Genomic DNA, 56,674 nt, shown 5'->3' with positions numbered 1-56,674 from the left:
ATGTCGGGCGGCGCGGCGGTGCTGCGGTGCGGCGCGTTGCTGCTGTCGGCGGGCGAGCTGCCGCCGGCGCTGCGCCCGGACGCGGTCGTGGTGGTCGGGCGGCCCACGTTGTCGCGCGGGGTGCGCGGCCTGATGGGCCGGGTGCCGGTGTACGGGATCGGCGACCATCCACAGTGGACCGACCCGCAGTACGTGGCGACTCATGTGCGCGGCTGGCTGGATCTCGACGACATGTCGCAGGTGGACGGTCTGGACCAGGACTGGCTGCCGGCCTGGCGAGGCGCGGCCGCGAGTGCGGCGACGGCCGTGGACAAGATGCTGGGCGAGGAGCCGTGGCCGACGGGCCTTCAGCTGGCGGCGGACGTGGTCGAGGCGCTGCCCGCCGGCGCGACGCTGTTCCTGGGCTCGTCGAACCCGGTCCGCGACGTCGACCTCGTCGCCGACCCGCGGTCGGACCTGCGGGTCTACGCCAACCGGGGCGTGTCGGGCATCGACGGCAACGTGTCGACGGCGGCCGGCGTCGCGCTGGGGCAGGACGGTCCGGCGTACGCGCTGATCGGCGACCTGACCCTGCTGCACGACCTCAACGGCCTGCTGGTCGGCCCGCGGGAGCGGCGGCCGGACCTGACCGTGGTGGTGCACAACGACGACGGCGGCGGGATCTTCACGCTGCTGGAGCAGGGCGCGGCGGAGTACCAGCGCGGGTTCGAGCGAGTGTTCGGCACCCCGCACGGCGCCGACCTGGCGGCTCTCTGCGCCGGCTACCACGTGCCCCACACGGCGGTGACCGACCGGGCGGAACTGCCCAAGGCCCTCACCCCGGCGAGGGGCCTGCGGGTCGTGGAGGTCCGCTCGAACCGCGCCCTGCTCCGAGACCTGCACGCCCGCCTCCGAGCCACGGTGGCCGACGCCGCCCTCCGCTGACGCGCGAACTCTCGATCTCGCCCGGCCACGGCTACCTCAAGGACCCGAGGAGCCCGCCGCCCGGCCGGCCCGACGCCTCCGCCCAGACGCCCAGCTCGCAAAGCCGCGCCCGAGCCTCGCCATGCGTGCCGCGCCCCCGAGGCCTACGCCCGGCCGTGATGTGGCCCCGAACCCTCGCTCGAATCCGCCATTCGAAGCGACCCTCTGGATGGCAGCCCCCACCCTCTCCGGGGGCACCCCTCAACGCCAAGTCTATCTGTCTACACCGACGAAACCCGTCGTCGCGGCGTTCCTGTGGACAACTCGGTCGACTGTGGACAAACGACACCGGGCCTCCCACGTAGACGTGAGAGGCCCGGTGTTCAGGGATGTGTAACTACTTCTTGCCGATCCGGATCTTCATCGAGGTGCCCTGCTCCGACTGCACCCGAATCGTCGTACCGGTGGCCGGGAGCTTGACGCCCGCGGTGGGCTGCTCCTCGTACCAGTACTTCTTCGTGTCGTCGAACAGCGGGACCGCGTTCTGGCCGCGGACAAGGCTCGGCTTCCCGTTGACGTGCAACGTGAACGTCGCCGACTTGTGCAGCGAGAACGGCGCGTCGTAGCCCGAGATCCGCTCGCGCCACGCCTGGCCCTCCAGGTTGTAGATCGGCGCGGCGTGCGCGTCGACCGGGAGGATCAGGCCCTCGCCCGGGTGCTCACTCGTGTTGTTGTCGGGCTGGGAGGTGTCCCAGTACCAGACGCCGAGACCGGTCTCGTACGGGAAGTGCTCGACCCAGTCCGGCTTGTCCGGGAACCCGAAGTTGTACGGGCCGGTCTTCATGTACTGGTCGTAGGACTCGTACGTCCGGTTCGACGCGAGGTAGTACTGGTCGAACGGCAGGGTCTCCGTCTGCTGCGCGGTCCGGAAACCGTCCAGCGTCCAGGCACCCTCGCCCTCCTCGGCGCCGTCGGTGAACAGCGGCTGGCCGTCGGCCACGACCGAGATCTCGTCGGCGAAGAAACCCGGAGGCGCCACGCCACCGTCGGTCTTGTACCGGAACCGCAGCTGCACGGTCTGGCCCGCGAACTGGTCGAGCGGGACGTTCATGTCCAGCCACTGGTTCTCGGACGTACCCGTGACCGCCGGGTCGTTGTTGGCGTCCTTGCCGAACGGGTTGCCGCCGACGGTGCCGTCCAGCGACGTCCACGTCGCACCGCCGTCCGCCGACGCCTGCGCGTACAGGTAGTCGAAGTCGGCCTCGATGTCGTAGCGCGCCTTCAGTGTCAACGCCGCCGACGTCTTGCCGGTCAGGTCGACCTCGCGGGTCATGGTGTTGTCGAGGTCGTCACCGCTGGTGGACCACCACTGGTTCGCCCCGGCGAACGGTGCGCCGTAGTCGAACGTGACGTCCTTGTCCGGCAGCACGACCACGACGCCCTGCGGCTTGGCCGAGTTGTACTCGTGCGGGCCGAGGTTCAGCGTCTTGGTCTGGCCGGCGACCACGGTCTCGTAGTCGAACCAGCCGAGCTGCAGCTTCGACCACGGGTCCATGTCGTTGACCCGGGAGCCGAGCGTCTCGCCCGGGCCGGAGACCCGCTGCTGGGCCATCAGCGACCACCAGTTGACGTGGTTCTGCCCGCCACCGGAGGTGTCGTACAGGTCCGGCAGACCGAGGTCGTGGCCGTACTCGTGCGCGAACACGCCGATGCCGCCGTTCTCCGGCTGCATCGTGTAGTCGCCGACCCAGAGGCCGGTCGTGCCGACCTGCGAGCCGCCCTGGAGGTTGCCCTCGGGACCGGTCGTGGTGCCCTGGAACACGAAGCTGCGGTGGCTCCACGCGGCGTCCTCGCCGTAGACCGGGTCGCCGTCGGCCTCGTCGCCGCCTGCGTGCACGATCTGGAAGTGGTCGAGGTAGCCGTCGGCCTCGTCGAAGTTGCCGTCACCGTCGAAGTCGGTGCGGTCCCAGACGTCGTACTGCGCGAGCTCCGCCTTGACCTCCTCCGGCGTCTTGCCGGCCGCGATCTGGCTGTCGTACCAGGCGGTCACGCCGTCCTGGACCATGTTGTACGAGTTGCTGCAGACGTTGCTGCCGCAGGGGAAGCCACCCGACCGGCCGTAGCGGGCCTGGTTGTACTTGACCTTCACCCAGTCGCTGACCGTGCCGTCGACGGAGTACCGGCCGGAGGACTGCTTCTCGTAGTAGTTCTTGACCGAGTCGACGTCCGGGTCGTTCGAGAAGTACAGGTCCTGGAAGTGCTGGCGGCTGTAGTCCTCCTGCCAGATGGTCGAGTTGTCCTTCGACCGGTCCGGCTCGGGGATCTCGTTGTGCAGCGGACCGTCGAAGCGGGCCGGCCCCGGCGTGTCAGGGTCGGTGTCCTGGTCCGGGTAGTCCGGGTGCCGCTCGTTGCCGAACTCGACGAGGACCACGAAGATCTTGTCGGTCTTCTCGCGACCCAGCTCGACGTACTGGTCGACCTGACCGGCCTTCTTGGACTTCGCCGTGGCCTTGGCGGCCGGCTTCTTGCCCATCTTCACGACGGTGCTGGAGCCGCGCTTGACCGCCTCGCGCTTGCCGGACAGCACGTCGGAGAGCGCCTCCTGGCGCATCGCGCGGCGCTTCTCCTCGGCGGGGCTGGGCAGGTCGTCGACGCCGTGCGTCTCGTGGGCCGTGCTCGTTGGGTTGGCCGGGGGCGCTGCCTGCGCTCCCGACACCAATGCGGTCAGCCCGGCCGCCACCATGGCGACACTCGTCAGGCCGACGAGAATTCTCCGTTGCAACAGGTCCTCCAGGGATCCCTCAAAACGCGCGGGTCATCCGGCCGGGTGACCTCAACGCGATGCGGGATCTTACGTAAAGTGAATTACCAGCGGACCCGACGAAGGGACTAATCCTTTCGGGTTACTTTCTCACCATTCGGCCGAGTGGCCGCAACGGTCACTCCGCACGGCCGCACGCCGGCCGCGGCAGCTAGGCTCGCGGCGTGGTGGTGCAGCACGAGAACCTCGCGCCGGCGCAGCGGCGCAGGCGTCTCCGGCGCGTCGTCTCGCGCGTGTTGCTGGCCCTCGGCGGCGTGGTCACCTTCCTGTGCGTGGTGTTCGTGGTCGCCGCGTGGACCGAGGACATCGCGATCGACCGGAACACCGGCTACGCCAACGCCGAGGTCGTGTCGGACTCCGTGACGCGCACGCTGGTCCGCTTCTACACCCCGGACGGCGCCGAGTACGTCCCGCAGACCGGCGTGCTGTACCCGGCCGGGCTCAACGCGGGCGACGTCGTCGAGGTCGAGTACCGACAGGACGATCCCGAGCTGGTGCGGGTGGCCGGCCGTGGCGCGGTCGTGACGCTGCTGCCGGTCGGGCTGACGCTGCTCGCCGTTTGGGCCGTGCTCGTGCCGTCCGTTTGGGCGCTGCGCCGGGTTCGGGCGGCTTAGCACAATTTCTTGATCTTTGTTGGTTGCTGGATTCCCATGCATCTGTGATGTCGGTCATTTACCCTCGAAACGTCGTGGCGCTGTCGATCGAGGGACTGATTCGATGAGCAGGACGCGGATGGGCAAGCTGTCGTTCGGCGTGAGCGCGACGGTCGCCGCGCTCACGATGGTCGTCGCCATCCCGTTCGTGGCCTGGGCCGAACCGCCGGCCGCGCTGCCCGCGAGCGCCACGGACGCGGACGCCAGGTTCCAGCCGGCGTTCGACTACGACGAGGACGGGTGCTACTCGACGCCCGCGATCGGGCCGGACGGGACGGTCGCCCCCGGCCTGAAGAACTCCGGCGCGCTGAACGGCAACTGCCACGACGAGTCCGACCTGGACAACACCAACTCCTACGCGCGCTCGAAGTGCAACAACGGCTGGTGCGCCCACCTCTACGACCTGTACTTCGAGAAGGACCAGGCCGTGCCCGGGGTCGACTGCTGCGGGCACCGGCACGACATCGAGCACGTCGTCGTGTGGGTGAACCAGGACCAGGTCGAGTTCGTCTCGACGTCCGCGCACGGCGACTACTCGACGAAGCCCGCCTCCGCCGTCGCCTTCGAGGGCGGGACGCACGCGAAGATCGTCTACCACAAGGATGGCGGCGGCACGCACGCGTTCCGGCTGGCCAGTGGCGGCGAGGCGCCGGAGAACCACAAGAAGGCCTGGCAGTACCCGGCCCTGGTGAGTTTCGACAACTTCCCCCAGGGCATCCGGGACAAGCTCGTCGGCGCGGACTTCGGCTCGGCCAGCCTGGCCATCAAGGACGGTGCCTTCGCGAGCAACCTCGAGGAGGCCAAGCCGGAGGGCATCCCGTTCGATCCGCGTGGATGACCTCCGCTTCGCCGGATGCCCCGTCCTCCGCGTCGGACGGGGCATCCGGTCTTTTGTGACACCTATCTGATTCTGGTGCCCAGAGGTGTAACATCGGGCCGTGGACCTGGAGCAGGAGTTCGAACGCATCGTCGGGGCCGAGCAGCGGATCGAGCCGCGGGACTGGATGCCCGACGGCTACCGCAAGACGCTCATCCGGCAGATCGCGCAGCACGCGCACTCCGAGATCATCGGCATGCAGCCGGAGGCGAACTGGATCAGCCGCGCGCCGTCGTTGCGCCGCAAGGCGATCCTGCTCGCCAAGGTGCAGGACGAGGCGGGCCACGGGCTCTACCTGTACGCCGCGACCGAGACGCTCGGCGCGGACCGCGAGGACCTGACGACCAAGCTCGTCGAGGGCCGGCAGAAGTACTCGTCGATCTTCAACTACCCGACGCTGAACTTCGCCGACGTCGGTGTCGTCGGCTGGCTCGTCGACGGCGCGGCGATCTGCAACCAGGTCCCGCTCTGCCGAACGTCCTACGGCCCCTACGCCCGGGCGATGATCCGCATCTGCAAGGAGGAGTCCTTCCATCAGCGCCAGGGCTACGAGCTGCTGATGACCATGATGCGCGGCACCGAGGCGCAGCGACGCATGGTCCAGGACTCCGTGGACCGCTGGTGGTGGCCGTCGCTGATGATGTTCGGGCCGTCGGACGAGGCGTCGTCGAACACCGAGCAGTCGATGGCCTGGCGGATCAAGCGGCACACCAACGACCAGCTGCGGCAGAAGTTCGTCGACATGTCGGTGCCGCAGGCCGAGGCGCTCGGCGTCACGCTGCCGGACCCGGCGCTGGCGTGGAACGCCGAGCGCGAGCACTACGACTTCGGCGAGATCGACTGGGACGAGTTCTGGCAGGTCGTCGGCGGCAACGGCCCGTCGAGCAAGCAGCGGGTCGCGCACCGGCGCAAGGCGCACGAGGACGGCGCCTGGGTCCGCGAGGCCGCCGCGGCCTACGCGGATAAGCAGGCCGCCGTTCGGGAGGACGTGGCATGAGCGGGCCCCGGTCGGCCTGGCCGCTCTACGAGGTCTTCGTCCGCGGCAAGCGGGGGCTGAACCACGTGCACGTCGGGTCGCTGCACGCGCCGGACGACGAGATGGCGCTGCGCAACGCACGCGATCTCTACACCCGGCGCAACGAGGGCGTGAGCATCTGGGTGGTGCGTGCGGACGCGATCACCGCGTCCTCGCCGGACGAGAAGGACCCGTTCTTCGCGCCGAGCGGGGACAAGGTCTACCGGCACCCGACGTTCTACTCCATTCCGGAAGACGTGCCGCACCTATGAGCGAGCTTGCGAGCGAGTCAAAGACACAGGGCGACCGCGAGCGGCGGCACCGAGCCTGCGAGGGGCCGTCGTGAGCTTTGATAACGCCTACGAGGCGATCACCGAGGACAACGACGAGCGGCACTGGGCCTTCGGCACCGGTTTCGACGACCCGCTCGCCGACGTGGACCGTGCCTTGCCGTCCCATGTGGACACCGCGGACCTGGTCACGTACTGCCTGATGCTCGGCGACGACGCGCTAGTCCTGTCCCAGCGGCTCACCGAGTGGTGCTCGCGCGCGCCGGAGCTCGAGGAGGACGTGGCGCTCGCGAACATCGCGCTCGACCTGCTCGGCCAGGCCCGGCTGCTGCTGTCGCGCGCCGGCGAGGTCGAGGACGCCGGCCGGGACGAGGACGCGCTCGCCTACCTGCGCGCCGAGCACGAGTTCCGCAACGTGCGACTGGTGGAGCTCGACTGCGGACCCGGCCCCGGCGGCGACTTCGCGACGACCATCGCGCGGCTGCTGGTGTTCTCGAGCTGGCGGCTGGCGATCTTCGAGCAGCTGGCGTCGTCGGTGGACCCGGTGCTCGCCGCGATCGCCGCGAAGGGCGTCAAGGAGCTGGCCTACCACCGCGACCACGCCGCGCAGTGGACGCTGCGGCTCGTCGGCGGCACCGAGTACTCGCGGGAGCGGATGACCGCGGGCCTGACGAAGGTGTGGCCGCTGGTGCCCGAGCTGTTCGCCACGCACGAGATCGAGGAGCGGCTGCCCGGCGTCGCGGTCGACCCGGCTACCGTGCGGTCCGAAGTGGACAGCGTGCTCGACCGCGTGCTCACCGCCGCCGGCCTGGAGCGGCCGGATGTCGCGGCGATGGCCGCGGTGGCGGGCCGGACCGGGCGGGACGGCGTGCACACCGAGGCGCTGGGCTACCTGCTCGCCGAGATGCAGCACCTGGCCCGCTCGCTGCCGGGAGCGGTGTGGTGAGCGAGCTTGCGAGCGAACAAGATGTCACAGGGCGACCGCGAGCGGCATCACCGAGCCTGCGAGGGGATGTCGTGAGCGCGCGTTCCGTTGCCGAGTCGGTCCTGGACCCCGAGCTGCCGGTGTTGACGCTCGCGGACCTCGGGGTGCTGCGGTCGGTCTCCGAGCACGACGGCCGGGTGGTCGTGGAGATCACGCCGACCTACACCGGCTGCCCGGCGCTGGAGGAGATGCGCGCGGACCTGCGCCGGCGGCTGGGCGCCGCGGGGTACGGCGAGGTCGAGGTGCGCACGGTGCTGAGCCCGGCGTGGACGACCGACTGGATCAGCGAGGCCGGCCGGCGCAAGCTCGCCGAGCACGGGATCGCGCCGCCGTCGCGCGTCGGACCGCGGTCGGGCCCGGTCCCGCTGAACCTGACGCCGCCGGTGTCGCGGGTGTGTTGTCCGCGGTGCGGCTCGGCGGACACGACCGAGCTGTCGCGGTTCTCGGCGACCGCGTGCAAGGCGTTGCGCCGCTGCGAGTCCTGCCGGGAGCCGTTCGAGCACGTCAAGGAGTTCTGAGGTGGTCGCGACCTTCCACCCGCTGCCCGTCGCCCGGGTCGACCGGCTGTGCGAGGACGCGGTCGCCGTGACGTTCGCGGTGCCGCACGAGCTGCGCAAGGAGTTCGCCTTCAGGCCGGGCCAGTACCTGACGCTGCGCCAGGACCTGGAGGGGGTGGAGGAGCGGCGGTCGTACTCGATCTGTGCGCCGCCGTCGGCGCCGCCGCGGATCGGGGTACGCCGGGTGGCGGACGGCCTGTTCTCGACGCGGCTCGTGGACCGGCTGCGACCCGGCGACGTGCTCGACGTGCTGCCGCCGCTGGGCCGGTTCACGCCGGACCTGACCCGGCGCGGCCGGCATCACGTGTTCGTCGCCGCCGGTTCCGGGATCACGCCGGTACTGTCGATCATGTCGGCGGTCCTGGAGTCCGATGTGGATGGTCGGGCGACGCTGCTGTACGGCAATCGGCGCACGGACACGGTGATGTTCGGCGACGAGCTCGCCGACCTCAAGGACCGCTACGCCGCGCGGCTGCAGCTGGTGCACGTGCTGTCGCGCGAGCCGCGCGACGTCGAGCTGTTCTCCGGCCGCCTCGACGCCGCCAAGCTGGGGGCCCTGTTGGACACGATCGTCCCGACGTCCGATGTGGACCAATGGTGGCTGTGCGGTCCGTTCGGCATGCTCACCGACGCCGACTCCGTCCTGTCCGCCCGTGGCGTGCCGCGCGAGCGGGTGCACCGCGAGCTGTTCTACGTGGACGAGCCGCCGCCCCCGCTGGACCGGGCCGACGAGTCCGCCGTGGACGGTCCGGCCGCGTCGGTGACGCTCCATCTCGACGGCCGCGAGACGAGCCTCGTGCTGCCCGCGGACACCCCGATCCTGGACGCCGCGCAGCGGGTGCGGGCGGACCTGCCGTTCGCGTGCAAGGGCGGTGTGTGCGGCACCTGCCGGGCGAAGGTGACCTCGGGGAAGGTCGAGATGCGCCGCAACTACGCACTGGAACAGCGGGAGCTGGAGGAGGGCTTCGTGCTCACGTGCCAGGCCCTACCCAGGTCAGAAGTAGTAACCATCGACTACGACGCCTGACCTGGCCGCCGCGACCTCGCTACCGAGAACCGCCCAACTGTCCACAACCGCCCGACTTGTCCACAAGTCGATCAAGCACCCCGAGAACGTCGGTGCCCCTCGGTAGAATTGGAACCGGGGCCGCCCCCCGGAGAGGGTGGGGGCCGCCATCCAGAGGGGGCGTTGTCGATCTTGCCCGAGGGGCCGAGTCGGGCGGGCTTGTCGGCGGGTTCGATCAGGTGCGGAGGGCGGGTCCACGTAGCCGGGCTCGGGACAGCGGTTCGGGTGACGAAAGTGCTGGTCGCGGCCACCGGCATGCAGACTTTCGGCAACGTTCGCTCTCGCGTCACGTGTGCGTTCTCCCCGCGAGAGAGCGGGTTGCGACCGTGTGGCCGTGCGAGTCGCCATCGTCACTGAGAGCTTCCTGCCACAGGTCAACGGCGTGACGAACTCGGTTCTCCGCGTCGTCGAGCACCTCCACGCGCGCGGGCACCAGGCGCTCGTCGTCGCGCCTGGCACGGCCGGGCCGGACAGATACCTGCACGCCGAGGTCCGCCGCGTCCGGGCGGTCGACCTGCCGGTGATCAGCTCGCTGCCGATCGGCGTCCCTTCGCCGAAGGTGTTCAACGCGCTCGCCGAGTTCGAGGCCGACGTCGTGCACCTCGCCTCCCCGTTCGTCCTCGGCGCGGCCGGGCTGCGCGCCGCCCGCCGACTCGGCGTGCCGACCGTCGCCGTCTACCAGACCGACGTCGCCGGGTTCGCCGCGTCCTACGGCCTCAAGCACGGCGCCCGCGCGGCCTGGCGATGGATCCGCCGGCTGCACGGCCTCGCCGACCGCACGCTCGCCCCCTCGCGGGCCTCGGCGGCCGCACTGACCGAGCACGGCGTGCCGCGGGTGTACCGGTGGGCCCGGGGCGTGGACACCGAGCTGTTCGCCCCGTGGCACGCCGACCCGGGCCTGCGCGCGGAGCTCGCGCCGGGCGGTGAGCTGCTCGTCGGCTACGTCGGCCGGCTCTCCCCGGAGAAGCAGGTGCACCGGCTCGCGGCCCTGCACGGCCTGCCGGGCGTCAAGACGGTGGTCGTCGGCGACGGGCCCGACGAGCCGGCGCTGCGCAAGCTGCTGCCGGACGCGGCGTTCCTCGGCTTCCGCACCGGCAAGGAGCTCGCCGCCGCCTACGCGAGCCTCGACGTCTTCGTGCACACCGGTCCACATGAGACGTTCTGCCAGGCCGTCCAGGAGGCGCTCGCCTGTGGCGTGCCGGCGATCGCGCCCAACGCGGGCGGGCCGCGCGACCTCGTCGAGCACGGACGGACCGGGTTCCTCGTGGAGCCCTACGACGACGCCAGGTTCGCCGCCGGCCTCGTGTCCGGTGTGGAGTTCCTGCGCCAGGACGCGCCGCGCGAGCGGTTCGGCCTCGCCGCCCGGGACTCGGTGCTGGACCGGACCTGGCCGGCCGTCTGCGACGAGTTGCTTGGCCACTACGCACAGGTCAGTAGGGCGCTGCTCGCCGCGTAGTCGGTAGGGTTGGGCATGCCTCGCGCCGGCCTGGACAAGAACCCCCGCGACGTGGCCGAGATGTTCGACGGGGTGGCCAAGGGCTACGACCGCACCAACTCGGTGATGACGCTGGGCTTCGACCGGCGGTGGCGCTGGCTGACCCGCCGGGTCCTGGAGGCGACGCCGGGCGAGCGGATCCTCGACCTCGCCGCCGGCACCGCGGTCTCCACCGTCGAGTACGCCCGCTCCGGCGCCTGGTGCGTCGCCGCCGACTTCTCGCTCGGCATGCTGAAGACCGGCGCGCAGCGCGACGTGCCGAAGGTCGCCGCGGACGCGTTCCACCTGCCGTTCGCCGACGACTCCTTCGACGCGGTCACGGTCTCCTTCGGGCTGCGCAACATGGACGACACGGTCGCCGCGCTGGGCGAGATGTGCCGCGTCGTCCGCCCCGGCGGGCGGCTCGTCGTCTGCGAGGTCGCCCAACCGCCGCTGGCGCCGCTTCGCTGGCTGCACCACAACGTCGTGCTGCGGCTGCTGCCGCGGGTCACCAAGCCGTTCTCGTCGAACAAGGAGGCCTACGCCTACCTCGCCGAGTCCATGCGCGACTGGCACGACCAGGCCACGCTCGCCCGGCTGATCGCGGAGGCCGGCTGGGACGAGGTCGAATGGCTGAACCTGACCTTCGGCGTGGTCGCCCTGCACCGGGCGGTCAAGCCGAAGGCAGCGCCTGCCAGCGAGTGACCCGCCGGATCACGACGACCACCAGCGCCCCCGCCGCGCACTGGAGCGCCGCCGACGCCGTGTCCGCCAACGCCAGCACCCGCAGGTCCGCCAGGGGCACCCCGCCGCGCGCCAGGTACAGCAGCACCACCGCGAGTGCGCAGCTGGTGAACCACACGCCGAGCACCCAGGTCCAGCGGCGCGACCGCCTGGCGCCCAGCAGCCGGGCGTTGCCGCGGATGCGGGACAGCCACACGAGCAGCGTCAGCGCGGCGGCGGTCATCGCGAGCACGTACACCGTGGCGACCGTCCGTCCGGTCGCCTCCGCGCTGGTGAGGTCGGCGACCCAGATCCCGGGCACACCCGCGGTGTAGTCGGCGCCGACGGCGAGCCGGTGCCACGCGGACCACGCGTTCAGGCCACCGACCAGGCACGTCCCGCCGACGAGCAGGGAGGAGGCCGCGGTCGGGCCGAGCAGTGGCGCCGGGCGGGACAGGACCGATGCGGGCAGGGTCGGTTCCGGACTCGTCATGTCGGCCCCCAGGCATTGCGTCACTTGTGGTGATGCCTAGATCGTCGCGATTCGCGGGCTGTCCGTTTCGTCACGCCGGAGTCGGGGAGTCCGGCCCGTAGAATGGCGGGAGTTCGTGAACGCTTTCACAAGCCGTTCCCTGGAGGAGCCGCCGGATGAGCCGACGCAAGGCAACCGAGGACGCCGAGGTCATCGTGGTCGGCGCCGGACCAGCCGGGGCGACCGCGGCCACCTACCTCGCGCGGGCCGGGCTCGACGTGCTGCTGCTGGAGAAGAGCTCGTTCCCGCGGGAGAAGGTCTGCGGTGACGGCCTCACCCCGCGCGGCGTGAAGCAGCTGATCGACCTCGGCATCGACACCCGCGCGGAGGCCGGTTGGCTGCAGAACAAGGGCCTGCGGGTGGTCGGCGGCGGCGTCACGCTGGAGCTGGACTGGCCGGACCTGGCGACGTTCCCGCCCTACGGCGTGGTGCGCACCCGGATGGACTTCGACGAGATGCTGGCGCGCACCGCGCAGCGGGCCGGCGCGCGGCTGCTCGAGCGGACCACGGTGACCGGTGCCGTCGTCGACGAGCGGACCGGCCGGGTCGAGGGCGTGGCCGCGAAGGTCGGGCCCGAGCGGGCGCCGGTCACCTACCGCGCGCCGGTCGTGCTGGCCTGCGACGGCGTCTCGGCGCGGCTGGCCCTGTCGGTCGGGCTGGACAAGATCGAGAGCCGGCCGATGGGCGTCGCGGTGCGGCGGTACTACGCCTCGCCGCGGTCGAAGGACGACTACCTCGAGTCGCACCTCGAGCTGTGGGACCGGTCCGACCCCGCGGACCCGCGGCTGCTGCCGGGCTACGGCTGGATCTTCGGCATGGGCGACGGCACGGTGAACGTCGGGCTGGGGATTCTGTCCACGTCGAAGGCCTTCGGGAAGACGGACTACCGCGCGCTGCTGCGATCCTGGTTGGACGGCACGCCCGAGGAGTGGGGCTTCCGCGAGCACAACGCCACCGGCAAGATCGGTGGCGCCGCGCTGCCGATGGGGTTCAACCGCACGCCGCACTACGCGCGCGGCCTGCTGCTGGTCGGCGACGCGGGCGGCATGGTGAACCCGTTCAACGGTGAGGGCATCGGCTACGCGATGGAGTCCGCGCGGCTCGCGGCCGAGTGCGTGGTGCAGGCGCTGGCCCGGCCGGAGGGGCCGTCGCGGGAGCGGGCGCTCGCCGGCTACCCGGTGGCGCTGAAGGAGGCGCTCGGCTCGTACTACCGGCTGGGCAACATCTTCAGCCGGCTGATCGGCAACCCGGTGGTGATGCGCACGGCGACGAAGTACGGCCTGCCGCGCACGACGCTGATGAAGCTGGTGCTCAAGCTCCTGGCCGGGCTGTACGACCCCAAGGACGGCGACGCCTTCGACCGCATGATCACCGCGGCCACCCGGATGGCCCCGAGCGTCTGAACCCGCCAGGCCCACCCGCGTGATCAGCTACAGCGGGCCGCAGATCGTGCCCGGCTCGGCCGCCGTCGCCCGGAGCAGGTCGCGCACCAGCTCGTAGTCGATCCGCTCCGGCTTGCGGAAGCGCAGGCAGCCCTTGCCCATGTCGTGGCCGGCCAGCCGCTCCTCGAACGCCCGCCGGACGTCGGTGCGCAGCACGTAGAAGCTGATGTACTGCTTCTGGCTCGCGAACGCGACCGCACCCTCGCCGGCCCGTTCGTAGGCCGGCATGCCGTACGCCATCTTCTCCGTGTAGCCGGGCAGCTCGGCCCGGCACAGGTCACGCAGCCGCGTCAGCGCCTCCCGGCGCTCGTCGGGCAACTCGGCCAGGTATCCGTCGACGTCCGCGGCCTTGCTCTGCACCATGCCGGCGAGCGTATGCGCGCCCGCCGGCACGGTCGAGCGAACGATCCGAGTCAGGCAAGAACCGTCAAGACAGGCGCTCCAGGACCATCGCCATGCCCTGCCCGCCACCGACGCACATCGTCTCCAGGCCGAACTGCTTGTCGTGCCACTGCAGGGAGTTGACGAGCGTCGTGGTGATCCGGGCGCCGGTCATGCCGAACGGGTGGCCGACCGCGATCGCGCCGCCGTTGACGTTCAGCTTCTCCAGCGGAATCTCCAGGTCGCGGTAGGACGGGATCACCTGCGCCGCGAACGCCTCGTTGATCTCCACGAGGTCGATGTCGGAGATCGTGAGACCGGCCAGCGCCAGCGCGCGGCGCGACGCCTCCACCGGGCCGAGGCCCATGATCTCCGGCGACAGCGCGGACACGCCGGTCGACACGATCCGCGCCAGCGGCGTGAGGCCCAGCTCGGCGGCGCGGGTGTCGGACATGACCACCACCGCCGCGGCGCCGTCGTTGAGCGGGCAGCAGTTGCCGGCCGTCACCCGGCCGCTGGGCCGGAACACCGGGTTCAGCGTCGAGGTCTTCTCGTAAGTCACGCCCGGACGCGGGCCGTCGTCGGTGTCCACCACGCGGCCGTCGGGCAGGGTCACCGGGATGATCTCCCGCGCCCAGAAGCCCGACTTGATCGCCTCTTCGGCCAGGTTCTGCGAGCGGACGCCGAAGTGGTCCATGTCCTCGCGGCTGACGTCCTTGGCGAGCGCCAGGTTCTCCGCGGTCTGGCCCATCGCGATGTACACGTCCGGCACCGAGCCGTCCTGGCGCGGGTCGTGCCACTCCGACGCGCTCTCGGCAGCCGACGCGGCGGTGCGCGCCTCGGCCTCGGCGAACACCGGGTTGTGCGTGTCCGGCCAGGAGTCCGAGCTGCCCTTGGCGTAGCGCGACACCGTCTCCACGCCCGCGCTGACGAACGCGTGGCCCTCGCCGGCCTTGATCGCGTGGAACGCCATCCGCGTGGTCTGCAGGCTCGACGCGCAGTAGCGGGTGATCGTGCAGCCCGGCAGGTGGTCGTAGCCGAGCTCGACGGCGACCGCCCGGCCCATGTTGAAGCCCGACTCACCGCCCGGCAGGCCGCAGCCCAGCATGAGGTCGTCGAGTCCCGTCGGGTCCAGGTCCGGCACCTTGTCCAACGCCGCCCGCACGATCTGCACCGCGAGGTCGTCGGGCCTGATGTCGACGAGCGAACCCTTGCCCGCCCGCCCGATCGGCGAACGAGCCGTGGACACGATGACCGCCTCTGGCATGGCGCAAACCCCTTCGTCAGACGCTCGGTGACAAGACGACTGACAAGCAGGCTACGCGGGGAGGACCCGCCATCCACCCGTCAAGCCGGCAGCATCACACAAGGGGGCCAGCAGCACGCTCGCCGCGAGCTCGTAGCCGGCACCGTTGGGGTGGAACCGGTCCTCGCTGAACAGCTCGTCCGGCCGCTGGCGGAACTCCGGCGACAGCAGCGCGGCGCTGGACACCGACCGAACGCCGATCCGGTCCAGCTCGTGGCGTTGCGCCCGGGCCAGCGCGAGGCCCCAGCGGGAGGCGATCGCGCGCAGCGGCTGCGGAATCGGCTCGACGATGGCCAGGTCCGGGCAGGTGCCGACGACCACGGTCGTGCCGGCCTCGGTCAGCCGGCGGACCTGGCGCGCCAGCAACGCGGCCGACGTGCCGACCCGCATCCGCGTGGTGACGTCGTTGCCGCCGACGATGACCAGCGCCAGGCTCGGCGGGTTGATCAGCGCGACGTCGATCTGCTCGTCGAGGTCGGACGTGCGCGAGCCGATGATCGCGTGCGTGGTCAGCCGGACCGGGCGGCCGGCCTCCTCGGCGAGGCCCTTCGTCAGGCGCACGCCCGGCAGCTTGTCGTCGGTCTCCGCGCCCAGACCGGCGGCCAGCGAGTCACCCAGCACCGCGAACGTGAGGACGTCGGCGGGCTCCTCGGTGACCGGTCCGCTGCCGTCCGGCAGGTACACGCCGTCGGCGTTGCGTGGCAGGTCGGTCGACTTGCCGATGAGCGTGCGAGCGCGCTTCGACTGTCCGTTGAGCAGGCCGTACGCGGCTCCGGACAGCCCGCCGACCGAGCCGGCGCCCAACGCCAGCCCACGCAGCACACGCAGCCACGCCATCGCGCACCTCCTACTCATTACACGGGCCGGCGCCGATGCCGGTTTCCTTTCCATCGTCGCCGGTGTCAAGTCGTGACCGTCGACCGGGTTCGAGTGTGTGCCGCGTCACTAGTATCGGGCTCGACGTGGGGTCGAGGCTCGTCGAGCGAACCGCCGAAACACGTGGTAAACGTGCCGGTCGCTAGGCTCGCGCCTGGTCGGGGGGCACGTCTGAACGAGGAGTGCAGGTGGAGTACGTCGAGCATGTCGTCGATCTGGTCGGCAACACGCCGCTGGTCAAGCTGAACGCGCTGGCCGAGGGAGTCTCGGCCACGGTGCTCGCGAAAATCGAGTACTTCAACCCGGGCGGCAGCGTCAAGGACCGGATCGCGCTGCGGATGATCGAGGCGGCGGAGAAGTCGGGCGAGCTCAAGCCCGGCGGCACGATCGTCGAGCCGACCTCCGGGAACACCGGGGTCGGTCTCGCGATGGTGGCGCAGCGCAGGGGCTACCGCTGCGTGTTCGTCTGCCCGGACAAGGTCAGCGAGGACAAGCGGAACACGCTGCGCGCCTACGGCGCGGAGGTCGTGGTCTGCCCGACCGCGGTCGCCCCCGAGCACCCGGACTCCTACTACAACGTGTCCGACCGGCTCGTCACCGAGATCGAGAACGCGTGGAAGCCCGACCAGTACTCCAACCCGGAGAACCCGACGAGCCACTACCTGTCCACCGGGCCGGAGCTGTGGCGCCAGACCGACGGCCGGATCAGCCACTTCGTCGCCGGTGTGGGCACCGGCGGCACGATCTCGGGCACCGGTCGCTACCTCAAGGAGGTCTCGGACGGCCGGGTCCAGATCGTCGGCGCGGACCCCGAGGGCTCGGTGTACTCCGGCGGCAGCGGGCGGCCCTACCTCGTCGAGGGTGTCGGCGAGGACTTCTGGCCGCAGACCTACGACCGCTCGGTCGCCGACGAGATCATCCCGGTGTCCGACGCCGAGTCGTTCGAGGTCACCCGCCGGCTGGCGCGCGAGGAGGGGCTGCTGGTCGGCGGCTCCTGCGGCATGGCGGCGGCCGCGGCGATCCGGCTGGCCAAGCGGCTCGGCCCGGACGACGTCGTCGTCGTGCTGTTGCCCGACGGCGGCCGCGGCTACCTGTCGAAGGTGTTCAACGACGACTGGATGGCCTCCTACGGCTTCCTGCCGCCCGAGCACTCCGGCGCGACCGTCGGCGATGTGTTGCGGCGCAAGGGAACCGGCGGCGCGATGCCGGACCTGGTGCACGGGCATCCGAACGAGACGGTGGCCGACGCGGTGGCGATCCTGCGCGAGTTCGGCGTGAGCCAGATGCCCGTGGTCAACGCGGAGCCGCCGGTGATGGCGGCCGAGGTCGTCGGCGCGGTCAACGAACGGGATCTGCTCGAGGCGCTGTTCACCGGCAAGGCGGCGCTCGCCGACCGGCTGGAGGACCACATGTCGCCGCCGCTGCCGACGATCGGCGCAGGTGAGCAGGTGAGCTCGGCGATGACCGCGCTGTCCACCGCCGACGGCGCGCTGGTGCTGCTCGACGGCAAGCCGGCCGGCGTCGTGACGCGGCAGGACCTGCTCGGCTTTCTCGCTGGCCGCTGAGCGTGTCGCGGCACCCGTCCCGCTGCCGGCATTCGGCCGCACGATGCACTAGCGTTGCCCCGAAAGCACCTCTGGATAGACCTTTCGAAGGGGTTGGAACCCGATGAGCTCTCCTCAGCCGCCGAACCAACCGTGGCAGGGCGGCCAGCCACCGCAGCAAGGGGAAGGTGAGCAGAGCCAGGAGCAGCATCCCGGCCAGCCGCCCCAGCAGGACAACCCGCACTCCACCCCGGGGCCGACGCAGGCCATCCAGCCGGGACAGCCAGGCCAGGTCGGCGCCGACGGGGTCGAGCGCACCCAGGCCATCCAGCCCGGCCAACAGCCCGGCGAGGCGACCCAGGTCGTGCAGCCGGTCCAGCCGGGTCAGCAGTACCAGGACTCCGGCGCCACGCAGATGGTGCCGCCCGGCTCGATGCCGCCCCAGCAGCCGCAGTACGCCCCGCCGCCCGCCGCGGACCCCCAGGCACCTGGCGGTTTCGGGCAGCAGCAGGGCGGGTTCGGCCAGCAGCTGCCGCCCGGCTACGGCCAGCAGCAGCCGCCGCCGGGCTACGGCCCGCCGCCCGGCGGGTTCGGCCAGCAGCAGCAGACTCCGCCGCCCGGGTTCGGCCAGCAGCAGCCGCCGCCGGGCTACGGCCCGCCGCCCGGCGGGTTCGCGCAGCAGCAGGGGCTGGGCAGCGGCCCGTCGTTCGGCGGCCAGGGCCAGAACCTGCAGATGATCGCCTGGGGCCTGGCGGGTCTCGCCGCGGTGCTGGGTCTGCTCATCGCGATCTTCGCCCTGGTCGACTTCGGTGACATCAGCGAGTACAGCGACGGCTACAACGCCGCGCCGCCCGAGCTGGTCGACGAGCTCGGTGCCCCGTCGCCGGGCCTGCTCTGGCTGTGCACGATCGCGATCCTGCTCGGCGCGGTGGGTGCCATCGGCGGCGGCGTGCTGATCTTCCTCAAGCACAAGATGGCGCACATGGTGCTGGCCGGCGCCGGCGGGCTGATGCTCGTGTTCGGCATCTTCGAGCTGATCCTCGCGGCCGGCGTCGAGGGCAACACCGGCGAGCTGCCGGGCACCGGCGTGTGGGGCCTGATCGGCGGCATCCTCGTCGGCGGCATCGGCGCGCTCGGGTTCTTCCCGCAGACCAAGAAGTTCCTCGGCGGCGAGTCGGTGCTGGGCGGTTCCGGCGGCGGCCCCGGCGGCTTCGGCGGCCCGCCCCAGGGCGGCTTCGGGCAGCAGCAGCCGCAGCAGGGCTTCGGCCAGCAACCTCCGCAGCAGGGCTTCGGCGGCCCGCCGCAGGGTGGCTTCGGACAGCAGCCGCCCCCGGGCGGTTTCGGCCAGCCCCCACAGCAGGGCGGCCCGCCACAGCAGTGGTGAGCGAACGCTGAACGAGACGCCGGTGGATCACTCCACCGGCGTCTCGCTTATCCGTACGGGTGAGTTCGTGAACTATTCGCGCGCTCCCCGTCGTTGAATGAGATGACGGGTCAAACCGGGTTCCCACATGCTGGGCACGTGAGTGAGAGGTAATAATCTGTGGCAATGGCAGCGGACACGAGCCGGTGGGGCTTCGAGACTCGGGCGATCCACGCAGGTCAGCGACCTGATCCGCGAACCGGCTCGGTCATCGTGCCGATCTACGCCACCTCCACCTTCGCCCAGGACGGCGTCGGCGGGCTGCGCGAGGGCGGCTACGAGTACTCCCGGACCGCCAACCCGACCCGCACCGCGCTCGAGGAGTCCCTGGCATCGCTGGAGGGCGGCCGGCACGCGCTCGCGTTCGCGTCCGGGATGGCCGCGAGCGACGTCGCGCTGCGGGCGCTGACCCGGCCCGGCGACCACGTCATCCTCGGCGGCGACGCCTACGGCGGCACCTTCCGGTTGCTGGACAAGGTTCTCAAGCTGTGGGGCGTCGAGTACACGACGGTCGACCTCGCCGACGTGGCCGCCGCCCGCGCGGCGGTCCGGCCGAACACCAAGGTCATCTGGTGCGAGACGCCGACCAACCCGCTGCTCGGCATCGCCGACATCGCGGCGCTGTCCGACGTGGCCGCGGAGGCCGGCGCGAAGCTCGTCGTGGACAACACGTTCGCCACGCCCTACCTGCAGTCCCCGCTCGGCCTCGGCGCGGACGTGGTGCTGCACTCGACCACCAAGTACCTCGGCGGCCACTCTGACGTCGTCGGCGGCGCGCTGATCACCTCGGACGACGAGCTCCACGAGTCCTTCGACTTCCTGCGCAACGCGGTCGGCGCGGTGCCCGGCCCGTTCGACGCGTGGCTCACCCTGCGCGGCGCGAAGACGTTGGCGCTGCGGATGGAGCGGCACAGCGACAACGCCGAGCGCATCGTCGAGGCGCTGGCCGGCCACCCGCGGGTCACCAAGGTCTACTACCCGGGCCTGCCCGACCACCCCGGCCACGAGCTCGCCGGCAAGCAGATGCGCCGCTTCGGCGGCATGGTGTCGTTCGCCGTCGCGGGCGGCGAGGCGGCGGCCCTGGAGGTCGCGGCCCGCACGAAGATCTTCATCCTGGGCGAGTCGCTCGGCGGCGTCGAGTCGCTGATCGAGCATCCGGGCAAGATGACCCACGCCAGCACCACGGGCTCGCCGCTGCAGGTGCCGGGCGACGTGCTGCGGCTGTCCGTCGGCATCGAGGACGGTGCCGACCTGGTGCAGGACCTGCTCCAGGCGCTGGGCTGACCGGCTCCGAAACGAAGAACGGCCCTCGGTTCCGCCGGGGGCCGTTTCGTGTCTGTTTCCGTGCCTAGGGGGCGATCTCGTCGCCGCGGGTCAGCTCGTTGAGCGCGGGCTCGGTCTGCGCCGGCTGATGCTTGCGCTGCTGCTGGACCGGCGGCAGCTGGGCGGGGTCCACGCAGCTGCCGACCAGCTCCAGCTGACCGTCGTCGTGCTCGACGTAGCGGCCCGGCGCGTCGCAGCCGGCCTGGTGGACGCTGAACACCGCCACCCCGGCCAGGGCCACCGCCGCCAACGACGCTCCCGCAAGCGGGAGCATTCCCGCGACCCGTGACCCGTCCGCCATGCTCGATCCCATCCATGTGCTGCGTGCACGGACGAGGATACCCGGCCCGGATTGTCCTCGTGGATCGTGCGGGCAACTCGTCGCCGCCGACCGAACACGCGACGTTGTGAGTGACTCGTCAGCGGCCGCTACGATCATCGGGTCCGCCTGGGGGTGAGGTACCGCGCCGGTGGCCTCGCTGGGGGGCAGGCCACCGGCGCGGGTTCGGCTCAGAGGTTGCCGCGGCGCTCCTGCTCGCGCTCGATGGCCTCGAACAACGCCTTGAAGTTGCCCTTGCCGAAGCCGAGCGAGCCGTGCCGCTCGATCAGCTCGTAGAACACGGTCGGCCGGTCGCCGATCGGCTTGGTGAAGATCTGCAGCAGGTAGCCGTCCTCGTCCCGGTCGACCAGGATCCGGTGCTCCTTGAGCGTCTCGATCGGCACCCGCACCTCGCCGATCCGGGCGCGCAGCTCGGGGTCGTCGTAGTAGGAGTCCGGCGTGTCCAGGAACTCCACGCCCGCCTCGCGCATGGCGGTGACCGAGCCGATGATGTCGTTGGTGGCGAGCGCGATGTGCTGGCAGCCGGCGCCGTCGTAGAACTCGAGGTACTCGTCGATCTGCGACTTCTTCTTCGCGATCGCCGGCTCGTTGAGCGGGAACTTCACGCGGTGGTTGCCGTTGGACACGACCTTGCTCATCAGCGCCGAGTAGTCGGTGGCGATGTCGTCGCCGACGAACTCCGCCATGTTCACGAAGCCCATGACGCGGTTGTAGAACTCGACCCAGTAGTCCATCTTGCCGAGCTCGACGTTGCCCACGCAGTGGTCGATGGCCTGGAAGAGCCGCTTGCGCCGCGGCATCGTCGACTCCTTGGCCACGTAGCCGGGCAGGTAGGGGCCGGTGTAGCGGGAGCGGTCGACGAGCGTGTGGCGGGTCTCGCCGTACGTCGCGATCGCGGCCAGCCGGACCGTGCCGTGCTCGTCGGACACCTCGTACGGCTCGTCGATCACGGTGGCGCCCTGCGCGCGGGCGTGCTCGACGCACTTGTCCACGTCGGCGACCTCGAGGGCCAGGTCGACCACGCCGTCGCCGTGCTTGCGGTGGTGGTCGTGCAGCTCGCTGTCCGGGTGCACGCCGCCGTTGATCACGAAGCGGGCGGACCCGGACTTCAGCACGAACGACTTGTGGGCGCGGTTGCCGGTCTCGGGGCCGGAGTAGGCGACGACCCGCATGCCGAACGCGGCCTGGTAGAACCACGCGGTCTGGGTGGCGTTGCCGACCGCGAACACGACGGCGTCCATCGCGCGGACGGGGAATGGGTCCTTGGTCTCGTCGTAGTCCACGAGCCCGACGAGCTGGCGCAGCTGGTCGAAGCTGACATCGTCGTACTGGCGATCCTGGTTGAGGGTGCCGGTCATCGTGTCCTCCCTGCTGACATGGCGGTAGCCGCAGGATCCGTGCGCTCGGGCAGTCTGCGCAACCGGCGCTCCCATCGGTGGGCAATCTGCCCAGAAAACCGAGAACGGAGTGGACGGGGTGAGGCATTCTGTGCAGATGAGCGAACCGGTTGACACACTCGACGCGCTCGACTCACGCCTGCTGCTCCTGCTCGCCGACGAGCCGCGGCTGGGCGTGCTGGAGTGCTCGCGGCGCCTCGGCGTGGCGCGCGGGACCGTGCAGGCGCGGATGGACCGGCTGGAGCGGCGGGGGGTGCTGCGCGGGTTCCCGCCGGACGTGGACCTGGCCGCGATCGGCTACGGGCTGACCGCGTTCGCGGTGCTGGAGATCGCGCAGGGCCGGCGCACGGAGGTGGCCTCGCGGCTCGCCGCCATCGACGAGGTGTGCGAGGTACACGCGACGACGGGTGAGGGGGATCTGTTGGTGCGCATGGTCGCCCGGTCCAACGCCGACCTGCAGCGGGTCATCGACGAGGTCGTGGATGTGCAGTGGGTGCGGCGGACCTCGACGTCGATCGCCCTGTCCACGCCGATCCCGCCGCGGGTGCGTCCGCTGCTGGAGCGGGTCGCGGGCGGGGACGCGGGCGAAGACGTCCGCGCATGACGAAAGGCCCGGAGCCGTGGTGACAGCTCCGGGCCTCTCCGGTCTCGTCCGCGAACCTGGGCCGGCTCAGCCGGCGTAGGGCACCGCCTTCACCAGGGTGACCTGCTGGGTGTTGCCGTTGGGCAGCTCGTAGGAGCGGGTCTCGCCCTCCTTCGCGCCAAGCAGCGCCTTGCCCAGCGGCGACTCAGGTGAGTAGACCTCCAACGCGCCCTCGGCGCCCTCTTCTCGGGTGGCCAGCAGGAACTTCTCGGTCTCCTTGTCGCCCTCGTAGCGGATGGTCAGCACCTTGCCGGGCTCCGCGAGCCCGTCATTGGCCGGCGCCTCGCCGACCTTGGCGTTGCGCAACAGCTCCTGCAGGTGCCGGATTCGGGCCTCCGCCTGGCCCTGCTCCTCGCGTGCCGCGTGGTAACCCCCGTTCTCCTTGAGGTCACCCTCCTCGCGGCTGGCATTGATCTTCGCGGCGATAACCGGGCGATTGTCAACGAGCTCGTCAAGCTCTTGCTTGAGCCGGTTGTAGGCCTCCTGGGTCAACCAGGTCACCTGGGTGTCGCTCACGGTCACCAACTCCTCGCTCACACTTCCGGTCCCGCGGATTCGGGCCGGTAGTTCCCGGGCGGCGGCGAACACCCGGAACGGAAAAACACGGCCCGCCAGGGGGCCGTGCAGGTACGACAGCGTATCACGATCGGGCGGACATCCTTGTCCGTTTTGTTCGGTTCAGCTGTCGTCGGTCGCTGAGTTCACCCTGATGGCGGCAGGTCCGTGGACAGGTATGCCGGAACCTGATAGGAGCATCCGAACACGTCCGCGGTCACCGGTTCGGCACCGCTGCGGATTGTCGTGGTGACCCGCGAAGTGGCCGGCCCGGGCGGGACCAGCACCTCGCGCCGGCCGCCCTCCGCGCCGCTGCGCACGCGGGTGCGCACGATGCACACGGCCGGCCGGTCCGGGGTGTTCCGCGTGATCTCGAACGTCAGGCTCATGGCGTCGCCCTCGAGGTTCTCGAAGCCGACCCGCTGGGTCTGGATGGGCGCGGTGCCGAGGTTGGCGTAGCCGAGCCACGCGATCCCGCCGCCGAGCAGGAGCGCGCACGCGCCGAGAATCCAGTACGCGCGCCGCGAAGTCCTGCGCGGTCGCGTTCCGTACCGGTCCTCCAGCAGCTGTCCGGTTGCCACCTACCGCCCCTCCGCCGGGATTGTCGGACCCGCCGGGAACAATGCACCCGGTCGACATGGTTCGAACAACCAGGTCGAGTATCCGGCAGGCGCGTGGCGGGGCCTGCCGGGGGTGAACGTCACAGGAGGATGGCGGAAGCATGGCGGAGAAGCTGCGGCTGATGACGGTGCACGCGCACCCGGACGACGAGTCGAGCAAGGGCGCGGCCACGATGGTCAAGTACGTGGCCGAGGGCCACGAGGTCATGGTGGTGACCTGCACCGGAGGCGAGCGCGGGGACATTCTCAACCCCGCGATGGAGCGCCCCGAGGTGCGGGAGAACATGAACGAGTACCGCCGCAAGGAGATGGCGCGCGCGGTCGAGATCCTCGGCGTCGAGCACCGGTGGCTGGGGTTCGTCGACTCCGGGCTGCCCGAGGGGGACCCGAAGCCGCCGCTGCCGGAGGGCTGCTTCGCGGTGGTGCCGCTGTCGGAGTCGGTGCCGCCGCTGGTCCGGTTGATGCGTGAGTTCAAGCCGCACGTGGTCATCACCTATGACGAGAACGGCGGCTACCCGCACCCGGACCACATCCGCTGCCACGAGGTGTCCGTCGCGGCGTTCGACGCGGCCGGCGACCCGGACCTGTACCCGGAGGCCGGCGAGGTGTGGACGCCGCTGAAGCTGTACTACTCGCACGGCTTCTCCCGCAAGCGGATGCTGGCCATGCACGAGGCGCTGCTGGCGCGCGGCCTGGAGTCGCCGTACACCGAGTGGCTCCAGAACTGGGACGAGAAGCGCGGCGACGTGGCCGACCGGGTGACGACGCGGGTCGAATGTGGGGAATACTTCGAGAAGAGGGACGCCGCGCTGATGGCGCACGCCACGCAGATCGACCCGGACAGCCGGTGGTTCGCCGTGCCGCTCGAGATGCAGCGGGACGTGTGGCCGTACGAGGAGTACGAGCTGGTGCGGTCCCTTGTGGACACGACACTGCCGGAGGACGACCTGTTCTCCGGGATCAGCGAAAAGGTGACCGCATGACGCTTGCTGGCGCTGACCAGGCCGTCGTCACGGTGGCACTGGTCGCCCAGCCGCCGACGAGGCCGGAGGACCCGGGTGGACAGGGGGAGGACTTCGGCAAGTCCTCCCCGGTCGGCCTGCTGGTCCTGCTGCTCTTCTTCGTCGCGGTGGCGTTCCTGGTCCGCTCGATGACCAAGCACCTCAAACGTGTCCCGGCGAGCTTCGACCCGCCGGAGTCCGAGGAGTCGAAGCAGGACCCGGCCGCCGACCCCGAGGGCGGACCTCCCGCTGGGCCCGACGCCAAGCCGTAGGGTTTGAGAGGCTAGGCACATGGCGAACCAGCTGGCCGACGCGACGAGCCCGTACCTGCTGCAGCACGCCGAGAACCCGGTCGACTGGCGGCCGTGGTCCGACGAGGCGTTCGCCGAGGCGAAGCGGCGGAACGTGCCGGTTCTGCTGTCGGTCGGGTATGCGGCGTGCCACTGGTGCCACGTGATGGCGCACGAGTCGTTCGAGGACGCCGAGATCGCGCTCCTGATGAACGAGAAGTTCGTGAACGTCAAGGTGGACCGCGAGGAGCGGCCCGACGTGGACGCGGTCTACATGACCGCGACGCAGGCGATGACCGGCCAGGGCGGCTGGCCGATGACGTGCTTCCTGACGCCGGAGGGCGCGCCGTTCCACTGCGGTACCTACTACCCGCCGACGGCGCGGCCGGGGATGCCCTCGTTCCGTCAGCTGCTGGTGGCCGTCGACGAGGCGTGGCACGACCGGGACGAGGAGGTGCGCGAGGCCGGCACCCGCATCGTCGAGGAGCTGTCGAAGCAGACCGCCGCACTACCCGAGTCCACTGTGGATTCCGACGCGCTGGACGGCGCCGCGCTGGCCATGCTGCCCGAGTACGACCGCAAGCACGGCGGCTTCGGCACCGCACCGAAGTTCCCACCCTCGATGGTGCTGGAGTTCCTGCTGCGCCACCACGACCGCACCGGCTCGGTCGAGGCGCTGTCCATTGTGGAGGGAACCGCCGAGGCGATGGCGAGCGGCGGCCTCTACGACCAGCTCGACGGCGGCTTCTCGCGGTACAGCGTCGATGCCGGCTGGGTGGTGCCGCACTTCGAGAAGATGTTGTACGACAACGCGTTGCTGCTGCGGGTGTACGCGCATCTGGCGCTCCGCTCCGGCTCGGCCCGGCACCGCGAGGTGGCGTCGCAGACCGCGGAGTTCCTGGTGCGCCGGCTGCGCACGGCCGAGGGCGGCTTCGCGGCGTCGCTGGACGCGGACACCGACGGGGTCGAGGGCCTGACGTACGCGTGGACGCCCGAGCAACTGGTCGAGGTGCTGGGTCCGGACGACGGCGCGTGGGCGGCGGACCTGCTGGGCGTGACGGCGGCGGGCACGTTCGAGCACGGCACGTCGACGCTGCGCATGCTGCGCGAGCCCGAGGTGCCGGCGCGCTGGACGCGGGCGCGCGAGCGACTGCTGATCGCGCGGGACGCCCGGCCCCAGCCCGGCCGGGACGACAAGGTGGTCACGGCGTGGAACGGCCTGGCCATCGGCGCGCTCGCCTACGCGGGTGCCGCGTTCGGTGTCCGCGACTGGGTGGAGGCCGCGTCGTCGGCTGCCGCCCTGGTCCTCGACGTGCACCTGGTCGAGGGTCGCCTGCGCCGCGCATCCCGAGACGGCGTCGCCGGCGAGGCGGCCGGCGTACTCGAGGACTACGGCTGCCTGGCGGAGGGCCTGCTGGCCCTGCACCAGGCGACGGGCGAGGGCCGCTGGCTGGACGCGGCGGTGGGTCTGCTGGACACGGCGCTGGCCCGCTTCGCGGACGAGGAGTCCGCCGGCGCGTTCCACGACACGGCCGACGACGCGTCCGAGCTCGTGTGGCGGCCGTCGGACCCGAGCGACAACGCGAGCCCGTCCGGCGCGTCGGCCACGGCGGGTGCCCTGCTGACCGCGTCGGCGCTGGTGGGCCCGGACCGCGCCGGGACCTATCGAACGGCAGCCGAGCAGGCGGTGGCGCGGGCGGGGATGCTGGCGACGCGGGCGCCGCGCTTCGCGGGCCACTGGCTGTCGGTCGCGGAGGCCCTGGCGCAGGGCCCGGTGCAGGTGGCGGTGGTGGGCCCAGCCGGCGACTCCCGTCGAGAGGCCCTGACCGACGCGGCGGTCCGCCACGCCCCCGGCGGAGCCGTGGTCCTGTCCGGCGCTCCCGACGAGGCCCCGCTACTGGCCGACCGCCCACTGGTGGACGGCCTGGCCGCGGCCTATGTATGTCATGGCTACGTCTGCGACCGCCCAGTGACCGAGGTGGGCGAGCTGGTCACCGCCCTCCACTGACTCGCGATCACCTCGACCACTCACCGGCCGCCGCCGAGTTGTCCACAGGCAACACCGTCGTCCGACCGTTCTTGTCAGCCCCCATCGATAGGCTGGATCCCGGGGGCCGGCGGCCACTGTTGATCTTGCTCCGCCACGCTCACCGGCCCAAACGCGCCAGGCGGTGAGCCGCAGCTGACCCGCGCCGAGCGACGCCCCGCGCCCCGCCGACGCTCGCTGCTCCCCGTCGCCGCCCGTCGCTCGCCCCTGCCCGCCGCTCGTCCGGCCGCCGTCTGCCCCGCGGCCGCTCGCCGCCGCTCGTCCCGCTGCCGCAGCCCCCCGCTCGTCCGCCGACGCTCGCTGCTCCCCGCTGCCCGCCGCCGTTCGCCACGCCGTTCGCCGCGCCGCCCGCTGCTCTCCGCCGTCCCCGTAGCCGCTCGCTCGCCCCGCTGCTGCTTGCCGCTGCCGCCAGTCGTCACCCCGCTGCCGAGTTGTCCACAGGCAGCGCCTCCGCCCACCCCCGCCTGTCAGCCCTCGTCGATACGCTGGATTTCGGGGGGCCGGAGGCCGCCGTTGATCTTGCTGCACCAGGTCCCAACTGCCCAAACACGTCGGCCCAGACGGTTCGATGAGCCTCCTGGTCGCGCTCCATGGCGCCCGTCCGCTGCTCCGCCTTCAATTCCGCCCCGGGCGAACCTTCTGGCATTCCATCGTTGCGCGCGTAACCTTGTAATCATGTAAGTCAGCCACTTGGGAGGCTGTCATGTTCGGAGAGTGCGGGGTGGAATTCATGGGTCCACGAGGACATCGCTGGGGTCCGGGGCGTGGTTGGGGCCACGGTCGCGGCCGTGGGCGCGGTGGTTGGCAGCAGGCCGACCTGCCGTCCGCGGACGACGCGTCGGCGTGGTTCTCCGGCCGGTTGCCGGAGGGCTGGTTCACCGAGGCGCCGATGGTGGTCGTCGACCGGGAGGAGATCACCGTCGTCGGGCAGCTGCCGCCCCTGGAGGGCGACTTCGCCGACGACGCGGAGCGGTCGGCCGCCGAGGCGGGCCGCATCAGCCGGTTCCGCGAGGAGACCCGCGACGAGCGGATCGAGATCGCGCGGCAGGCCGAGCACCGCTATGGCCGCAAGGTCGCGTGGGGCGCGAAGATCGGCAGCACCGAGGAGTTGTTCACGACCCTGTCCGTGCCGGTCATGACCCGGCTGCGCCAGGAGGAGCGGCTCATCCTGGACACCCTGGTCGACGCCGGCGTCGCCCGCTCCCGCTCGGAGGCGCTCGCCTGGGCCGTCCGCCTGGTGGGCGAGCACGCGGACGAGTGGCTGACGTCCCTCCGGACGGCGATGTCCAAAGTGGACGACCTGCGGGCTCAGGGCCCCGAGCTCTGAGTCGACCGGGGCTCGAGCCGCAGCACGGGAATGCGGCGGTTCGAGGCCCAGCGGCAGTAGTGCGTGAAGCCGGGGTAGATCTCCTCGCCGCGCTGGTAGGCGCGCTCGCGCTCCGGTCCGTCGAGCTCGCGGGCCACGACCTCGCGGCGGACACCGGCGAGGACGATGGTGGCGTTCGGGTTCGCGCGCAGGTTGTGGTACCAGCCCGGGTTGCGCGGGCGGCCGAAGTTGGAGGCGATCACGAGGACACCGTCGCCGTCGGGCAGGCCGAGCACGGGCCGCGTGCGGGCCTGCCCGCTCCTCGCTCCGGTGGTGGTCAGCATGGTGATCTCGACGCCGGCGAGCCACGAGGACGCGGTTGTCCTGCCGCGGGTGAGCCGGTGGACGAGTTCGTCGAGGGGTTGCTGAATGACCCCGTAGACCTTCGCCATCGGGCGGGTGGCCGCCGTGCGCCGAACGATCCGGTGCAGCGGGCGGGCGTGCCGGTAGGTCCGCACCAGGGAAAACTAGCAAACGCAACAAAAAGTTGCAACGATGAGTTGCGTTAGCATCGCGCCATGACGGACGGTCGGACCCGCGAGGCGGCGGAGGCGACCGAGCCGGGGGCGCGCCGGCGCCGACCGGGCGGGCGCAGCGCGCGGGTACGCGAGGCCGCGATCGCGGCGACGCTGGCCGAGCTGGCCGACCTCGGCTACTCGTCGCTCAGCCTCGAGGGCGTGGCCCGGCGTGCGGGCGTGCACAAGACGACCTTGTACCGGCGCTGGGGCTCGCGGGAGGAGCTGGTCCTCGAGGCGATGCTGGAACGCGCCGGCGAGCACATCACCGTGCCGGACACCGGCTCGCTGCGCGAGGACCTGGTCGAGCTCGCGCGAACCGCCGCCGCGAACGCGGCGAGCCCGGAGGTCGCCGCGATGGCCCGCGCGGTGGCCGCGGAAGCACCCCACGACAGCAGGCTGGCTGCGGCGAACCACCGGTTCTGGTCGGCGCGCCTCGCTCTCGACGGCACGATCGTCGAACGAGCCGCCGCCCGCGGCGACGTGGCCCCGGAAACCAACCCTCGAGCGGTGATCGAGGCCGTCCTGGGCCCGATCCATCTCCGGCTGCTACTCACCGGCGAGCCCGTCGACGAGACCTTCCTCGACGCGGTCGTCGACGTGGTGGTCAACGGCGCCGCCCGGCGAGACCTCGGCTGATTTCTAGTGTGGACGGATGAATTCCGAGTCGATCAGTCCGACGTTGGTCGTGGTCGGTGGCCTACCGGCGACCGGCAAGACGACCGTCTCCCGGGAAGCGGCGGCGAGAATCGGCGCGGCCTATCTCCGCATCGACACGATCGAGCAGGCGATCGTCCGGTTCGCGGCCAGGGAGAGCTCGGGCGAGGAGTTGCGCGACGCCGTGACCTGGGGTCTCGGGTACGACGTCGCCCAGGCCGTGGCCAGTGACCTGCTCTGCCAGGGGTCGCACGTGTTCGCGGAGTGCGTGAACCCGATGAAGATCACCCGAGACGCGTGGCGGGACGTGGCCGATGCGGCCGGCGCCCACCTGGTCGAGGTCGAGCTGGTGTGTTCCGACCCTGCCGAGCACGAGCGACGAGCGACGACCCGCACGGTCGACATCCCGGGCCTGGTCGTGCCGACCTGGGCGGACATCGTGGCGCGCGAGTACGAGCCGTGGGATCGACCGCACGTCGTACTGGACACGGCTGGCAAGTCGGCCGAGGACACGATCGCCGCGCTGCTCGATGCACTCGGCCGCAGCTAGGCGTATATGGCGAGCCAGATCGCGATGTAATGCCCGCGCGATCTGGCTGGCTCCAGCTCGACCGCCAGATCATGCCCCTGAGCTGCGCAAACGTCTGTCGCTAGTTCTCGCCCATTCTCGGGTCTGCCCGAGCCCAGACGGCCTGGAGACGGCCTGATCTTGGTCGCTCGTTGGCGGAGGTCAGCCCCTCGTGGCCGGTGGCGGCCATGGTTGTTCGAGCAGCTGTCGTGCCTGAGCCACGATCCGCTTGCGAAAGTCGGCCGGAGGATCGATCCCCGCGGGCCAGTCGTCGAGTTGGACGATGTCGCCGACCAGTGACATGAGCGCATCCGGGTAGCCCAGCTCGCTCGACTCCATCCAGATGCGTCGTCCGCCTTCCTCGGGCGTGATCTCTCCGCTGACGATGAGCTGGCACCACCAGCGAACGAGTACCCAGCTGTCCACCGGATCCGGCAGGGACGGCGCGAGGCCGAGCTCGTGGACGATCTGTTCGAAGAGCTCGTGGGCCTCGGGCTCCTCATCGCGGGTGAGTCCGGCCAGCTCGCGCAGCGCGGGTGTGTCGACACCACCGACCAGCGCGTCGAGAGCCATCCTGATCAGCTCATCGGAGCCGACCTGGTAGCCGGTCCGCTCGTCGACGGCCGCGATGAGCAACCGCCTGAGGTGATCCACGTGGGCCAGAGTGGCACCCGGCCCGACTTGTCGACCAGCTCATTCCTCTCCGTCGCGCCCTCGTACAGGCCGTCTCGTAGCGCCGGGGCGTCGGCGTCAATGGTGGGCGCGTGCGACCATCGCGCAGCGACGCGCAGCGCCGTTGATGCCGATGGCCCGGTGTTCGACGATCGAGGCCGAGGGAGCTGCTCCGCGGTTTCATGTGCGCCGCCGTGGTGGCGCTGCCGTCGCGAGCTCGTGGCCGGCGCCGCGTAGGCCGGTCGGCGTGAGCGGAGCGGGAGCCGGCCGTGCCGCGATGGATGCCGCCCACGTTGCCAGGGCGACGGGTCGAGCGCGCCGCCACGGCGGCGCGCCTTGATTCCGTACAGGTGAATTCGGCAGTTCATCGCAAGGCCGTCAACTATCACCTGAACCACGACAATCGCAAGGTCGGCACCTGGGGCCGGACTCGTTAACGTCGGCGTACACCTTGAGCGCCTCCCGCGGTCCGCCGAGAACGCGCGGAATTTGATCGAAGATACTGTCGATCGACGGAAACTATGTTAACCGAAAAAGTCATGTCCCCATTTAGCCACTTGCGAACGACCATCTTCCGGTTCGCTGGAATGCGTGCGACATAGTCCGCGACCCAACTTGGCAATGGTACGCCTTCAATGCGAGTATCCTTGATAGCGCGATAGGCGGCGTCATAGCTGAAAGGACTTGCGAGTTCGAGATATTCGTCACTAAATCGGCCAAGTTCAATGCTAACGAGCATCAGCACGAAAATCGCGGACCCGATGCTGGTTTGTAGTTTGTCGCCTAGAAAGGCGCCGTTGAAACCGCTTTCCAAATATGTGGTCGGAAAGTTAGTATCGTTGGAATGATCGACCCAAGGGGGCAATTCAAGCGCGGCCAAGTACTCATCCAGCCATTCGAGTTCAACGCCATTAATCGGGAACCCGTCGTCGGCGTCAGCGTGGAATTGGAGAAGCTTCTCTGGGATGAATGCACCCCAAGCAGTCCAACCACCTTGTAGGTATCTCCAAGAGTGGCTTTCAAAAAGAGCTTGAAGAGGGAGATGTGGGAAGGTGGGTGCCTCGATCATGAACTTCTCGAAAGTGATCAATCCGCCTCGCCACGCGTTGAACCAATTGGCGCTGAGACGGTTGGTCAAGATTTCGGATTCAAGCGCTGAGAATAGCTGTGCCTGCCAGGCTGACCAACGGGTTATCGAGTCGTCGTCCGATGAGAAGAAGTCCGGCAGGTCCAAAGCAATTTCGGTCGCGATTTCACGCTCAGGTTCTCTTTCGTCAGCAATTCGCACGCGTAGCGAATTGACAATCGATTCCTCTATCGAGGCTTGAAGAGCTGGAATCACTGAAATCGATATCGGCAGCAGCTCTTTCATGTCGGTTGTCATCTTCACAAGTGCATCGACCAGACTTTCAGCAATCTCTTCCGCGAGAGACAACGGAACGGGAACGAATCCCATGCACCGAAGCGCGAATTTGCTGATGTTCAATCTGGACGTGCCACTAGAATAACGCTTGTCGGCCAGGAGCGCTTTGATAATTCTGGAGGCGCCATCTTTGGAGTGTTTGTTTGAAATTTGCACCGCCAGTTCCGTAACAGTTTCCCATTCTACCGCAGCGACTTGTGGAAGAATTGCTCGAGCAATGCGTTCGGGACCGTCGTATATGCGGGTGAGTTCGTAGGCTGCAAAGTATTCCATGAAGGTTCTATGCTTAAAGCCGAACAAACCTTCGCCATCTGCTGTTGAGCCGACTTCAACGAGCACCCAGGCGCGCGTTCGACAGAATTCAATAAACTGCGTCGCTGCACGTTTTGTCTCCGCAGGGCTCTCATTAGTGGCGGCTTGGAGAAACTCCGCAGCCTCCCTCACTAGTGCAGTTTCCGTCACCCCTTGGGTGCCTGGGCCAGTAAACATCCAGTATGCAAGGTGTTTGACTGCTGAATCAACATGAGCGCCAGCGCGAAGTTCAACAAATATTGAACGACTACTATCCCACTTGTCGAACAGGAGTTGAGCACAGTGCTCGTACATCTCCGGACGGTTTCTGGGTATCCAATTTTGCCCGCGATAGATGATGCACATAAGCGCGAGCATAAGTGGGTTCCTGCGGAGATCAGGCGTAGCCGCGCTCTCATCAATGAAAGAATCGGAACGGGCATGCGCATCTTCTTCAGTTGCACCATCGACAACTGAGAACCACTGGTGGACGTACCTGGAAACATTCTCGTCCGAGAATTCTGACAATTCGTATATTTCAAACATGGCCGGGTCCATGGCCGCTTCTTCGTAACCTATTCGCCGAGAGGTTACGAGCATGCGTGTGAGGGGATATCGTGCACCGAATAGCTCCACGCGGTCGGTGACCAATCTCCGTCGAGATGTGACAAGCAGTTCGTCCAGCCCATCAAATATTACGATCGCTTTACCAGACAGCAGGAGAGCCTCGACTGTACCGGTAGGCGCGGGACATTGATAGTGGCTGGACAATCGGCGCTCGATATGTTCAACAATTGACTGGTTGTCGTCTATGTACGTACGTAGAATGACAACGAACGGAATCACTTCATTGTCTTCCCGGGCAGCGTTCCAGGCAAGAACGTCAGACGCTGTTGACTTGCCTCCGCCAGGGTCCCCAAGTAGAACTGACCGATCAACGATGTCGAACAGGTCCCATACGGTGTATTGAATGCTGGTCTCATCTCGCGGCATTATCTGCGGTGAGACGAATAGACGATCTATTGGAAATTTTCGCTTTCGTTCAAAGTCTGGTGGCTCAATAAATCCATGCGCTCTTGCAACTTGGGTGCGGTATGCTCTCTCCCATTCCCGCGCCACCATGGCGGCCTTTAGATTGCCTTGCTTTCTTAGATTCTTGTTGTGACGAACAATTCCGTCAGAAAACCCATTGATAAGTTGCACTGTCGCCGACTCGCGCAGTTCTGCGAGTTCTCGTGCTTGGATTCCATCCACATCGCGAACAAGTTTTCCAACTGCCCGATCCAGTTCGGCGAAAAGTACGCTACCAAAATCTGCTAACGCCCCCTCGCTGGCGCCTACATTTGAAAATTCGAGTCGCGTTGCGATCTGCATGTTCTCAAGAACTTGCTCCGCATATGTATCCGGCATTTTCAGCAGACGGACAGCGATTAATTCATGGATTAGACCTTGGTACACGGGGCCCCCAAGTCGGACTTCGACGTGGGCAACTGAGAGTCCTGCAGGAACAGAATTAACCAAAACGTCAAGGCGGAGTTGTTCGATGAGGTCGTGATCAGCGAGCTTCTGCAGGGAAGACCTCGCGATTCGGTTTCGCTTGGCACTGGGTGACAATCCATTTAGCCAAAGGCGCTTTGCAACTTGAGATAACGCAGCAGTCAAAGATTTGTTCAGACCGGCGGTCAAAGCTGGCCCTATGAAACCTGCTTCAATCAACTCTGCCTCACTAACATGACTTGTCAAGGTGTCAGCTAGCGAGAAAGAGTATCACATACTGTCGTAGTTGGCCCGCGGCGTTGATCGATGGGAATAACTCAAGCTCCTCGAAACGTGCCGACAATACGATCTCATCCGCCAATATTACTTGACGTTTCCATGCGCTGCGAGGTCATTGAATGAGGCGCCAACGGCCCGATGATGTGTCGAGAGAGGTCTCGGCTGCGACTGCCAGAGAGGTGCACTGTTGGTCACCCGGGGCGATCGTCCTGTGGTGCGACAACGCTCTGGCCGCACATTGGGCAAGCGCAACGTGGCGTGTGTTCTGACACGTATCGAGCGCATCTTGTCGCGGTGCTCGCTGCTAGCCTGAACTGTATGCGTGGCGCAGGTGACCCCTTGTCGATCGGGGAGCGCATGGCGTTCTACCGGCGTCGGCGGGGGCTTGCTCAGGCCACGTTGGCCGGCCTGGTGGGGCGGTCTGAGGACTGGTTGAGCAAGATCGAGCGGGGCGAGCGGGAGATTCGCCGGCTTGATGTGCTTGTCGAGGTGGCGCGGGCCTTGCGGGTGACGCTGGGAGATCTGCTCGGTGAGCCGGTGCTCATGGAGGACGACCAGAAGAACGACGACGTGCCCGCCGTTCGTGACGCGCTCATGGCGCCTCAGCGGCTCTCCAAGACGCTCTTCGGCGGCGGGATCGAGCCCGAGTACGTCGACCCCAAGCCGGTCACGCAGTGGGCCGAGGATGCCTGGTCGGACTACCAGGGCGGGCGGATCGGGAAGGTCGTTGCGGCGCTTCCGCGGCTGATCAAGACTGCCCAGCAGATGGAGTCCACCAGCGGCGACGGGTCGTATAAGCGCAGGTGCGCGGCCGTGTCGGCGCGGATTCATCACCTCGCGGCTACCACGTTGAGCAAGGTCGGTGAGTCCGATCTGGCCTGGATCGCGGCTGAGCGGGCCATGCAGGCCGCCGACACCGCCGATGATCCGCTGGTGCTCGCCTCGGCAGCCCGCTCGGGCACACATGCGCTGCTCGCGGTCGGACGGTTCGAGGACGCGCTGCAGCTCGGTGACGCCGCCGCGAAATGGTTGACGCCCCGGATGAGCGAGGGCGACGCTGACGCGTTGAGTCTCTACGGGATGCTGCACCTCCGCTCCGCCACGGCGGCCGCCCGGCATCAGGACCGGGGCACGGCGAACGAGCTGCTCAGCAAGGCTGAGAACGCCGCCGAGTCGCTCGGTGAGGACGGCAACTACTGGCAGACCGGATTCGGGCCGACCAACGTCGCCCTGCACCGGGTCTCGGCCGGCTTAGACCTTGGGAACGTCTCCTACATCGTCGACCAGGGGCAGGTGGACACCTCCGCGCTGCCGGTCGAGCGGCAGGTCATGCACCTCATTGACTACGCCCGCGCGCTGAGCCTGCTCGCCCGCGACGACGACGCCCTGCAGATCCTGCTTACCGCCGAGGACAAGTCCCCGCAGCTCGTCCGGCACTCGGCCATCGCCCGGGAGGTCGTGCGGACCATGTACCGGCGGGCGCCGGTCACGGCCGGGAAGAAGTCCTCGTTGCTCCTGGCGCTGGCTGAACGCTGCCGCGCGGTGAGCGAGAGCTGATGGCCGCGCCCGTGCTGGGGCTCGTCGGGTGCGCGGCCGGCGGTGTGGAGCTGCTGCTCCTGAAGCTGATCGAGCCCATGCAGGAGCTCGGCTGGCAGGTCGCCGTCACCCTCACGCCGACCGCCGCGACGTGGCTCGATGCGACCGGCGACATCGAGAAGATCGAGCAGGTCACCGGCTACCCGGTTCGCTCGAAGCCGCGGTTGCCCGGCGAGGACAGCCCGCACCCGGCCGTCGACTGCTACGCCGTCGTCCCGGCCACCTCCAACACGGTCGGCAAGCTCGCGCTCGGCCTGGCCGACAACCAGGCCCTCACGCAGGTCTGCGAGGCAATCGGCCTCGGCTCAGTGCCGGTCGTCGTGTTCCCGCGCATCAACGCCGCTCACGCCCGCCAACCCTCCTGGGACAGCCACATCGCCGCGCTCGAGAAGGCCGGCGTGCACCTGGTGATGTGGCCGCTGCACGAGCCGCGCTCCGCGCCCGGCCGGGAACTGCCCTGGGCGTCGATCATGGACACCATCGTTTCCGCAGCGCAGCGCACGTAGCTACCCGGACAGTTTGTCCGGGTAACAAACCCGATCCGCCTGTTTCCTTGACTACCGCACCCGTCGGGGTGCCCAGAGGACGGCGGAAGGCGAATGAGTGTGCACGTAGTCATCCAACCGGCGGCCGGGTTCGGCGCCGAGATCATCGAGCCGTTGCCCGGTGTCCGCCAGCTCGTCGCGGGTCATGACCAGGAAGGTCTCACCATCCAGGTCCCGGCCCGCATCGGCGGCCTCGCGGACACGGCTCGGTTCGCTCGGGCGCTGTCCATAGCCGCCGGTGAGTTCGCCGAGTGGTGCGACGACCAGAACCGCAACCGCAGCTACGACGACAACCACCCGACCTGGACAGGTCTCCCCAAGAACACGACCAAGGAGTGATCATGGCTGTTCCGCACGGCATGCGATTCGCGATCTCGTTCGACGACATGTTCCCGCAGGGCGCCTACCTCATGGGCGACATCCAGCCGCTGACCGAGTACCAGTCCCAAGAGGACAAGGCGCGCAACCGCCCGGTCCGGCCCCGCATCGACGAGCAGACCGGCCGCCGGCTCTACCGCGCCACGATCGCGGACCCGTCCGCCGAGAAGGAGCGCGACAAGTCCATAGCCGTCGAGATCGCGGCCGACGTCCAGCCTGTGCCGCCCGAGGCCGTGGGCAACCTGCCGTTCCGGCCGGTCGTGCTGGAGGGCCTGACGGTCCAGCCACGCGCCGAGACTTCCGGACAGGCCAAGTGGATCATCTGGGTCGTCCGCGCCACCGGACTGCGCGCGGTCCAGGCCCCGGCGCGTGGCTCGGCGAAGGCCAGCGAGCCGGGGAAGTCGGCGGCATGAGCGAGTACAGCACCGCGTACCAGGTCGCGTGCGCGCCCGGTCCGAAGGCGACTGCGGCCATGCTGCGGATGGCGGACAGCCTGCCGGTGCTGGTCGTCTACCTGGACCCGGTGAACATGACCATCCAGAGCCCGCCGTCCCAGGCTGGTGCGCCGGAGTTGGCGCGGTTCTGCCGTGACCTGGCCCGGGAGGCCGCCCGGTTCGCCGCCACGATCGATCCGGCCGGCGAGCCCGGCACCGGTCCCCGGCATGCACTGGAGGCCCGGTGACCGCGGTCATGGACGAGCGAGCGGCCGCGATCAGTCCGCCGGTGGCGCGTCGGCGGGTGGCCCGGCAGGTGCGTGCGATGCGGGAGCAGGCCCGGCTGACCCTGGACGATGCCGCGCCGCGTCTGGACCTGACCCGCAGCTCGCTGCACCGGGTGGAGGTCGGACAGACGCAGATCAGCGTGCACCTGGCGCGCAGCATGATGGACGTCTACGACCAGCACATGCCCGACCTGTTGGACACGATCCGCGCCTCCCGCACGCGGGGCTGGTGGCACGACTACCACGCCGAGGATCTGGAGTTCGTGGCCTGGGAGGCCGGCGCGAGTCACGTCCGCGAGTGGGCCGTGACGCGTGTTCCGGAGTTGCTGCAGACCGAGGACTACGCCCGCACGCTGCTGCCCGACACCGACCACCTGGCCGACGAGATGGCCGTCCGGCGGATGCGTCAGCGGCGGCTCGTCGACGAGCACAACTCGCTCGCGCTCACGGCGGTCGTGCACGAGTCGGCGCTACGCAACCAGGTCGGCGGCTACGAGGTGATGCGCGCGCAGCTGCACAACCTCGCCGGCCGCACCGCCTGGCCCACGGTCACGATCCGCGTGGTGCCCGCGATGGCCGGCGCGCACATCAACTCGTCCGGCTTCCAGATCCTCGACTTCGACCACCCGGACGACCTGCCCGTCATGTACGCCGAGTTCCCCGGCGGAGCACTCCGAGAGGAGGGAGCCCAGTCCGTCGCGACCACGCGGCAGATCTTCGACAACGCATGCGCGGTCGCACTGTCGCGTGAGGACTCACGGACGTTCATCACGCAGCTAACTCGATAGTCCTGTTTAGACACTGAAACGCACGCTGGGACGTGTGGCGATGACACGCGTCCTTGTTGTGCTGCAACGAAACCGTAAGACGCAGAAGCGGCACCCGGCTACCAACCTGTTTCCGCTTCTGCGCTGTCCACCCGACGAGGAGTGAACAGTGACAAGGCTAGAACCAACCCAACCCACAGCGCCACCCAGGGCTACCCGGCCGCGCTGTGTGATCTGCAAGCGTTCGCCCGGCTGCCCATCGGTGAGTCCCGGTGCGCGGCGTGTCGTGGTGAGTTGCCGCTGAAGTTCGGGCCGGGTGGTCGGTGATGAGCCGGCCGAGGGATTCGCGGTGGGTGGATCCGGCGCCGTTGGAGGTGGCGCGTCCGCGGGGGCGGTCGGTCGGGTCGGTGCGGCCGGTCGATATCCAGGGCTGGCAGCGGTGGTTGCAGGATCGGGGTGTGTCGCAGAACTACCGGATGCTGCTGTTCACGCACGTCGCCTCGATCTTCAACGCGGCGATCGACGACAAGCGGATCTTGGAGAACCCGTGTCACGCCAAGAGCGTCACGCGGCCCCGCGTCGAGCAGAAGAAGATCGAGGTCTGGTCGCACGAGCGGGCGTGGGCGGTCCGGACTGCACTGCCGGAGCGGTTCAAGATCGCGGTCACGGTCGGGGCCGGCTGTGGGTTGCGGCAGGGTGAGGTGTTCGGGTTGTCGCCCGACGACCTGGATCGGGACGGCGAGGTGGTCAACGTCGTGCGGCAGGTGCGGCTTGTCGAGAACAAGCCGGTGTTCGCGCCGCCGAAGCGGGGTAAGATGCGGTCGGTGCCGTTGGCGTCGCGGGTCGCGCGGGCGCTGGACGACTATGCGAAGAAATTCCCGCCCGCCGAGTTGACGTTGCCCTGGCTGCATCCGGGCGGGACGCCGACCACGGTGCGGGTCTACCTCGTCGACTACGACGGCCGGCCGTTGCGGCGGGGTGCGTTCAACTCGCAGGTGTGGCGGCCCGCGCTCGTCAAGGCTGGCGTCACCGGGCCGACCCGCGACCACGGGATGCACGCGCTGCGGCACCTTTACGCCTCGGTCCTCCTCGACGCGGGCGAGTCGGTCAAGGCGCTCGCGCAGTACCTCGGGCACAGCGACCCGGGCTTCACGCTGCGCGTCTACACGAACCTGCTCCCGACGAGCCACGAGCGGACGCGACGGGCCGTCGACGGATTCCTGACGGAGAAGAAGACGGCCTGACGACGGTCTGGACCATGATCAAACCGGTATAACCGCAGCTAGGCGTAGATGGCCAGCCAGATCGCGATGTAGTGGGACAGGGCGGCCAGCACGGTGGCCGCATGGAAGAACTCGTGGTGGCCGAACACTCGGGGCCACGGGTTGGGCCAGCGGGTCGCGTAGAACACCGCGCCCAGGGTGTAGAACAGGCCGCCCACCAGGATCAGGACCAGGGCCGCCACGCCCGCGTGGTTCAGCAGGTCCGGCAGTACGAACACGGCCACCCAGCCCAGCGCGATGTAGATCGGCGTGCCCAGCCAGCGGGGTGCGTGCGGCCACAGCAGCTTCAGCGCCACCCCGAGCACGGCACCGCCCCAGACCACGGACAGCACGATGTACCCCGTCGGCTGGGGCATGGCCAGCAGGGTGAACGGCGTGTACGTCCCCGCGATGAACAGAAAGATCATCGAGTGGTCCAGGCGCTTCATCCACGCCCGCACGCGCAGCGAGACCCACCACCGCCGGTGGTACAGCGCGCTGACGCCGAACAGCCCGAGCACGGTCGCTCCGTAGACCGCCGTCGCCCAGGCCGCGGTCGCTGACACCGTCGACGCGGACACGGCGATCAGCGTCGCGCCGGTGGCGACCGACACCAGGAACGACCAGTAGTGGATCACGCCGCGCAGACGCGGCTTCACATGCTGGGCGGGCGGCGGGGTCAGCGTCTCGGCGGGCACGAGGCCCAGGTTACGGGACCGTAGGTTGGCTCGCCCGAAAGCGTGAACGGCCTCACGACCAGCCGACTACCTCCCGGTGCTCGACCGCCAGGCACCGGTCCATGACCACGTCCAGGCCACCATCGGCGGCCAGCGACGCGCCCTCAGTACTGATGACGCCCAGCTGCAGCCACAGCGCACCGGCCCCGATGGTGACCGCGTCGCGGGCGATGGCCGGGACGTGTTCCGGGCGGCGGAACACGTCCACGATGTCCACGGGCTCCGGTACGTCGGCCAGCGACGCGAACGCCGGCAGGCCCTCCCACGTCGTCAGCTTGGGGTTGACCGGCAGGATCCGCAGCCCGGACCGGCGCAGGTACCGGGCCACGCCATGACTCGGCCGGCCGGGGTCGGGCGACAGGCCGACGACGGCCACGGTCCGCGCCTCTCGCACCAGGCGCTCGATCACCGCGAGGTCCTGCCACCGCCGGTCGATGTCGGTTCGCCGCATGCTTCCAGTGTGCCCCTCCCACCCGCGCCAGGCGTACCCTGCGAGGACGTGACAGCCGTCTGGCGGAGATTCCGCAGGAAAGCCTCGAAGCTCGTCTATGGCATCTACGACAAGCGCCTGATCCAACAGGCCGCCGGGCGGCACCCCCGGCACGTGGGGGTCGTGCTCGACGGCAACAGACGGTGGGCCCGCGAGGCCGGTTTCGACGACGTCGTGGACGGGCACCGGGCGGGCGCCGACCGGATCAAGGAACTGCTGATCTGGTGTCAGGAGGCCGAGGTCCAGCTCGTCACCCTGTGGCTGCTCTCCACGGACAACGTCACCCGGCCGCAGGAGGAGCTCGGCCCGCTGCTCAAGGTCATCGAGGACGTCGTCGACGAGCTGGCCGAGGACCACAAGACGTGGCGCGTGCGGATCATCGGCGCGCTGGACGTGTTGCCCGACGACACCGCGGCGCGCATCGTCTCGGCCGCGCGGCGCACCGAGGGCCGGGCCGGCATGGAGGTCAACATCGCGGTCGGGTACGGCGGCCGCCGGGAGATCGCCGACGCCGTGCGCAAGCTCCTCCAGCGGCACGCCGAGGAGGGCACGACCATCGAGGAGCTGGTCGAGGTCCTCGACGTCGACCACATCGCCGAGCACCTCTACACCTCGGGTCAGCCGGACCCGGACCTCGTCATCCGTACATCCGGTGAACAACGGCTGTCCGGATTCCTGCTCTGGCAGTCCGCACATTCCGAGTTCTGGTTCTGCGAGGCGTACTGGCCGGACTTCCGGCGCACCGATTTCCTGCGCGCGCTGCGCGACTACGCAATTCGGCACCGCCGGTTCGGCTCATGAAAATGCGCGGGCTCGGGAAACGAGTCCCGAGCCCGCGCGCTTTCGGCAACGTCAGTCGTCGCAGCCGTTGCAGAACGAGTGGGCGATCAGCGCCGGCGTGGTGGCGATGCCGGTGTAGGCGCCGGCCACCAGGGAGGCGGCGCCGTAGCCCAGTGCGCCACCACCGACGATGAACGTGTTGTACGCGTCACCGAACGTCGGGTAGGAACCCTGCTCCACCATGCCCGGCAGGTCCATGTCGCCGTGCGGGCTCGCCGAGGCGATCGCCGGGGTGGCGAGCATCGACAGTCCGATGGCGGCAGCGGCGACAATGCCAACCTTCTTCAGCACGTTTCCATCTCCTTCAAACAATGGGGTTTCGGGAAACTCACGGGGTCCGTCTGTGCACTCCGTCGCGATCAAGTTACTAGCAATCCGGTGGCTTCGCGTCGTCGAATACTCCTTCGTGTTGCGGATTTCGACAGGTTCACCATTTCCGGGTTTCCGTGCGGATTAAACGGTTCATCTGCGTGATCACCGGGCGGTGCGCCCGCGGTGGACCGTGCCTGGTCAGGGGCTGGAGCGGCCGTGAACGGCCGATGCGGGTCGCCTGGATGGTGGGTACCCCAGGTGAGCGGGCAAGATCACTCCGTGTAATCGTCATCCGCATCTGCACGTGCGATCACGAAACGAAAATCACCTGCGTGGCTGGCTGTCGGGTAACCGCGACCGCGGGTAGCGTCCGAAGTAGCGGGTCGTGCCCACGCGGCCCGTTCCGGGAGGCCCAGGTCGTGATGGCAACGATCGAGAGGGCCGGCACCCGGCCCTCGTGGGCGACGCGGTCGGCGTCGAGGAGGCTCTGGACGCCGACCTGATCGCCCAGCCTGGGTGGGTGCCTGGCCCTACGAGGAGCGAACGAGGGTGTCGCGTTCGCCATGGGAGTTGCCGTGACCGCATCGCGTTCCTCAGGAGGCCCGGGTGACCAGCGCCGTACCTACGTTCTCGACACGTCCGTACTGCTCTCCGACCCGTGGGCGGTGACTCGGTTCGCCGAGCACGCGGTCGTCCTCCCGCTAGTCGTCATCGGTGAGCTCGAGGGCAAGCGGCACCATCCCGAGCTCGGCTGGTTCGCCAGAGAGGCCCTCCGCCTGCTCGACGACCTGCGCCAACGGCACGCCCGGCTGGACAAGCCGATACCCATCGGCACCCACGACGGCACGCTGCACGTGGAGCTGAACCACTCCGACCCCGGTGTGCTGCCGCCCGGCTTCCGCGCCGACTCCAACGACGCGCGGATCCTCGCCTGCGCGCTGAACCTGGCGGCCGAGGTCGAGGGCGTCGTGCTCGTCACCAAGGACATCCCGCTGCGCGTCAAGGCCGCCGCGGTCGGTCTGGAGGCCGACGAGTACCGCGCGATGGACGTCACCCCGTCCGGCTGGACCGGGATGGTCGACCTCGAGGTGCCCGCCGAGGCCCTCGACGCCCTGTACCGCGACGGCGAGATCGACCTGGCCGAGTTCGGCGGCGAGGAGACCGCGCAGCCCACCGCCGAGTACCCGTGCAACACCGGTCTGCGGCTGATCTCCGCGTCGGCGAGCGCGCTCGGCCGGGTCACCAAGGACAAGCAGGTTCAGCTCGTCCGCGGCGACCGGGAGGCGTTCGGCTTGCACGGCCGCTCCGCCGAGCAACGGGTCGCGCTCGACCTGCTGCTCGATCCCGAGGTCGGCATCGTCTCGCTCGGCGGCCGCGCCGGCACCGGCAAGTCGGCGCTCGCGCTGTGCGCCGGGCTCGAGGCGGTCATGGAGCGCGGGCTGCACCGCAAGGTCGTGGTCTTCCGGCCGGTGTACGCGGTGGGCGGCCAGGAGCTCGGCTACCTGCCCGGCTCGGAGAGCGAGAAGATGCAGCCGTGGGCGCAGGCGGTGTTCGACACCCTCGGCGCGCTCGTCAGCAAGGCCGTGATCGACGAGGTGCTCGCCCGCGGCATGCTCGAGGTGCTCCCGCTGACCCACATCCGCGGGCGCTCGCTGCACGACGCCTTCGTGATCGTCGACGAGGCGCAGTCGCTGGAGCGCAACGTGCTGCTGACCGTCCTGTCGCGACTTGGCACGGGGTCGCGGGTGGTGCTCACCCACGACGTCGCCCAGCGGGACAACCTGCGCGTCGGCCGGCACGACGGCGTCGCGGCGGTGATCGAGAAGCTCAAGGGTCATCCGCTGTTCGCGCACGTCACGCTGACCCGCTCGGAGCGCTCGCCGATCGCCGCGCTGGTCACGGAGATGTTGGAGGACCTCGGATCCTGAGGCCTGAGTAGGGGTAGCCCCCGGGCCATCTCGGTGGTCTCCCGGATGGTTCGGGGGCGCCCGGCGCGAGAGCGTCTTAGTTGTGACGAACCTCGTGCCGATCCAGCAGCAGCGGGCAACGCGCCGTGTGCTCACCGCCGCCCCGCGACCGTCCGTCTTCGCCGTGCGCCTTGGCCTGTCCGGCATCGCGCTGTCGGCGCTGTTCATGATCCAGCTGACGGTCGTCGGCTGGGATCGGGTCGGCGTGCTGGACACGACGATGTCCTTCTACGTCTTCGAACCCGGGATCGGCTGGATGTTCGGCGCCGCCGTGCTGTGCATGAGCGTGGCCGGCGCCGGCGCGATGATCGGCCTGCGCAGGGTCGGGCTGGCCGACCGCGGTGCCGCCCGGCTCGCGCTCGCGCTGGCCGTGCTCGGCGCCTTGCTGGCGGCCGTCTTCCCCACCACGCTCGGCGAGGAGCTGACGGTGTCCGCGCAGATCCACCGGTACGCGGCCGGCGTGGCGTTCTTCTGCGTGCCGATCGCGGCGTTCCTGATCACCCGCCAGCTCGCCGACGTCGGCTACCTGGCGCGGTACCGGAAGTGGTTGTCCGCCAACGTGTTGGTCACCTCGGTGCTGGTCGTCCTGTTCGTCACCAGCCACTTCGGCATCGTGCCCGAGCTCATGCAGCACCTCAACGGGCTGTTCCAGCGGCTGCTGTACGTGATGGAGCTGGCGCTGTTCGGCCAGATCGTGCTGCTGCCGCTGCGGTTCGGCCTACCAGCCACGCGGTAGCGGCGCGCCCTCGGCGAAGCCGGACGTGGACTGGGTGCCGACGATCGCCTTCGCGTGGAAGTCCTCCAGGGTCCGCGCGCCGGCGTAGGTGCACGCGGAGCGCACGCCCGAGCAGATCGAGTCGAGCAGGTCCTCCACGCTCGGCGCGGTCGGGTCCAGGCGCATCCGCGAGGTGGAGATGCCCTCCTCGAACAGCGCCTTGCGGGCCCGGTCGAACGCGCCGTCGCCGCGGGTGCGGGCGGTGACGGCGCGCTTGGACGCCATGCCGAACGACTCCTTGTAGGGCTGGCCGTGCTCGTCGCGCTGCAGGTCGCCGGGGGACTCGTAGGTGCCGGCGAACCAGGAGCCGACCATCACCGACGACGCGCCGGCCGCCAGCGCGAGCGCCACGTCCCGGGGGTGCCGCACGCCGCCGTCGGCCCAGACGCGTTTGCCCAGCTCGCGGGCGGCCCGGCCGCACTCGACGACCGAGGAGAACTGCGGGCGGCCGACGCCGGTCATCATCCGCGTCGTACACATGGCGCCCGGGCCTACGCCGACCTTGACCACGTCCGCTCCGGCCTCGACCAGGTCGCGCACGCCGTCGGCGGTGACCACGTTGCCGGCCACGACCGGCACGGCCGGGCCGGTCGAGCGGATCGCCTTGAGCGCGGCGAGCATCTTCTCCTGGTGGCCGTGCGCGGTGTCCACGACGAGCGTGTCGACGCCGGCCCCGAGCAGCGCGTCGGCCTTGGCGGCGACGTCACCGGTCACGCCGATCGCGGCGGCCACCCGCAGCCGCCCGGTGTCGTCGGCGGCCGGTCGGTACAGCTCCGCCCGCAGCGCGCCGACCTCGGTGAGCACGCCCGCGAGCCGGCCCGCCTCGTCGACGCCGAGCGCGACACGGGCGGTACGGCCGTGCAGCCGGTCGAAGACCTCGCGCGGCGGCGTGGCGAGCGGCATGGTGACCAGCTCGGCGTCGACGACCTCGCCGACCCGGGTGAACCGGTCCACGCCGGCGCAGGCGGCCTCGTCGACGACCCCGACCGGCCGGCCCTGGTCGTCGACCACGACGACGGCCCCGTGCGCGCGCTTGGGCAGCAGGCCGAGCGCGTCGGCCACCGCGTCGCCGGGGGTGAGCACGAGCGGGGTGTCCCAGACGGTGTGCCGGGACTTCACCCAGGCGACGATGTCGGCCACCACGGTCGCGTCGACGTCTTGAGGCAGCACGACCAGCCCACCGCGGCGGGCCACGGTCTCGGCCATCCGGCGCCCGGCGACCGCGGTCATGTTGGCCACCACCACCGGAATCGTGGCACCTGTTTCGTCCGATGTGGACAGATCGACGTCGAACCGGGACTCGACTGACGAGCGGCCCGGCACCAGGAAGACGTCGTCGTAGGTCAGGTCGTAGGCCGGCGTCGTGTCGTTGAGGAAGCGCACCTCACGAGCCTAGGCGCGGCCGGGCAACATGTTCCGCACGGTGTCGATGGTGTCGGCCTCCGGCGGCTCCTTGTCCGGGCGGTAGCGGACCACGCGGGCGAAGCGCAGGGCCACGCCACCCGCGTAGCGCGTGCTGACCTGGACGCCGTCGAGCGCGATCTCGACGACCAGGTGCGGGCGCAGGTGCACGGTCCAGTCGTCGCGGTGGTCCTCGTACTTCGGGAACTCGGTCGTCTGCCAGGCGAGCAGCTCGTCGGTGAGGCCCTTGAACGTCTTGCCGACCATGACCGGCGGGCCGCCGTCGGGGTCGCGGGCCCCGAGGTGGAGGTTGGACAGGTAGCCGGTACGCCTGCCGTGTCCCCATTCGGCGGCGAGGACGACGAGGTCGAGGGTGTGCACCGGCTTGACCTTGCGCCACGCCTTGCCCCGGCGGCCGGCCTGGTAGGTGGAGTCGAGGTCCTTGACGACGACGCCCTCGTGCCCCTTGGCCAGCGCCGCGTCGAGGACGGCCGCGGCCTCGTCCGAGGTCGGCTCCAGCGCGCCGGGGATGACCAGGCCGTCGCCCACCGCCTTGTGCAGCGCCTCGTTCCGTTCGCTCAGCGGGGCGTCGACGAGGTCGGTGCCGTCGAGGTGGACGCAGTCGAAGAAGTACGGGCGCAGGAGGAGCTCGCGCTCGCTGGTGGCGCCGAAACGGCTCATCGTCTCCTGGAATGGGCGGGGCCGGCCGTCGTCGTTGAGCGCGAGGGTCTCGCCGTCGAGGACCGCCTGCCGGGCCGGCAGGTTGGCGACCAGCTCGACCAGCTCGGGGACGGACCGGGTGATCTCGCGCAGGGTCCGCGTGAAGATGTGTACGTCGTCGCCGTTCTTGTGCACCTGGATGCGCGCGCCGTCGAGCTTGTACTCGACCGCCACCCGGCCGGTCAGCGCCTCCGCGAGCGACTCGGCCGGCGAGGCGAGCATGGGCCGGATCGGGCGGCCGAGCTCCAGTCCGAACTCGGCCAGCACCGGCTCGCCACCGTGCAGCGCGGCCTCGGCGGTGTCGGGCAGGCGGCCGGAGAGCATGAACGCCCGCCGCACCGGCTCCTTGCCGACCGCCGCGGCCGCGGCGATCGCGTCGAGCATGACGCCTTCGAGCGCGCCCTGGCGCAGCTCGCCGGCGAGCAGGTGCAGGAGGAACCGCTGCTCTGCGGCGGTCGCCCGGCCGAACAGGTCGCGGAGCAGGTCGCCCCGTCGCTGCGCCGAGCCCTTCCCGCTGGTCGCGGCGATCTCGTCGAAGGCGCGGTCCACCCGCTCGACCGTCAGCCCCGGCTCCGCGGCGGGCGCCTCGTCGAGGTCGACCAGCGTCCGCCAGCCGGTGCCGATCCGTCCCTGGCGGGGTGCCCCGGCGAGGAACCCGACGACCGTGCGGACCTGGTCGCCCGCGCGGCGCAGCAGCCCGGAGAGCGCCTCGACCTTGGCCAGCCGGGACCGGGTGGCCGAGACCGCGGCGGAGGTCGCGACGACGTCTGCGAGTAACACAGCGCCATCATGCCCCCGGGGACTGACAATTCGCCCGACTTGACCTTCACCATGGGGGAGGCGCCAGCGTTGGTGATGTCCATTCGAGGAGGTGCGTGGTGTCGCTGCTGACCATCGGCACGTTCGCCAGGGCGTCGCGGCTCTCGCCGAAGGCGCTGCGGCTCTACGACGAGCTCGGGCTGCTGCGGCCGGCCCGCGTCGACCCGGTCAGCGGGTACCGGCTCTACGAGCCCGCCCAGCTGGAGCGGGCGCGGCTGGTGGCCTGGCTGCGGCGGCTCGGCATGCCGCTCGCGCGGATCAAGGAGGTCTGCGACCTGCCTGGTCCCGAGGCCGCGGCCGCCGTGGCGGAGTACTGGCGCCAGGTCGAGGCGGAGACCGCGACCCGGCGCGACCTCGCGTCCTTCCTCGTCGCTCATCTGTCCGGAAAGGACGCAGCGATGACCTCACCGCTCACCATCCGCTTCGCCGTACGTACCGACCGCGGGCTGGTCCGCGAGACGAACCAGGACCGGGCCTACGCCAGCCAGCGCGTGCTCGCCGTCGCCGACGGGTACGGCTCCGGCGCCGCGGGTGCCGCGGCCAGCGAGGCCGCGATCGAGGCGCTGCGCACGCTCGACGCCACCGTGCCAGCGGGCGACCTGCTGAACGTGATGTCCGAGGCCGGCCGCCGGGCCGGCACGGCGGTGCGCGACCTGATGTCGGCGGACCCCGAGCCGGACGGCGGCACGACGCTGACCGCCCTGCTGTGGTCGGGTTCGCAGCTCGGCCTGGTGCACATCGGCGACAGCCGCGCGTACCTGCTGCGCGACGACGAGCTGTTCCAGATCACCCACGACCACACCGTCGTCCAGCAGATGGTGGACGAGGGCAAGCTGACTGCCGACGAGGTGGCCACCCACCCGCAGCGGATGCTGCTGCTGCACGCCCTCGGCACGCGGGAGCCGGACGTCCGGCTGCACGACGTCCGCGCCGGCGACCGCTACCTGCTCTGCTCCGACGGGCTGCACCGGGTGCTCTCCGACGACACGCTGCGCTCGGTCCTGTCCTCGATCGCGGACCCGGACGCTGCGGTTGGTCACCTGGTTGAGCTGGCCAACCAGGAGGGTGGCCCGGACAACGTGAGCTGCGTGATCGCCGACATCGAGACCAGCTGACGAGGGCGGGGCGCGGCTGCGCTACGAAGGAACCGTGCCGACCGACGACCCGCGCCCCGCCTTCAAGCCCACGTGGCCCACTTGTGAGAAGCAGGCCTGCACAGGTGCCGTTGTCTTCGGCGGTCACTGCCTGGCTCACCTCGGCGGGTCTCTGGACCCGTACCTGGGCAGGCTCGGCCCTGGCAGCGACATCGACGCCCGGGGAACGGTCCTGGAGGAGTCACTGGTCCGACGGCTGCTCGGCGGGCTTCGCGGAGCGGACCGAACAGTGTTCGGCAACGCGTCGTTCGAGCACGCGAGGTTCCTCGGCGTGGTTCAGTTCGACAACATCGTGTTCGGTGGTCGTGCGGTGTTCGACCACGCTCGGTTCGACGAGCAGGCCCGATTCATCGGCGCGGACTTCCGGGCGGAGGCCCGCTTCCACGACACGACCTTCGCCGGCACGATCCAGTTCGACAACATCCGGGCCGGTGTGCTCGAGTTCGTCAACGCGCGGTGCGAGAAGCGCGCGTGGTTCGGTCCGCTGGTCGCGGACGAACTCATCGTGGCCAGGGTGCGCTGCGCGGCGATAACCGAGATCGACGTACGTGTTGAACGGTTGAACGGCCGGTTCGCGCGCTACGAGGAGGGCGTGGTCATCCGGGCTGACGGCGGCGACATCTTCGCCGAGCAGGCACGGTTCGGCGGTTCGTCGCTGATCTCCGGGACCGGAGCGCTGCCGCGGCTGCGCTCGCTGCGCGCCACCGACGTCAGCAACCTCGAGGTGGCCGACGTCGATCTGCGGTGGTGCGCGTTCGCCGGGGCACACCGGCTGGACCAGCTTCGGCTCTCCGGCCGCTGCCCCTTCGGTCGCCCGCCGCGCGGCGGGCGGACGCGGCGGCGGACGATCGCCGAGGAGTCCGCCTGGCGGGAGTGGCCCACCGACCGGCCGGGCCACTGGGAGATCGAGTCGGTGGACCCGGAGCGTATGGCGAACGTGTACCGGTCGCTGCGAAAGGCCTTCGAGGACAGCAAGAACGAGGCGGGGGCGGGCGACTTCTACTACGGCGAGATGGAGATGCGTCGCCACTCCACGGACTCCCCGCGAGCCGAGCGGGCGATCCTCTGGGTCTACTGGCTGCTCTCCGGCTACGGACAGCGTGCCGCCCGCGCGCTCGCCGCGCTGGTCGTGTTGATCGTGACCGTGGGGACCTTGCTCGCGGTGTGGGGGCAGCCGGTGGCCGAGGCGGCGCAGATCGCGGTCGGGGCCGTGGTGCTGCGGGAGCCGGGAGCGGAGCTGACCGAGGCCGGGCAGTGGACGGTCATGGTCGCCCGGGTGCTCGGGCCCGTCCTCCTCGCGCTCGCGATTCTCGCCGTGCGGGCTCGGGTCAAGCGGTAGTCAGCCGCCGCGGGACATGCGCAACACGTCGAGCGCCTCGTCCAGCTGCGCTTCCGTGAGTTTGCCCGCGGACACGTGGCCGCGTTCCAGGACTACCTCGCGGATGGTCCGGCGCTCCGCGAGGGACTGCTTCGCGATCGACGCGGCCTCCTCGTAGCCGACGTAGCGGTTCAGCGGCGTGACGATCGACGGTGACGACTCGGCGTACTCGCGTTGACGGTCCACATTGGCCTCGACGCCGGCGAACACCTTGTCCGCCAACAACACCGACACCGCGGCGATCAGGCGGGCCGACTCCAGCACGTTCCGCGCGATCACCGGCAGCATCACGTTCAGCTGGAAGTTTCCCTGGCTGCCGGCGAAGGTCACCGCCGTGTCGTTGCCGATCACCTGCGCCACCACCATCATCGCGGCCTCGCAGATCACCGGGTTGACCTTGCCCGGCATGATCGACGAGCCCGGCTGCAGGTCCGGCAGCGCCAGCTCGCCCAGGCCGGTGCGCGGGCCGGAACCGAGCCACCGCACGTCGTTGGCGATCTTGTACAGCGCCACCGCCACGGTACGGAGCTGGCCGGACGCCTCGACCACGCCGTCCTGCGTGGCCTGCGCCTCGAAGTGGTCGCGGGCCTCGGTCAGCGGCAGGTCGGTGAGCGAGGCGAGCTCAGCGGCGACCGCCGCGCCGAAGCCGTTCGGCGCGTTGAGACCGCTGCCCACCGCGGTGCCGCCGATGGGCAGCTCCGCCAGCCGCGGCAGGCACGAGCGCAGCCGCTCGACCCCGTACCGGACCTGGGCCGCCCACGCGCCCGCCTCCTGGCCGAGCGTCACCGGCACGGCGTCCATCAGGTGCGTGCGGCCCGACTTGACCACCGACGTCCACTCGCCGGCCCGCCCCTCGATCACCGACGCGAGGTGCTCGAGCGCCGGGACCACGTTACGCACGACGGCCTCGGTGGCGGCCACCCGGATCGTGGTGGGGAAGGTGTCGTTGGACGACTGCGACGCGTTGACGTGGTCGTTCGGGTGCACGTCGCGCCCCAGCCGGCGGGTGGCGAGCGTTGCGACGACCTCGTTCGCGTTCATGTTCGACGAGGTGCCCGAGCCGGTCTGGAACACGTCGATCGGGAACTGGTCGTCGTAGCGCCCCTCGGCGACCTCCTCGGCCGCGGCGGCGACGGCCTCGGCGAGGTCGTCCTCCAGCACGCCGAGGCGCTGGTTGGCCCGGGCGGCGGCGGCCTTGAGCAGGCCGAGCGCCCGGATCTGGCTGCGCTCCAGGCCCCGCCCGGAGATCGGGAAGTTCTCCACCGCGCGCTGGGTCTGCGCCCGCCACAGCGCGTCAACGGGCACCCTGACCTCGCCCATCGTGTCGTGCTCGATCCTGAACTCATTCTCGGTCACTTCTCAAGTTTGGCCTGCGACCACGGTGCCCGCTTGGGTAGTTTGTGGTGTTGCTGGCCACTCCCCACTAGGTAGGTGTGCATGAGCTCCGCCGAGACTCCCTCCGAGGTCGACCTGCTGATCGTCGGCGCTGGCCCGACCGGGCTGTTCGCCGCGTACTACGCGGGCTTCCGCGAGCTGAGCACAGCGGTGGTGGACTCACTGCCGGAGGCGGGCGGGCAGGTCACCGCGATGTACCCGGAGAAGAAGATCTTCGACGTGGCCGGCTTCCCGATGGTGCTGGGCCGGGACCTGGTCTCCGCGCTGGTCGAGCAGGCCGACCAGTTCAAGCCGACCTACCTGCTGGGCCGGCGTGCCCGCACGGTGTCCGAAGTGGACGGAAAGCTCGACGTGGGACTGGAGGACGGTTCGGTCGTGCGGACCGGCGCCATCCTGATCACCGCGGGCATGGGCGAGTTCACCCCGCGCCCGCTGCCGGCCGGCGACGGCTGGCTGGGCCGCGGCGTGGTCAACTTCGTGCCGGAGCTGGAGGCATTGCGCGACCAGGACGTGGTCATCGTGGGCGGCGGCGACTCGGCGTTCGACTGGGCGCTGTCGCTGCACGAGATCGCCAGCTCGGTCACGCTCGTTCACCGGCGCAACAAGTTCCGCGCGTTCGCGGCGACCGTGCGGCAGGTGCGCGAGCTGGGCGTGCCGATCATCACCGACGCGCAGGTGATCGAGCTGCGCGGCGACTCGGCGGACCGGCTCGCGGAGGTCGAGCTCGAGGTCAAGGCCGACCCGGGCCACGAGCGCGTGGTCCTCCCGGCGCAGACGGTGGTGGCGGCGTTGGGCTTCACCGCCGACCTTGGCCCGATCGAGTCGTGGGGCCTGGAGATCACCCGCCGCGCGGTGGCCGTCGACACGACCATGCGCACGGCCCGGGAGATGATCTACGCGGCCGGCGACATCGCCGCCTACCCGGGCAAGGTCAAGCTCATCGCGACGGGCTTCGGCGAGGCCGCCACGGCGGTCAACAACATCGCGGTCGCCCTCAACCCGGAGGCGCACCTGTTCCCGGGCCACTCCAGCGACGTCAGCTGACCCGCCACTCCCGCGCCAGCAGCCCGAACAGCAGGTCGTCGGTCCACTCGCCCTTGAGCCAGGAGTGCTCGCGCCGCAGGCCCTCACGTTGGAAGCCGAGCCGCTCGAGCAGGCGTGCCGACGCCGTGTTCCGCGCATCGCACTCCGCGGACACCCGGCGCACGCCGGTCGCGAACACGCGGTCCAGTACGGACCGGACGGCCTCGGTGGCGTAGCCCCTGCCCTGGTGTGCGGTGGCCAGCGTGAACCCCAGCTCGGCCTGCATCCCGTTGTCGTGCCGGCAGATCGCGACGTCCCCGACCAGCACGCCGCCGGCCTCGACCGCGTACTGGAACCAGCCGGGCTCCTGTTCGGCCGCGGTGGCGAACTCCGTCACCAGGTGTCGGGCGTCCGCGACCGGCACCGGCGCCGACCACACCTGGTAGCGGGCGACGGCCGGCTCCGAGCGGTACGCGGCGAACGCCGCTACGTCCGCGGGCTCGAACCGTCGGACGACGAGCCGCTCGGTGGTCGCGAAGACCTCGGTGGCCACGGCGGCCTAGCTGACGACCTGTACGACGTCGCCGACCGCGAGGCCGTCGTAGAACGACTGGGCCGCCGAGTTGGACAGGTGGATGCAGCCGTGCGAAAGGTCGCTCAGGCTGCCCTCGTGGAACGCGATGCCGCCGTTGAAGAACACCGAGTACGGCATCGGGGCGTTGTCGAACTCGCGGCTCAGGTGGTCGATGTCCTTCCACCCCACGTTGAACGTGCCCGGCGGGGTCTCCCAGCCCGGCCGGCCATGGGTGATCGGCACCGGGCCGACCGCGACCTTGCCGCCCGCGAGCAGCCACGCCTGGTTCGCCGACAGGTCGATGCACGCGTCCGCGCCACCGCCGCACGGCACACCGGCCGGGGGCGGCGGTGGCGGCGGGGGCTTCTTCACGATCGTCGCGTTCGCCTCGACGACGTCCGGCAGCGTGCCGATCTTCGTCGGGCCCGGCTTGGCCGGCGCGCTCGGCGGGGTGGGGCCGGTGGACTGGGTCGGTGTGCCCGGCAGCGGCGGCTTCGAGGCCTCCTCGCCCGACCCGCACGCCGAGAGGAGCGCGACACCGGCCACGGCCAGTGCGGCGAACAAGGTGGACACGCGCATACCCGGCTCCCTTCGCGCCTGTACCGGAGAAGACGCCCATGATCGCGGCCCGGTTGTCCGATCATCGGGAGCAGTGCGCAAACGTTACGAAAAAGCCGAAGGCCGCATGCGGGACCGTGTCCCACATGCGGCCTTCGGTCGGATCGTCAGGCCCCGGTTGTCTGACCGATCCAGTCGGTGTAGGCCACCGCGTTGGTGTAGATCGACGGTCCCGTCGCGCACGTCGAGTCACCGTTGCCGCTGCGGCTGGTAACACCGATCAACTGGAAGGCGCCGGTCTGACCCACGATCTGCGGGCCACCCGAGTCGCCGTAGCACGCACCGGCGTTCCCGTTCGGGTTGCTGGTGCACAGCTCGAGCGCGCCGTCGATGCCGGTGCACTGCGCTGCGTCCAGCACCTCGACGTCCAGCTGCTGCAGGAAGTCCGGCGCGCCACAGGCACCCGGCTGCGGGCAGGTCTGGCCCCACCCGAGCAGGCGAGACGCGGTGCCCACCGGCGCGTCGGCGGCGAGCGCGACCGGCGCGGACGTCGCCGCGGCCGCCAGCTTCACCAGCGCGATGTCGTTGCCCGGCGAGCTGCCGTCGTAGTCCGGGTGGATGACGATCTCGGCGGCCTGCGCCTCCTCGCCACCCGTCTGGTGCTCGTTGGTGCCGATGCGCATGTTCACGTTGGCGGCGTCCTGGCCCTCAACGCAGTGCGCGGCGGTGAGCACCCACTCGGGGTTGATCAGCGAGCCACCACAGAAGTGGCCGCCGCCCTCCTGCAGCGACACCATGAACGAGTACGTCTGGTCGGCGTCTCCGCCACCCACGATCTTCGGCGTGATGTCCGCCTTGTCGTCCGCGAACGCGGTCGGCACCAACGCGACCGCCAAGGCGGTCGCCGCACCGGCAAGAAGTCCCACGACCAGAGAACGCTTTCGCATGTTCTCTCTCCTTCCATGCCCCAATGCCCCGGTTGGGCACTGTTGCGGAAGGTAGTCGGGCGTCACGAATGAGTAACACCCGCGAAAGTAGGGACCGGAACCGACGATCGTCGGTGATCGGTTGTCAGGGCAGCGGCGGTAGGGGCTTCTCGTCCAGGGTTTTCTCGAGCCGATCGAAGTCGACAGTCGAGTACTGGCGCAGCTTGGTCAGCCGGTGGAAACCGTCGATCATCCGCACCGTGCCGGACTTCGAGCGCATCACGATCGACTGCGTGGTGCAGCCGCCGCTGCGGTAGTGCACGCCGCGCAGCAGGTCGCCGTCGGTGACGCCGGTGGCGCAGAAGAACGCGTTGTCGCCGCTGACCAGGTCGTCGGTCAGCAACACGCGGTCCAGGTCGTGACCGGCGCCGATCGCCTTGTCCCGCTCGGCGTCGTCCTTGGGCCACAGCCGGCCCTGGATCGCGCCGCCCATGCACTTGAGCGCGCACGCGGCGATGATCCCCTCCGGGGTGCCGCCGATGCCGATCAACATGTCGACACCCGTGTTCGGCCGGGCCGCGGAGATCGCGCCCGCGACGTCGCCGTCGGTGATGAAGTGGATCCGCGCGCCGGCGTCGCGCACCTCCCGGACGAGGTCCGCGTGCCGTGCCCGGTCGAGAATGCAGACAGTGACGTCCGACACGTCCGTGTGCTTCGCGCGGGCCACCCGCCGGATGTTCTCGGCGACCGGCGCGGTGATGTCGACGACATCGGCCGCCTCCGGACCGACCGCGAGCTTCTCCATGTAGAACACCGCGGACGGGTCGAACATCGCGCCCCGCTCGGTGGCCGCGAGCACGGCGATCGCGTTGGGCATCCCCTTGGCCATCAGCGTGGTCCCGTCGATGGGGTCGACCGCGACGTCGCAATCGGGGCCGTCGCCGTTGCCGACCTCCTCGCCGTTGTAGAGCATCGGCGCCTCGTCCTTCTCACCCTCGCCGATCACGACGACGCCGCGCATCGAGACCGTGCCGATCAGCTTGCGCATCGCGTCGACGGCGGCGCCGTCGCCGCCGTTCTTGTCGCCGCGACCCACCCAGCGGCCCGCCGCCATCGCCGCCGCCTCGGTCACGCGGACCAGCTCCAACGCCAGGTTGCGGTCGGGAATCTCGCGTCGTGGCAAGTCGCTCGCCTGGTCGGTGGTCTGAGTCATGCCGCCTCCCGATGTCGCCCCGCTGTCGTCTCGCTGTTGCCCTGCTGTCGCACCACTGTCGCCCGCGAAAGAACTTCCCGATCCTTCCAGATTTCGGGACGCCGGCACGAGTGAGCGTGATCTCCGGCGCCTGCGAGGATGGCCGGGTGACGGACAGCGAGCGGCCGCCCGGGCGAGCCGGGCTCGGCATGCGCGACATGGTCGGGGCCATGTTCGTGCTGCTGTTGATCGTCGGCGTGCTGGTCGGAGTGACGCGCAGCTGCTCGTTCGACCCGGGCGCGCCGGCGGTCGACCGGTCCTCGGCGCCGAGCGTCGACGTGTCGGCGAAGCTGTCGGACGCGGCGTCCGCGGTCGCCTTCCCGGTCCGGCAGCCGGCCGTGCCGCGCGCCTGGCACCCGAACTCGTCGTCGACCTCGGGCGTCGGCTCCGGCGCGGCGGCCGACGTGGTGGTCCGGGTCGGCTGGCTCACGGTGGACGGGCGGTACGTGCAGCTGAGCCAGTCCGGCGGGTCGGTCGCGGACGTGCTGGCCGAGGAGACGGGCACGGCGTCGTCCCGCACGGGTTCGGTGTCGGTCGACGGCGTCTCGTGGTCGACCCACCCCTCGCGGCGGGACGAGGTGGCCTGGGTCGCCTCGGTGGACGGGGTGATCTTGCCCCCGTTTCACGGGCACGAAGGTTGGCAGACATAGGGTTCGACGATCTTGTGAAGGAGATCGTTGGTCGTGCCGAAGCCCTACCCGCCGGAGTTCCGGCGACGTGCTCTGGATCTGT

57 protein-coding genes are annotated in these 56,674 nt (G+C 69.9%); 35 read left to right on the top strand and 22 right to left on the bottom strand.

The genetic code is table 11. The features are described from left to right. A partial coding sequence (locus ACRDSK_RS04090) for a thiamine pyrophosphate-dependent enzyme (RefSeq protein WP_431438524.1) occupies positions 1-924 on the top strand: 924 nt, incomplete at its 5' end. A 376-nt stretch (positions 925-1,300) separates the two neighbouring features. On the opposite strand, the gene ACRDSK_RS04085 is transcribed toward ACRDSK_RS04090, so the two are convergent. Continuing rightward, positions 1,301-3,685, bottom strand: a complete 2,385-nt coding sequence (locus ACRDSK_RS04085) for an immune inhibitor A domain-containing protein (protein ID WP_431438523.1) — start codon at positions 3,683-3,685, stop codon at positions 1,301-1,303. Between the two features lie 203 nt (positions 3,686-3,888). Here ACRDSK_RS04085 and ACRDSK_RS04080 point away from each other — a divergent pair, with 203 nt between their 5' ends. The 9 genes from ACRDSK_RS04080 (at position 3,889) to ACRDSK_RS04040 (ending at position 11,346) form a co-directional block, all read left to right on the top strand. Next, on the top strand, positions 3,889-4,338 hold the full coding sequence (locus tag ACRDSK_RS04080) for a DUF3592 domain-containing protein (RefSeq protein WP_431438522.1): 450 nt from the start codon (positions 3,889-3,891) through the stop codon (positions 4,336-4,338). A 103-nt stretch (positions 4,339-4,441) separates the two neighbouring features. Beyond that, a complete protein-coding gene (locus ACRDSK_RS04075; RefSeq protein ID WP_431438521.1) occupies positions 4,442-5,215 on the top strand; it encodes an NPP1 family protein in 774 nt (257 codons plus the stop codon). 100 nt (positions 5,216-5,315) lie between these two features. Next, positions 5,316-6,251: a 1,2-phenylacetyl-CoA epoxidase subunit PaaA gene (gene paaA / locus ACRDSK_RS04070; RefSeq protein ID WP_431438520.1), complete on the top strand. Its 936-nt coding sequence runs from the start codon at positions 5,316-5,318 to the stop codon at positions 6,249-6,251. Beyond that, positions 6,248-6,541, top strand: coding sequence for a 1,2-phenylacetyl-CoA epoxidase subunit PaaB (paaB, locus tag ACRDSK_RS04065; RefSeq protein WP_431438519.1), 294 nt, complete (start codon positions 6,248-6,250; stop codon positions 6,539-6,541). Before paaA ends, paaB begins: the two co-directional genes overlap by 4 nt. A gap of 70 nt (positions 6,542-6,611) precedes the next feature. Then, complete coding sequence (paaC, locus tag ACRDSK_RS04060) at positions 6,612-7,505, top strand: 1,2-phenylacetyl-CoA epoxidase subunit PaaC (protein WP_431438518.1); 894 nt, start codon at positions 6,612-6,614, stop codon at positions 7,503-7,505. A gap of 71 nt (positions 7,506-7,576) precedes the next feature. Then, positions 7,577-8,062, top strand: a complete 486-nt coding sequence (paaD, locus tag ACRDSK_RS04055; protein WP_431438517.1) for a 1,2-phenylacetyl-CoA epoxidase subunit PaaD — start codon at positions 7,577-7,579, stop codon at positions 8,060-8,062. Position 8,063: 1 nt separating this feature from the next. Then, positions 8,064-9,128 (top strand): 1,2-phenylacetyl-CoA epoxidase subunit PaaE, encoded by a 1,065-nt coding sequence (gene paaE, locus ACRDSK_RS04050; protein ID WP_431438516.1) that lies wholly within the window; start codon positions 8,064-8,066, stop codon positions 9,126-9,128. Between the two features lie 373 nt (positions 9,129-9,501). Beyond that, positions 9,502-10,623, top strand: a complete 1,122-nt coding sequence (locus ACRDSK_RS04045; protein ID WP_431438515.1) for a glycosyltransferase family 4 protein — start codon at positions 9,502-9,504, stop codon at positions 10,621-10,623. A gap of 15 nt (positions 10,624-10,638) precedes the next feature. After that, entirely contained in the window at positions 10,639-11,346 is a 708-nt protein-coding gene (locus ACRDSK_RS04040) for a demethylmenaquinone methyltransferase (protein WP_431438514.1), read from the top strand. On the opposite strand, the gene ACRDSK_RS04035 is transcribed toward ACRDSK_RS04040, so the two are convergent. Then, positions 11,315-11,857 carry a hypothetical protein gene (locus ACRDSK_RS04035; protein ID WP_431438513.1) on the bottom strand — a complete coding sequence of 181 codons (543 nt, stop codon included), beginning with the start codon at positions 11,855-11,857 and terminating at the stop codon, positions 11,315-11,317. The genes ACRDSK_RS04040 and ACRDSK_RS04035 overlap by 32 nt on opposite strands. 155 nt (positions 11,858-12,012) lie before the next feature. On the opposite strand from ACRDSK_RS04035, the gene ACRDSK_RS04030 reads away from it, so the two are divergent. After that, a complete protein-coding gene (locus tag ACRDSK_RS04030; protein WP_431438512.1) occupies positions 12,013-13,299 on the top strand; it encodes a geranylgeranyl reductase family protein in 1,287 nt (428 codons plus the stop codon). A 27-nt stretch (positions 13,300-13,326) separates the two neighbouring features. On the opposite strand, the gene ACRDSK_RS04025 is transcribed toward ACRDSK_RS04030, so the two are convergent. The 3 genes from ACRDSK_RS04025 to ACRDSK_RS04015 form a co-directional block, all read right to left on the bottom strand. Continuing rightward, entirely contained in the window at positions 13,327-13,701 is a 375-nt protein-coding gene (locus tag ACRDSK_RS04025) for an iron chaperone (protein WP_431438511.1), read from the bottom strand. 64 nt (positions 13,702-13,765) lie between these two features. Continuing rightward, positions 13,766-14,986 (bottom strand): acetyl-CoA C-acetyltransferase, encoded by a 1,221-nt coding sequence (locus ACRDSK_RS04020; protein ID WP_431438510.1) that lies wholly within the window; start codon positions 14,984-14,986, stop codon positions 13,766-13,768. 51 nt (positions 14,987-15,037) lie between these two features. Further along, complete coding sequence (locus ACRDSK_RS04015) at positions 15,038-15,862, bottom strand: SGNH/GDSL hydrolase family protein (RefSeq protein ID WP_431438509.1); 825 nt, start codon at positions 15,860-15,862, stop codon at positions 15,038-15,040. 227 nt (positions 15,863-16,089) lie between these two features. On the opposite strand from ACRDSK_RS04015, the gene ACRDSK_RS04010 reads away from it, so the two are divergent. The 3 genes from ACRDSK_RS04010 to ACRDSK_RS04000 all read left to right on the top strand — a co-directional run bounded on the left by ACRDSK_RS04010 (position 16,090) and on the right by ACRDSK_RS04000 (position 20,152). Then, the gene (locus tag ACRDSK_RS04010; RefSeq protein WP_431438508.1) at positions 16,090-17,466 is read left to right on the top strand and encodes a cystathionine beta-synthase; all 1,377 of its coding nucleotides are present in this window, start codon (positions 16,090-16,092) and stop codon (positions 17,464-17,466) included. Positions 17,467-17,569: 103 nt separating this feature from the next. Further along, positions 17,570-18,829: a hypothetical protein gene (locus tag ACRDSK_RS04005; protein ID WP_431438507.1), complete on the top strand. Its 1,260-nt coding sequence runs from the start codon at positions 17,570-17,572 to the stop codon at positions 18,827-18,829. A 165-nt stretch (positions 18,830-18,994) separates the two neighbouring features. Then, on the top strand, positions 18,995-20,152 hold the full coding sequence (locus tag ACRDSK_RS04000; protein WP_431438506.1) for a cystathionine gamma-synthase: 1,158 nt from the start codon (positions 18,995-18,997) through the stop codon (positions 20,150-20,152). A 64-nt stretch (positions 20,153-20,216) separates the two neighbouring features. Here the strand turns inward: ACRDSK_RS04000 and ACRDSK_RS03995 are convergent, their stop codons facing one another. Together ACRDSK_RS03995 and hppD are read right to left on the bottom strand one after the other, a co-directional pair. Next, a complete protein-coding gene (locus ACRDSK_RS03995; protein ID WP_431438505.1) occupies positions 20,217-20,441 on the bottom strand; it encodes a hypothetical protein in 225 nt (74 codons plus the stop codon). Between the two features lie 260 nt (positions 20,442-20,701). Then, entirely contained in the window at positions 20,702-21,889 is a 1,188-nt protein-coding gene (gene hppD, locus ACRDSK_RS03990) for a 4-hydroxyphenylpyruvate dioxygenase (RefSeq protein ID WP_431438504.1), read from the bottom strand. A 136-nt stretch (positions 21,890-22,025) separates the two neighbouring features. Between hppD and ACRDSK_RS03985 the strand changes: the two genes are divergently transcribed. Further along, positions 22,026-22,532 (top strand): Lrp/AsnC family transcriptional regulator, encoded by a 507-nt coding sequence (locus ACRDSK_RS03985; RefSeq protein WP_431438503.1) that lies wholly within the window; start codon positions 22,026-22,028, stop codon positions 22,530-22,532. A gap of 66 nt (positions 22,533-22,598) precedes the next feature. Here the strand turns inward: ACRDSK_RS03985 and greA are convergent, their stop codons facing one another. Both greA and ACRDSK_RS03975 read right to left on the bottom strand, forming a co-directional pair. Continuing rightward, positions 22,599-23,096, bottom strand: coding sequence for a transcription elongation factor GreA (gene greA / locus ACRDSK_RS03980; protein WP_431438525.1), 498 nt, complete (start codon positions 23,094-23,096; stop codon positions 22,599-22,601). A 176-nt stretch (positions 23,097-23,272) separates the two neighbouring features. Beyond that, on the bottom strand, positions 23,273-23,707 hold the full coding sequence (locus tag ACRDSK_RS03975) for a DUF4307 domain-containing protein (RefSeq protein ID WP_431438502.1): 435 nt from the start codon (positions 23,705-23,707) through the stop codon (positions 23,273-23,275). Between the two features lie 140 nt (positions 23,708-23,847). Between ACRDSK_RS03975 and mca the strand changes: the two genes are divergently transcribed. The 4 genes from mca (at position 23,848) to ACRDSK_RS03955 (ending at position 28,411) form a co-directional block, all read left to right on the top strand. Then, positions 23,848-24,729 carry a mycothiol conjugate amidase Mca gene (gene mca, locus ACRDSK_RS03970; protein WP_431438501.1) on the top strand — a complete coding sequence of 294 codons (882 nt, stop codon included), beginning with the start codon at positions 23,848-23,850 and terminating at the stop codon, positions 24,727-24,729. Beyond that, complete coding sequence (locus ACRDSK_RS03965; protein ID WP_431438500.1) at positions 24,726-25,019, top strand: hypothetical protein; 294 nt, start codon at positions 24,726-24,728, stop codon at positions 25,017-25,019. The genes mca and ACRDSK_RS03965 overlap by 4 nt, the downstream gene beginning before the upstream one ends. Positions 25,020-25,038: 19 nt before the next feature. Further along, positions 25,039-27,045: a thioredoxin domain-containing protein gene (locus tag ACRDSK_RS03960; RefSeq protein ID WP_431438499.1), complete on the top strand. Its 2,007-nt coding sequence runs from the start codon at positions 25,039-25,041 to the stop codon at positions 27,043-27,045. Between the two features lie 769 nt (positions 27,046-27,814). Further along, complete coding sequence (locus ACRDSK_RS03955; protein WP_431438498.1) at positions 27,815-28,411, top strand: hypothetical protein; 597 nt, start codon at positions 27,815-27,817, stop codon at positions 28,409-28,411. Here ACRDSK_RS03955 and ACRDSK_RS03950 read toward each other — a convergent pair. Then, complete coding sequence (locus tag ACRDSK_RS03950) at positions 28,393-28,908, bottom strand: nitroreductase family deazaflavin-dependent oxidoreductase (protein ID WP_431438497.1); 516 nt, start codon at positions 28,906-28,908, stop codon at positions 28,393-28,395. The two genes, ACRDSK_RS03955 and ACRDSK_RS03950, sit on opposite strands and share 19 nt — an antisense overlap. Before the next feature lie 60 nt (positions 28,909-28,968). Here ACRDSK_RS03950 and ACRDSK_RS03945 point away from each other — a divergent pair, with 60 nt between their 5' ends. Together ACRDSK_RS03945 and ACRDSK_RS03940 are read left to right on the top strand one after the other, a co-directional pair. Next, entirely contained in the window at positions 28,969-29,604 is a 636-nt protein-coding gene (locus ACRDSK_RS03945; RefSeq protein ID WP_431438496.1) for a TetR/AcrR family transcriptional regulator, read from the top strand. 16 nt (positions 29,605-29,620) lie between these two features. Next, entirely contained in the window at positions 29,621-30,172 is a 552-nt protein-coding gene (locus ACRDSK_RS03940) for an AAA family ATPase (protein WP_431438495.1), read from the top strand. A gap of 180 nt (positions 30,173-30,352) precedes the next feature. Here ACRDSK_RS03940 and ACRDSK_RS03935 read toward each other — a convergent pair whose 3' ends face one another. Further along, a complete protein-coding gene (locus tag ACRDSK_RS03935) occupies positions 30,353-30,844 on the bottom strand; it encodes a hypothetical protein (protein ID WP_431438494.1) in 492 nt (163 codons plus the stop codon). Between the two features lie 451 nt (positions 30,845-31,295). After that, a complete protein-coding gene (locus ACRDSK_RS03930) occupies positions 31,296-34,292 on the bottom strand; it encodes an NACHT domain-containing protein (RefSeq protein WP_431438493.1) in 2,997 nt (998 codons plus the stop codon). 378 nt (positions 34,293-34,670) lie between these two features. Here ACRDSK_RS03930 and ACRDSK_RS03925 point away from each other — a divergent pair, with 378 nt between their 5' ends. The 7 genes from ACRDSK_RS03925 to ACRDSK_RS03895 all read left to right on the top strand — a co-directional run bounded on the left by ACRDSK_RS03925 (position 34,671) and on the right by ACRDSK_RS03895 (position 39,603). After that, a complete protein-coding gene (locus ACRDSK_RS03925; RefSeq protein WP_431438492.1) occupies positions 34,671-35,909 on the top strand; it encodes a helix-turn-helix domain-containing protein in 1,239 nt (412 codons plus the stop codon). Continuing rightward, entirely contained in the window at positions 35,909-36,454 is a 546-nt protein-coding gene (locus tag ACRDSK_RS03920) for a flavoprotein (protein ID WP_431438491.1), read from the top strand. The genes ACRDSK_RS03925 and ACRDSK_RS03920 overlap by 1 nt, the downstream gene beginning before the upstream one ends. A 93-nt stretch (positions 36,455-36,547) precedes the next feature. Beyond that, positions 36,548-36,832 (top strand): hypothetical protein, encoded by a 285-nt coding sequence (locus ACRDSK_RS03915; protein WP_431438490.1) that lies wholly within the window; start codon positions 36,548-36,550, stop codon positions 36,830-36,832. 2 nt (positions 36,833-36,834) lie between these two features. Continuing rightward, a complete protein-coding gene (locus ACRDSK_RS03910) occupies positions 36,835-37,284 on the top strand; it encodes a hypothetical protein (protein WP_431438489.1) in 450 nt (149 codons plus the stop codon). Further along, the gene (locus ACRDSK_RS03905; protein ID WP_431438488.1) at positions 37,281-37,553 is read left to right on the top strand and encodes a hypothetical protein; all 273 of its coding nucleotides are present in this window, start codon (positions 37,281-37,283) and stop codon (positions 37,551-37,553) included. Before ACRDSK_RS03910 ends, ACRDSK_RS03905 begins: the two co-directional genes overlap by 4 nt. Beyond that, the gene (locus tag ACRDSK_RS03900) at positions 37,550-38,380 is read left to right on the top strand and encodes a helix-turn-helix domain-containing protein (RefSeq protein ID WP_431438487.1); all 831 of its coding nucleotides are present in this window, start codon (positions 37,550-37,552) and stop codon (positions 38,378-38,380) included. Before ACRDSK_RS03905 ends, ACRDSK_RS03900 begins: the two co-directional genes overlap by 4 nt. 437 nt (positions 38,381-38,817) lie before the next feature. After that, positions 38,818-39,603 carry a tyrosine-type recombinase/integrase gene (locus tag ACRDSK_RS03895; RefSeq protein WP_431438486.1) on the top strand — a complete coding sequence of 262 codons (786 nt, stop codon included), beginning with the start codon at positions 38,818-38,820 and terminating at the stop codon, positions 39,601-39,603. Between the two features lie 38 nt (positions 39,604-39,641). Here ACRDSK_RS03895 and trhA read toward each other — a convergent pair whose 3' ends face one another. Next, on the bottom strand, positions 39,642-40,319 hold the full coding sequence (gene trhA / locus ACRDSK_RS03890) for a PAQR family membrane homeostasis protein TrhA (protein WP_431438485.1): 678 nt from the start codon (positions 40,317-40,319) through the stop codon (positions 39,642-39,644). Between the two features lie 52 nt (positions 40,320-40,371). Beyond that, the gene (locus ACRDSK_RS03885) at positions 40,372-40,809 is read right to left on the bottom strand and encodes a CoA-binding protein (RefSeq protein WP_431438484.1); all 438 of its coding nucleotides are present in this window, start codon (positions 40,807-40,809) and stop codon (positions 40,372-40,374) included. A 48-nt stretch (positions 40,810-40,857) separates the two neighbouring features. Here ACRDSK_RS03885 and ACRDSK_RS03880 point away from each other — a divergent pair, with 48 nt between their 5' ends. Next, complete coding sequence (locus ACRDSK_RS03880; protein ID WP_431438483.1) at positions 40,858-41,649, top strand: isoprenyl transferase; 792 nt, start codon at positions 40,858-40,860, stop codon at positions 41,647-41,649. A 51-nt stretch (positions 41,650-41,700) separates the two neighbouring features. Here the strand turns inward: ACRDSK_RS03880 and ACRDSK_RS03875 are convergent, their stop codons facing one another. Continuing rightward, positions 41,701-41,979 (bottom strand): hypothetical protein, encoded by a 279-nt coding sequence (locus tag ACRDSK_RS03875; RefSeq protein WP_431438482.1) that lies wholly within the window; start codon positions 41,977-41,979, stop codon positions 41,701-41,703. A 596-nt stretch (positions 41,980-42,575) separates the two neighbouring features. Here ACRDSK_RS03875 and ACRDSK_RS03870 point away from each other — a divergent pair. Continuing rightward, positions 42,576-43,928, top strand: coding sequence for a PhoH family protein (locus tag ACRDSK_RS03870; protein WP_431438481.1), 1,353 nt, complete (start codon positions 42,576-42,578; stop codon positions 43,926-43,928). An 82-nt stretch (positions 43,929-44,010) separates the two neighbouring features. Continuing rightward, positions 44,011-44,703: a DUF998 domain-containing protein gene (locus ACRDSK_RS03865; RefSeq protein ID WP_431438480.1), complete on the top strand. Its 693-nt coding sequence runs from the start codon at positions 44,011-44,013 to the stop codon at positions 44,701-44,703. Here the strand turns inward: ACRDSK_RS03865 and ACRDSK_RS03860 are convergent. Together ACRDSK_RS03860 and ACRDSK_RS03855 are read right to left on the bottom strand one after the other, a co-directional pair. Beyond that, positions 44,686-46,125, bottom strand: a complete 1,440-nt coding sequence (locus ACRDSK_RS03860; RefSeq protein ID WP_431438479.1) for a GuaB1 family IMP dehydrogenase-related protein — start codon at positions 46,123-46,125, stop codon at positions 44,686-44,688. The two genes, ACRDSK_RS03865 and ACRDSK_RS03860, sit on opposite strands and share 18 nt — an antisense overlap. A gap of 9 nt (positions 46,126-46,134) precedes the next feature. Beyond that, positions 46,135-47,643 (bottom strand): ATP-dependent DNA ligase, encoded by a 1,509-nt coding sequence (locus tag ACRDSK_RS03855; protein ID WP_431438478.1) that lies wholly within the window; start codon positions 47,641-47,643, stop codon positions 46,135-46,137. A 98-nt stretch (positions 47,644-47,741) separates the two neighbouring features. Here ACRDSK_RS03855 and ACRDSK_RS03850 point away from each other — a divergent pair, with 98 nt between their 5' ends. Both ACRDSK_RS03850 and ACRDSK_RS03845 read left to right on the top strand, forming a co-directional pair. After that, positions 47,742-48,797 (top strand): MerR family transcriptional regulator, encoded by a 1,056-nt coding sequence (locus tag ACRDSK_RS03850; protein ID WP_431438477.1) that lies wholly within the window; start codon positions 47,742-47,744, stop codon positions 48,795-48,797. A gap of 34 nt (positions 48,798-48,831) precedes the next feature. After that, positions 48,832-50,175 carry a pentapeptide repeat-containing protein gene (locus ACRDSK_RS03845; protein ID WP_431438476.1) on the top strand — a complete coding sequence of 448 codons (1,344 nt, stop codon included), beginning with the start codon at positions 48,832-48,834 and terminating at the stop codon, positions 50,173-50,175. Here the strand turns inward: ACRDSK_RS03845 and ACRDSK_RS03840 are convergent, their stop codons facing one another. After that, positions 50,176-51,570, bottom strand: a complete 1,395-nt coding sequence (locus tag ACRDSK_RS03840; RefSeq protein ID WP_431438475.1) for a class II fumarate hydratase — start codon at positions 51,568-51,570, stop codon at positions 50,176-50,178. It abuts the gene before it with no gap. Between the two features lie 81 nt (positions 51,571-51,651). On the opposite strand from ACRDSK_RS03840, the gene ACRDSK_RS03835 reads away from it, so the two are divergent. Next, positions 51,652-52,653, top strand: a complete 1,002-nt coding sequence (locus ACRDSK_RS03835) for an NAD(P)/FAD-dependent oxidoreductase (RefSeq protein ID WP_431438474.1) — start codon at positions 51,652-51,654, stop codon at positions 52,651-52,653. Here the strand turns inward: ACRDSK_RS03835 and ACRDSK_RS03830 are convergent. From ACRDSK_RS03830 to glpX, 4 genes are all read right to left on the bottom strand, one after another. Next, on the bottom strand, positions 52,646-53,185 hold the full coding sequence (locus tag ACRDSK_RS03830) for a GNAT family N-acetyltransferase (RefSeq protein WP_431438473.1): 540 nt from the start codon (positions 53,183-53,185) through the stop codon (positions 52,646-52,648). The genes ACRDSK_RS03835 and ACRDSK_RS03830 overlap by 8 nt on opposite strands. A gap of 6 nt (positions 53,186-53,191) precedes the next feature. Beyond that, positions 53,192-53,785, bottom strand: coding sequence for a L,D-transpeptidase (locus ACRDSK_RS03825; protein WP_431438471.1), 594 nt, complete (start codon positions 53,783-53,785; stop codon positions 53,192-53,194). Positions 53,786-53,931: 146 nt separating this feature from the next. Further along, the gene (locus ACRDSK_RS03820; protein WP_431438470.1) at positions 53,932-54,711 is read right to left on the bottom strand and encodes a S1 family peptidase; all 780 of its coding nucleotides are present in this window, start codon (positions 54,709-54,711) and stop codon (positions 53,932-53,934) included. Between the two features lie 124 nt (positions 54,712-54,835). After that, positions 54,836-55,903, bottom strand: coding sequence for a class II fructose-bisphosphatase (gene glpX, locus ACRDSK_RS03815; RefSeq protein WP_431438469.1), 1,068 nt, complete (start codon positions 55,901-55,903; stop codon positions 54,836-54,838). Positions 55,904-56,049: 146 nt separating this feature from the next. On the opposite strand from glpX, the gene ACRDSK_RS03810 reads away from it, so the two are divergent. Further along, positions 56,050-56,592 (top strand): DUF4245 family protein, encoded by a 543-nt coding sequence (locus ACRDSK_RS03810; RefSeq protein WP_431438468.1) that lies wholly within the window; start codon positions 56,050-56,052, stop codon positions 56,590-56,592. Positions 56,593-56,674 lie beyond the last annotated feature (82 nt).

This window comes from Actinophytocola sp., assembly GCF_050699915.1.
Classification (GTDB): Bacteria; Actinomycetota; Actinomycetes; order Mycobacteriales; family Pseudonocardiaceae; genus Actinophytocola.
Note: the sequence above shows the minus strand (reverse complement) of the source record. Positions and strands in the feature narration are given on the sequence as shown.

Coding starts and splice junctions, on each gene's coding strand:
- ACRDSK_RS04075 (WP_431438521.1), top strand. CDS start 4,442: ATGAGCAGGACGCGGATGGGCAAGCTGTCGTTCGGCGTGAGCGCGACG.
- paaB (WP_431438519.1), top strand. CDS start 6,248: ATGAGCGGGCCCCGGTCGGCCTGGCCGCTCTACGAGGTCTTCGTCCGC.
- ACRDSK_RS04040 (WP_431438514.1), top strand. CDS start 10,639: ATGCCTCGCGCCGGCCTGGACAAGAACCCCCGCGACGTGGCCGAGATG.
- ACRDSK_RS04035 (WP_431438513.1), bottom strand. CDS start 11,857: ATGACGAGTCCGGAACCGACCCTGCCCGCATCGGTCCTGTCCCGCCCG.
- ACRDSK_RS04030 (WP_431438512.1), top strand. CDS start 12,013: ATGAGCCGACGCAAGGCAACCGAGGACGCCGAGGTCATCGTGGTCGGC.
- ACRDSK_RS04025 (WP_431438511.1), bottom strand. CDS start 13,701: ATGGTGCAGAGCAAGGCCGCGGACGTCGACGGATACCTGGCCGAGTTG.
- ACRDSK_RS04020 (WP_431438510.1), bottom strand. CDS start 14,986: ATGCCAGAGGCGGTCATCGTGTCCACGGCTCGTTCGCCGATCGGGCGG.
- ACRDSK_RS04015 (WP_431438509.1), bottom strand. CDS start 15,862: ATGGCGTGGCTGCGTGTGCTGCGTGGGCTGGCGTTGGGCGCCGGCTCG.
- ACRDSK_RS04005 (WP_431438507.1), top strand. CDS start 17,570: ATGAGCTCTCCTCAGCCGCCGAACCAACCGTGGCAGGGCGGCCAGCCA.
- ACRDSK_RS04000 (WP_431438506.1), top strand. CDS start 18,995: ATGGCAGCGGACACGAGCCGGTGGGGCTTCGAGACTCGGGCGATCCAC.
- hppD (WP_431438504.1), bottom strand. CDS start 21,889: ATGACCGGCACCCTCAACCAGGATCGCCAGTACGACGATGTCAGCTTC.
- ACRDSK_RS03985 (WP_431438503.1), top strand. CDS start 22,026: ATGAGCGAACCGGTTGACACACTCGACGCGCTCGACTCACGCCTGCTG.
- mca (WP_431438501.1), top strand. CDS start 23,848: ATGGCGGAGAAGCTGCGGCTGATGACGGTGCACGCGCACCCGGACGAC.
- ACRDSK_RS03965 (WP_431438500.1), top strand. CDS start 24,726: ATGACGCTTGCTGGCGCTGACCAGGCCGTCGTCACGGTGGCACTGGTC.
- ACRDSK_RS03960 (WP_431438499.1), top strand. CDS start 25,039: ATGGCGAACCAGCTGGCCGACGCGACGAGCCCGTACCTGCTGCAGCAC.
- ACRDSK_RS03955 (WP_431438498.1), top strand. CDS start 27,815: ATGGGTCCACGAGGACATCGCTGGGGTCCGGGGCGTGGTTGGGGCCAC.
- ACRDSK_RS03945 (WP_431438496.1), top strand. CDS start 28,969: ATGACGGACGGTCGGACCCGCGAGGCGGCGGAGGCGACCGAGCCGGGG.
- ACRDSK_RS03940 (WP_431438495.1), top strand. CDS start 29,621: ATGAATTCCGAGTCGATCAGTCCGACGTTGGTCGTGGTCGGTGGCCTA.
- ACRDSK_RS03925 (WP_431438492.1), top strand. CDS start 34,671: ATGCGTGGCGCAGGTGACCCCTTGTCGATCGGGGAGCGCATGGCGTTC.
- ACRDSK_RS03920 (WP_431438491.1), top strand. CDS start 35,909: ATGGCCGCGCCCGTGCTGGGGCTCGTCGGGTGCGCGGCCGGCGGTGTG.
- ACRDSK_RS03915 (WP_431438490.1), top strand. CDS start 36,548: ATGAGTGTGCACGTAGTCATCCAACCGGCGGCCGGGTTCGGCGCCGAG.
- ACRDSK_RS03910 (WP_431438489.1), top strand. CDS start 36,835: ATGGCTGTTCCGCACGGCATGCGATTCGCGATCTCGTTCGACGACATG.
- ACRDSK_RS03905 (WP_431438488.1), top strand. CDS start 37,281: ATGAGCGAGTACAGCACCGCGTACCAGGTCGCGTGCGCGCCCGGTCCG.
- ACRDSK_RS03885 (WP_431438484.1), bottom strand. CDS start 40,809: ATGCGGCGAACCGACATCGACCGGCGGTGGCAGGACCTCGCGGTGATC.
- ACRDSK_RS03835 (WP_431438474.1), top strand. CDS start 51,652: ATGAGCTCCGCCGAGACTCCCTCCGAGGTCGACCTGCTGATCGTCGGC.
- ACRDSK_RS03825 (WP_431438471.1), bottom strand. CDS start 53,785: ATGCGCGTGTCCACCTTGTTCGCCGCACTGGCCGTGGCCGGTGTCGCG.
- ACRDSK_RS03820 (WP_431438470.1), bottom strand. CDS start 54,711: ATGCGAAAGCGTTCTCTGGTCGTGGGACTTCTTGCCGGTGCGGCGACC.
- glpX (WP_431438469.1), bottom strand. CDS start 55,903: ATGACTCAGACCACCGACCAGGCGAGCGACTTGCCACGACGCGAGATT.